Annotated in this window: 59 protein-coding genes (2 of these 59 only partly in view); 23 read left to right on the top strand and 36 right to left on the bottom strand. The window is 63.8% G+C overall.

Translation table 11 applies throughout. From position 1 onward, the window contains the following. Positions 1-179: the 5' end (the start) of an MFS transporter gene (locus GCN74_RS06125; protein ID WP_152255820.1), read on the bottom strand. It extends 1168 nt beyond the left edge of the window; only the first 179 of its 1347 coding nucleotides appear in the window; it begins with the start codon at positions 177-179; its stop codon lies off the left edge, out of view. Positions 180-396: 217 nt separating this feature from the next. On the opposite strand from GCN74_RS06125, the gene cyoA reads away from it, so the two are divergent. The 7 genes from cyoA (at position 397) to GCN74_RS06090 (ending at position 7171) form a co-directional block, all read left to right on the top strand. Then, the gene (cyoA, locus tag GCN74_RS06120; RefSeq protein WP_226938890.1) at positions 397-1380 is read left to right on the top strand and encodes a ubiquinol oxidase subunit II; all 984 of its coding nucleotides are present in this window, start codon (positions 397-399) and stop codon (positions 1378-1380) included. Positions 1381-1464: 84 nt separating this feature from the next. Continuing rightward, positions 1465-3468, top strand: coding sequence for a cytochrome o ubiquinol oxidase subunit I (gene cyoB, locus GCN74_RS06115; protein ID WP_152255819.1), 2004 nt, complete (start codon positions 1465-1467; stop codon positions 3466-3468). Beyond that, a complete protein-coding gene (gene cyoC / locus GCN74_RS06110; RefSeq protein WP_152255818.1) occupies positions 3461-4099 on the top strand; it encodes a cytochrome o ubiquinol oxidase subunit III in 639 nt (212 codons plus the stop codon). Before cyoB ends, cyoC begins: the two co-directional genes overlap by 8 nt. Continuing rightward, positions 4096-4482: a cytochrome o ubiquinol oxidase subunit IV gene (cyoD, locus tag GCN74_RS06105; RefSeq protein ID WP_092797724.1), complete on the top strand. Its 387-nt coding sequence runs from the start codon at positions 4096-4098 to the stop codon at positions 4480-4482. Before cyoC ends, cyoD begins: the two co-directional genes overlap by 4 nt. Continuing rightward, entirely contained in the window at positions 4479-5312 is an 834-nt protein-coding gene (locus GCN74_RS06100) for an SURF1 family protein (RefSeq protein WP_152255817.1), read from the top strand. Before cyoD ends, GCN74_RS06100 begins: the two co-directional genes overlap by 4 nt. After that, positions 5296-6645, top strand: coding sequence for an ATP-binding protein (locus tag GCN74_RS06095; RefSeq protein WP_152255816.1), 1350 nt, complete (start codon positions 5296-5298; stop codon positions 6643-6645). The genes GCN74_RS06100 and GCN74_RS06095 overlap by 17 nt, the downstream gene beginning before the upstream one ends. Then, complete coding sequence (locus GCN74_RS06090) at positions 6635-7171, top strand: response regulator transcription factor (RefSeq protein WP_034788474.1); 537 nt, start codon at positions 6635-6637, stop codon at positions 7169-7171. The genes GCN74_RS06095 and GCN74_RS06090 overlap by 11 nt, the downstream gene beginning before the upstream one ends. Before the next feature lie 384 nt (positions 7172-7555). Here GCN74_RS06090 and GCN74_RS06085 read toward each other — a convergent pair whose 3' ends face one another. From GCN74_RS06085 to mnmH, 11 genes are all read right to left on the bottom strand, one after another. After that, on the bottom strand, positions 7556-7978 hold the full coding sequence (locus tag GCN74_RS06085; RefSeq protein WP_193316986.1) for a DUF4019 domain-containing protein: 423 nt from the start codon (positions 7976-7978) through the stop codon (positions 7556-7558). A 93-nt stretch (positions 7979-8071) separates the two neighbouring features. Continuing rightward, complete coding sequence (locus GCN74_RS06080; RefSeq protein ID WP_152255814.1) at positions 8072-8563, bottom strand: GNAT family N-acetyltransferase; 492 nt, start codon at positions 8561-8563, stop codon at positions 8072-8074. Beyond that, complete coding sequence (locus GCN74_RS06075) at positions 8560-8934, bottom strand: hypothetical protein (RefSeq protein ID WP_152255813.1); 375 nt, start codon at positions 8932-8934, stop codon at positions 8560-8562. Before GCN74_RS06075 ends, GCN74_RS06080 begins: the two co-directional genes overlap by 4 nt. 181 nt (positions 8935-9115) lie before the next feature. After that, positions 9116-9628 carry a GNAT family N-acetyltransferase gene (locus tag GCN74_RS06070; RefSeq protein ID WP_152255812.1) on the bottom strand — a complete coding sequence of 171 codons (513 nt, stop codon included), beginning with the start codon at positions 9626-9628 and terminating at the stop codon, positions 9116-9118. Further along, positions 9625-9990, bottom strand: a complete 366-nt coding sequence (locus tag GCN74_RS06065) for a hypothetical protein (RefSeq protein ID WP_152255811.1) — start codon at positions 9988-9990, stop codon at positions 9625-9627. The genes GCN74_RS06070 and GCN74_RS06065 overlap by 4 nt, the downstream gene beginning before the upstream one ends. 28 nt (positions 9991-10018) lie before the next feature. Then, the gene (gene phnE / locus GCN74_RS06060; RefSeq protein WP_152255810.1) at positions 10019-10819 is read right to left on the bottom strand and encodes a phosphonate ABC transporter, permease protein PhnE; all 801 of its coding nucleotides are present in this window, start codon (positions 10817-10819) and stop codon (positions 10019-10021) included. After that, positions 10816-11646, bottom strand: a complete 831-nt coding sequence (locus GCN74_RS06055; RefSeq protein ID WP_152255809.1) for a PhnE/PtxC family ABC transporter permease — start codon at positions 11644-11646, stop codon at positions 10816-10818. The genes phnE and GCN74_RS06055 overlap by 4 nt, the downstream gene beginning before the upstream one ends. After that, the gene (locus tag GCN74_RS06050) at positions 11640-12452 is read right to left on the bottom strand and encodes a phosphonate ABC transporter ATP-binding protein (protein ID WP_152255808.1); all 813 of its coding nucleotides are present in this window, start codon (positions 12450-12452) and stop codon (positions 11640-11642) included. The genes GCN74_RS06055 and GCN74_RS06050 overlap by 7 nt, the downstream gene beginning before the upstream one ends. A gap of 112 nt (positions 12453-12564) precedes the next feature. Then, on the bottom strand, positions 12565-13443 hold the full coding sequence (locus GCN74_RS06045) for a putative selenate ABC transporter substrate-binding protein (RefSeq protein WP_193316985.1): 879 nt from the start codon (positions 13441-13443) through the stop codon (positions 12565-12567). A gap of 26 nt (positions 13444-13469) precedes the next feature. Continuing rightward, positions 13470-14534: a selenide, water dikinase SelD gene (gene selD, locus GCN74_RS06040; protein ID WP_152255807.1), complete on the bottom strand. Its 1065-nt coding sequence runs from the start codon at positions 14532-14534 to the stop codon at positions 13470-13472. Positions 14535-14577: 43 nt separating this feature from the next. After that, a complete protein-coding gene (gene mnmH / locus GCN74_RS06035; protein ID WP_152255806.1) occupies positions 14578-15669 on the bottom strand; it encodes a tRNA 2-selenouridine(34) synthase MnmH in 1092 nt (363 codons plus the stop codon). A 53-nt stretch (positions 15670-15722) separates the two neighbouring features. Between mnmH and GCN74_RS28660 the strand changes: the two genes are divergently transcribed. After that, positions 15723-15884: a hypothetical protein gene (locus GCN74_RS28660; protein ID WP_193316984.1), complete on the top strand. Its 162-nt coding sequence runs from the start codon at positions 15723-15725 to the stop codon at positions 15882-15884. 34 nt (positions 15885-15918) lie between these two features. On the opposite strand, the gene GCN74_RS06030 is transcribed toward GCN74_RS28660, so the two are convergent. Next, on the bottom strand, positions 15919-16608 hold the full coding sequence (locus GCN74_RS06030) for an LrgB family protein (protein WP_152255805.1): 690 nt from the start codon (positions 16606-16608) through the stop codon (positions 15919-15921). Further along, the gene (locus GCN74_RS06025) at positions 16605-17072 is read right to left on the bottom strand and encodes a CidA/LrgA family protein (protein WP_226938888.1); all 468 of its coding nucleotides are present in this window, start codon (positions 17070-17072) and stop codon (positions 16605-16607) included. Before GCN74_RS06025 ends, GCN74_RS06030 begins: the two co-directional genes overlap by 4 nt. Positions 17073-17175: 103 nt before the next feature. On the opposite strand from GCN74_RS06025, the gene GCN74_RS06020 reads away from it, so the two are divergent. From GCN74_RS06020 to GCN74_RS05990, 8 genes are all read left to right on the top strand, one after another. Continuing rightward, the gene (locus tag GCN74_RS06020; protein ID WP_152255804.1) at positions 17176-18084 is read left to right on the top strand and encodes a LysR family transcriptional regulator; all 909 of its coding nucleotides are present in this window, start codon (positions 17176-17178) and stop codon (positions 18082-18084) included. 26 nt (positions 18085-18110) lie between these two features. Then, complete coding sequence (locus GCN74_RS06015; protein WP_152255803.1) at positions 18111-18935, top strand: glutaminyl-peptide cyclotransferase; 825 nt, start codon at positions 18111-18113, stop codon at positions 18933-18935. 81 nt (positions 18936-19016) lie between these two features. After that, on the top strand, positions 19017-19871 hold the full coding sequence (locus tag GCN74_RS06010) for a hypothetical protein (protein ID WP_152255802.1): 855 nt from the start codon (positions 19017-19019) through the stop codon (positions 19869-19871). Then, the gene (locus tag GCN74_RS06005; RefSeq protein ID WP_152255801.1) at positions 19868-20515 is read left to right on the top strand and encodes a hypothetical protein; all 648 of its coding nucleotides are present in this window, start codon (positions 19868-19870) and stop codon (positions 20513-20515) included. The genes GCN74_RS06010 and GCN74_RS06005 overlap by 4 nt, the downstream gene beginning before the upstream one ends. 281 nt (positions 20516-20796) lie before the next feature. Further along, on the top strand, positions 20797-21930 hold the full coding sequence (locus GCN74_RS29210) for a ferritin-like protein (protein WP_226938887.1): 1134 nt from the start codon (positions 20797-20799) through the stop codon (positions 21928-21930). Next, entirely contained in the window at positions 21917-22822 is a 906-nt protein-coding gene (locus tag GCN74_RS29205) for a hypothetical protein (RefSeq protein ID WP_226938886.1), read from the top strand. The genes GCN74_RS29210 and GCN74_RS29205 overlap by 14 nt, the downstream gene beginning before the upstream one ends. Positions 22823-22833: 11 nt before the next feature. After that, a complete protein-coding gene (locus tag GCN74_RS05995) occupies positions 22834-23757 on the top strand; it encodes a DUF692 domain-containing protein (RefSeq protein WP_152255845.1) in 924 nt (307 codons plus the stop codon). Then, a complete protein-coding gene (locus GCN74_RS05990; protein WP_152255800.1) occupies positions 23747-24661 on the top strand; it encodes a DNA-binding domain-containing protein in 915 nt (304 codons plus the stop codon). Before GCN74_RS05995 ends, GCN74_RS05990 begins: the two co-directional genes overlap by 11 nt. 65 nt (positions 24662-24726) lie before the next feature. On the opposite strand, the gene GCN74_RS05985 is transcribed toward GCN74_RS05990, so the two are convergent. The 9 genes from GCN74_RS05985 to GCN74_RS05945 form a co-directional block, all read right to left on the bottom strand. Continuing rightward, a complete protein-coding gene (locus tag GCN74_RS05985) occupies positions 24727-24975 on the bottom strand; it encodes a DUF3297 family protein (RefSeq protein ID WP_010398340.1) in 249 nt (82 codons plus the stop codon). 111 nt (positions 24976-25086) lie between these two features. Then, positions 25087-25488, bottom strand: a complete 402-nt coding sequence (locus tag GCN74_RS05980) for a GFA family protein (protein ID WP_152255799.1) — start codon at positions 25486-25488, stop codon at positions 25087-25089. A gap of 11 nt (positions 25489-25499) precedes the next feature. Continuing rightward, on the bottom strand, positions 25500-27272 hold the full coding sequence (locus GCN74_RS05975) for an ABC transporter ATP-binding protein (RefSeq protein WP_152255798.1): 1773 nt from the start codon (positions 27270-27272) through the stop codon (positions 25500-25502). Beyond that, positions 27269-27823, bottom strand: coding sequence for a TlpA family protein disulfide reductase (locus tag GCN74_RS05970; RefSeq protein ID WP_152255797.1), 555 nt, complete (start codon positions 27821-27823; stop codon positions 27269-27271). The genes GCN74_RS05975 and GCN74_RS05970 overlap by 4 nt, the downstream gene beginning before the upstream one ends. Further along, the gene (locus GCN74_RS05965; RefSeq protein ID WP_226938885.1) at positions 27823-28368 is read right to left on the bottom strand and encodes a MauE/DoxX family redox-associated membrane protein; all 546 of its coding nucleotides are present in this window, start codon (positions 28366-28368) and stop codon (positions 27823-27825) included. The genes GCN74_RS05970 and GCN74_RS05965 overlap by 1 nt, the downstream gene beginning before the upstream one ends. Beyond that, positions 28362-29240 carry an SDH family Clp fold serine proteinase gene (locus tag GCN74_RS05960; protein WP_152255795.1) on the bottom strand — a complete coding sequence of 293 codons (879 nt, stop codon included), beginning with the start codon at positions 29238-29240 and terminating at the stop codon, positions 28362-28364. The genes GCN74_RS05965 and GCN74_RS05960 overlap by 7 nt, the downstream gene beginning before the upstream one ends. Beyond that, positions 29222-30235 carry an ATP-grasp domain-containing protein gene (locus GCN74_RS05955; protein WP_152255794.1) on the bottom strand — a complete coding sequence of 338 codons (1014 nt, stop codon included), beginning with the start codon at positions 30233-30235 and terminating at the stop codon, positions 29222-29224. The genes GCN74_RS05960 and GCN74_RS05955 overlap by 19 nt, the downstream gene beginning before the upstream one ends. 77 nt (positions 30236-30312) lie before the next feature. Continuing rightward, the gene (locus GCN74_RS05950; protein WP_152255793.1) at positions 30313-30504 is read right to left on the bottom strand and encodes a hypothetical protein; all 192 of its coding nucleotides are present in this window, start codon (positions 30502-30504) and stop codon (positions 30313-30315) included. Between the two features lie 229 nt (positions 30505-30733). Then, positions 30734-30922: a hypothetical protein gene (locus GCN74_RS05945; protein ID WP_152255792.1), complete on the bottom strand. Its 189-nt coding sequence runs from the start codon at positions 30920-30922 to the stop codon at positions 30734-30736. A gap of 335 nt (positions 30923-31257) precedes the next feature. Between GCN74_RS05945 and GCN74_RS05940 the strand changes: the two genes are divergently transcribed. Both GCN74_RS05940 and GCN74_RS05935 read left to right on the top strand, forming a co-directional pair. Beyond that, entirely contained in the window at positions 31258-31638 is a 381-nt protein-coding gene (locus tag GCN74_RS05940) for a hypothetical protein (RefSeq protein ID WP_152255791.1), read from the top strand. A gap of 7 nt (positions 31639-31645) precedes the next feature. Next, on the top strand, positions 31646-31975 hold the full coding sequence (locus GCN74_RS05935; protein WP_152255790.1) for a hypothetical protein: 330 nt from the start codon (positions 31646-31648) through the stop codon (positions 31973-31975). A gap of 24 nt (positions 31976-31999) precedes the next feature. Here GCN74_RS05935 and GCN74_RS05930 read toward each other — a convergent pair whose 3' ends face one another. Together GCN74_RS05930 and GCN74_RS05925 are read right to left on the bottom strand one after the other, a co-directional pair. Beyond that, positions 32000-33181, bottom strand: coding sequence for a metallophosphoesterase family protein (locus GCN74_RS05930; protein ID WP_152255789.1), 1182 nt, complete (start codon positions 33179-33181; stop codon positions 32000-32002). 174 nt (positions 33182-33355) lie between these two features. Continuing rightward, positions 33356-34810: a hypothetical protein gene (locus GCN74_RS05925; protein ID WP_226938884.1), complete on the bottom strand. Its 1455-nt coding sequence runs from the start codon at positions 34808-34810 to the stop codon at positions 33356-33358. A gap of 229 nt (positions 34811-35039) precedes the next feature. On the opposite strand from GCN74_RS05925, the gene GCN74_RS05920 reads away from it, so the two are divergent. Continuing rightward, positions 35040-36524, top strand: coding sequence for a serine hydrolase domain-containing protein (locus GCN74_RS05920; protein ID WP_226938883.1), 1485 nt, complete (start codon positions 35040-35042; stop codon positions 36522-36524). Here GCN74_RS05920 and GCN74_RS05915 read toward each other — a convergent pair. Continuing rightward, the gene (locus GCN74_RS05915) at positions 36521-37111 is read right to left on the bottom strand and encodes a DJ-1/PfpI family protein (protein ID WP_152255788.1); all 591 of its coding nucleotides are present in this window, start codon (positions 37109-37111) and stop codon (positions 36521-36523) included. The two genes, GCN74_RS05920 and GCN74_RS05915, sit on opposite strands and share 4 nt — an antisense overlap. Positions 37112-37344: 233 nt before the next feature. Between GCN74_RS05915 and GCN74_RS05910 the strand changes: the two genes are divergently transcribed. Further along, on the top strand, positions 37345-39003 hold the full coding sequence (locus tag GCN74_RS05910) for a phosphoethanolamine transferase (RefSeq protein ID WP_193316983.1): 1659 nt from the start codon (positions 37345-37347) through the stop codon (positions 39001-39003). Positions 39004-39065: 62 nt separating this feature from the next. Here GCN74_RS05910 and GCN74_RS05905 read toward each other — a convergent pair whose 3' ends face one another. The 3 genes from GCN74_RS05905 to lodA all read right to left on the bottom strand — a co-directional run bounded on the left by GCN74_RS05905 (position 39066) and on the right by lodA (position 43484). Beyond that, on the bottom strand, positions 39066-39839 hold the full coding sequence (locus GCN74_RS05905) for a ferredoxin--NADP reductase (RefSeq protein WP_152255786.1): 774 nt from the start codon (positions 39837-39839) through the stop codon (positions 39066-39068). Between the two features lie 307 nt (positions 39840-40146). Further along, positions 40147-41277, bottom strand: coding sequence for a tryptophan 7-halogenase (locus GCN74_RS05900; protein WP_193316982.1), 1131 nt, complete (start codon positions 41275-41277; stop codon positions 40147-40149). Then, positions 41274-43484 (bottom strand): CTQ-dependent lysine 6-oxidase LodA, encoded by a 2211-nt coding sequence (gene lodA / locus GCN74_RS05895; RefSeq protein WP_152255784.1) that lies wholly within the window; start codon positions 43482-43484, stop codon positions 41274-41276. The genes GCN74_RS05900 and lodA overlap by 4 nt, the downstream gene beginning before the upstream one ends. 290 nt (positions 43485-43774) lie before the next feature. Here lodA and GCN74_RS05890 point away from each other — a divergent pair, with 290 nt between their 5' ends. Further along, positions 43775-45280, top strand: coding sequence for an anion permease (locus GCN74_RS05890; RefSeq protein ID WP_152255842.1), 1506 nt, complete (start codon positions 43775-43777; stop codon positions 45278-45280). Positions 45281-45298: 18 nt separating this feature from the next. Here the strand turns inward: GCN74_RS05890 and GCN74_RS05885 are convergent, their stop codons facing one another. Beyond that, positions 45299-45946 (bottom strand): hypothetical protein, encoded by a 648-nt coding sequence (locus tag GCN74_RS05885; RefSeq protein ID WP_152255783.1) that lies wholly within the window; start codon positions 45944-45946, stop codon positions 45299-45301. Positions 45947-46108: 162 nt separating this feature from the next. Between GCN74_RS05885 and GCN74_RS05880 the strand changes: the two genes are divergently transcribed. Next, positions 46109-46480 (top strand): gamma-glutamylcyclotransferase family protein, encoded by a 372-nt coding sequence (locus GCN74_RS05880; RefSeq protein ID WP_152255782.1) that lies wholly within the window; start codon positions 46109-46111, stop codon positions 46478-46480. Between the two features lie 272 nt (positions 46481-46752). Here the strand turns inward: GCN74_RS05880 and GCN74_RS05875 are convergent, their stop codons facing one another. Then, on the bottom strand, positions 46753-47157 hold the full coding sequence (locus tag GCN74_RS05875; protein ID WP_152255781.1) for a ribonuclease domain-containing protein: 405 nt from the start codon (positions 47155-47157) through the stop codon (positions 46753-46755). A 414-nt stretch (positions 47158-47571) separates the two neighbouring features. On the opposite strand from GCN74_RS05875, the gene GCN74_RS05870 reads away from it, so the two are divergent. Next, positions 47572-49410, top strand: coding sequence for an amidohydrolase (locus tag GCN74_RS05870; protein WP_193316981.1), 1839 nt, complete (start codon positions 47572-47574; stop codon positions 49408-49410). Between the two features lie 132 nt (positions 49411-49542). Here the strand turns inward: GCN74_RS05870 and GCN74_RS05865 are convergent, their stop codons facing one another. The 5 genes from GCN74_RS05865 to GCN74_RS05845 all read right to left on the bottom strand — a co-directional run. Continuing rightward, positions 49543-51486, bottom strand: coding sequence for a cytochrome c/FTR1 family iron permease (locus GCN74_RS05865; protein ID WP_193316980.1), 1944 nt, complete (start codon positions 51484-51486; stop codon positions 49543-49545). Between the two features lie 155 nt (positions 51487-51641). Further along, the gene (locus GCN74_RS05860) at positions 51642-52346 is read right to left on the bottom strand and encodes a hypothetical protein (RefSeq protein ID WP_152255778.1); all 705 of its coding nucleotides are present in this window, start codon (positions 52344-52346) and stop codon (positions 51642-51644) included. A gap of 90 nt (positions 52347-52436) precedes the next feature. Continuing rightward, entirely contained in the window at positions 52437-53474 is a 1038-nt protein-coding gene (locus GCN74_RS05855) for a zinc-dependent alcohol dehydrogenase (RefSeq protein ID WP_226938882.1), read from the bottom strand. A gap of 201 nt (positions 53475-53675) precedes the next feature. Beyond that, the gene (locus tag GCN74_RS05850) at positions 53676-54674 is read right to left on the bottom strand and encodes an acetoacetate decarboxylase (ADC) (protein WP_226938881.1); all 999 of its coding nucleotides are present in this window, start codon (positions 54672-54674) and stop codon (positions 53676-53678) included. Positions 54675-54730: 56 nt separating this feature from the next. Further along, positions 54731-55677, bottom strand: partial view of an NADH:flavin oxidoreductase/NADH oxidase family protein gene (locus tag GCN74_RS05845; protein ID WP_152255777.1) — the 3' portion only. It continues 292 nt past the right edge of the window; 947 of the gene's 1239 nt are visible here — the last part of the coding sequence; the start codon falls outside the window, past its right edge; the stop codon is at positions 54731-54733.

Raw genomic sequence — 55677 nt, 5'->3', positions numbered from 1 at the left:
GAAGCGATGGCGTAGACAAAGAAGTCAAAGTATTCGGAAGCGCGGCCGATGATCACGCCGACGGCGATCTCACCGGGGTCGATATGCGATTCGACCGTGCCGGCCCCGCGTGCGTCGCGCAGGGAGTGGGGGGAAAAGTCGGCGGGTACATCCCCGCTGTGTATGCGCGTGCTGGACATGATGATCGTCTCCAATATAGTTTCGAGTTCGGCCAACGCGTAACATACCCCGGGTGTCTCACGCCCGGAGTAGGACTATTCAATAGATAGTTGTAGGAAAATTCCGCAACCATCGAGTGAAAATCCGAGCAAGGGGTAGGACAAAACGTCCAATTGCCAACGCGCTCCAGTGAGAATACAGTACCATATCTTCATCCCCTGTACTGGACTTTCCTGTATGTTTTCATTAAAAGTTCGTCGCGGACTGCTTCTTTTACCTCTCGCATTGTTGGCTGGTTGCAATACGGTGGTACTGAATCCGTCCGGAGACATCGCAGTTCAGCAAGGCAATCTGATTGTCATCTCGACATTGCTGATGCTGTTGATTATCGTTCCGGTAATCGCCCTGACCCTGCTTTTCGCATGGCGCTATAGAAAAAACAACACCGCGGCCAAATACGAGCCGGACTGGGACCACTCGACTCGCCTCGAGCTGATCATCTGGGGCGCGCCCCTGCTGATCATCATCGTGCTGGGCCTGCTGACCTGGATCAGCACCCACACCCTCGATCCTTATCGTCCGCTGAGCCGTATCGACGCCAACCGTCCGATTCCTGCCAGCCACAAACCGATGATCGTCGAAGTGGTGGCCCTGGACTGGAAATGGCTGTTCATCTACCCGGAGCAAGGCATCGCTTCCGTGAATGAACTGTACGCGCCCGTCGACCGTCCGATCCGCTTCAAGATCACCGCTTCGTCCGTCATGAACTCGTTCTTCATCCCCGCACTGGCAGGTCAGATCTACGCCATGCCGGGCATGGAAACCCAGTTGAATGCCGTCATCAACAAGCCTGGCGAATACAAGGGCTTTTCCGCCAACTACAGCGGTGCCGGTTTCTCGGGCATGCGCTTCAAGTTCCACGGCGTGAACGATGCGGACTTCGACAAATGGGTGGCATCGGCACGTGCCGGTGGCGGCGCGCTGAACCGCGACGACTACCTGGAACTGGCCAAGCCTAGCGAACGCGACCCGGTCCGCCGCTACAGCGCCGTCCCTAGCGATCTGTACAAGGCAATCCTGAACCGCACCATCGTTTCCGACGCCCTGTGCGTGACGCCGGTCGAGCCATACAAATTGACGATGGCAAATAGCCCGGTAGCGGCCGTAACGGCAGTAGTCGCTAGCGATGCAGTAGTTGAAAAGGGCGTTCAAGCCAAGTAACGACTGCATGAATCCCGCAGCGCATTGCGCTGCAGATACTGGCGCCGCTTGCCTGGCGCCTCCCTTTTTTCTCTGAGAGTAACAATGCTAGACCATATTGATCTGACGAAGCTTATATTCGGCCGTCTGACTTGGGATGCAATTCCATTTCACGAACCTATCCTGCTGGTGACCTTTGCCATGGTTGCCCTGGGCGGTATCGCACTCGTTGCGGCACTGACGTATTTCCGCGTCTGGGGTACCCTGTGGCGCGACTGGATCACCAGCATCGACCATAAAAAAATCGGTATCATGTACATGATCCTGGGCCTCGTCATGCTGCTGCGCGGCTTTGCCGACGCGCTCATGATGCGCACCCAGCAGGCTGTCGCCTTTGGCGACAACGCCGGCTTCCTGCCACCGCATCACTACGACCAGATCTTCACCGCCCACGGCGTGATCATGATCTTCTTCGTCGCGATGCCTTTCGTGACGGGTCTGATGAACTACGTGGTGCCGCTGCAAATCGGCGCGCGCGACGTGGCTTTCCCTTTCCTCAACAACTTCAGCTTCTGGATGACCACCATGGGCGCCGTCCTGGTGATGGCCTCGCTGTTCGTCGGCGAATTCGCCCGCACGGGCTGGCTGGCGTATCCGCCGCTGTCGGGCATCGTCGGCAGTCCGGACGTGGGGGTAGACTATTACATATGGTCGCTGCAGATTGCCGGGGTCGGGACGCTATTGTCCGGTGTCAACCTGATCGCCACCATCGTCAAGATGCGCGCGCCAGGCATGACCTGGATGAAAATGCCCGTTTTCACCTGGACGGCACTGTGCACCAACATCCTGATCGTCGCCGCCTTCCCGGTGCTGACGGCCGTATTGGCCATGCTGTCGCTGGACCGCGTTGCCGGCTTTAACTTCTTCACGACGGAACTGGGCGGCAACGCCATGATGTACGTCAACCTGATCTGGATCTGGGGTCACCCGGAAGTCTACATCCTGATCCTGCCGCTGTTCGGCGTGTTCTCGGAAGTGGTCGCCACGTTCAGCAGCAAGCGCCTGTTCGGCTACGCCTCGATGGTGTACGCCACCTGCGTCATCATGATCCTGTCGTACCTGGTATGGCTGCATCACTTCTTTACCATGGGTTCGGGCGCCAGCGTCAACTCCTTCTTCGGCATCACGACGATGATCATTTCGATCCCGACGGGCGCGAAGATCTTCAACTGGCTGTTTACCATGTACCGCGGCCGTATCCGCTTCGAACTGCCCATGCTGTGGACGATTGGCTTCATGGTCACCTTCACCATCGGCGGCATGACCGGCGTGCTGCTGGCCGTACCTCCAGCGGACTTCGTATTGCACAACAGTCTGTTCCTGATTGCCCACTTCCATAACGTGATTATCGGCGGCGTGGTCTTCGGTGTGTTTGCTGCAATCAACTACTGGTTCCCGAAAGCCTTCGGCTACAAGCTCGACACGTTCTGGGGCAAGTGCTCGTTCTGGTTCTGGTTCGTCGGCTTCTACCTGGCCTTCATGCCGCTGTACGTGCTGGGCCTGATGGGCGTGACCCGCCGTGTCAACCACTTTGAAGATCCATCGTTGCAAATCTGGACCATCATCGCCTGGTTTGGCGCCGTCTCGATCGCGCTGGGCATCGCTTCCCTGCTGATGCAGTTCTATGTGAGTTTCCGCAACCGTCACGCCCTGCGCGACGTCACCGGCGACCCATGGGGCGGCCGTACGCTGGAGTGGGCGACGTCGTCGCCACCGCCAGACTATAATTTTGCCTTCACGCCACAAGTGCACGAACTCGATGCATGGACCGACATGAAGAAACACGGTTACCAGCGTCCGACCTCCGGTTTCACGAAGATCCACATGCCGAAGAACACCTGGGCCGGTTTCGTGGTCGCCGCACTGTCCGCTCTGGTCGGCTTTGGCCTGATCTGGCAAATGTGGCTCGTTGCCAGCGTTGGCTTCGTGATCATGATGGCCGCCATCATCGTCCATACCTTTAACTACAAGCGCGATTACTACATTCCTGCGGAAGAAGTGGTCCGTACCGAAGACGCTTATACTAAATTGCTGAGCAGCCATGTCTGATACCATCGCCCATAACACCGGCGCCGCTGGCGCCGCACCAAGCACGCGCAGCTACTTTGTGCGCGAGCACCACCCGGAAAACGGCAGCCTGCTGGGTTTCTGGCTCTACCTGATGAGCGATTGCCTGATCTTCGCCTGTCTGTTCGCCACCTATGCAGTGCTGGGCCGCAGCTACGCGGACGGCCCGACGGGTGCCGCGCTGTTCGACCTGCCGCTGGTCGCCGTCAACACGGCCATGCTGCTGCTGTCGTCGATCACCTACGGTTTCGCCATGCTGGCCATGCAGCGCAAGCAATTGCGCAGCACGCTGGTCTGGCTGGCCATCACGGGCCTGTTCGGCCTGGCCTTCCTGTCGCTGGAAATGTATGAATTCATGCATCTGATCCACGAAGGCGCCGGTCCGCAGCGCAGCGCGTTCCTGTCCTCGTTCTTCGCCCTGGTCGGTACCCACGGCTTGCACGTGACGTTCGGCGTGATCTGGCTCGTGACCCTGATGTTCCAGTTGAACAAGCATGGCCTGACGCCGGAAAACGGCCGTCGCATGATGTGCCTGTCGTTGTTCTGGCATTTCCTGGACGTCATCTGGATCGGCGTCTTCACCTTTGTCTACCTGATGGGAGTGCTGCCATGAGCGACCACCACACACACGGCGATAGCCACCACCATGACCAGCACGACCATGGCAGCTTGAAAAGCTATGCCATCGGCTTCATCCTGTCGGTGATCCTGACGGCCATTCCTTTCTGGCTGGTGATGACGAAAGCCATCACCAACTCGGGCACCATGGGCCTGGTCCTGCTGGCGTTCGCGGCTGTTCAAGTCGTGGTACACATGGTGTACTTCCTGCACATGAACACCAAGTCGGAAGGCGGCTGGAACATGATGGCGCTGATCTTCACGATCATGATCGTGGGTATTGCCATGGCCGGTTCCCTGTGGGTCATGTACCACATGAACCACAACATGATGCCGGATCTGATGCCTGAGTACATGCATACGAAAACGGCTCCATGATGAGTCAACCGCGCCCAAGCAACACCGGGCGCGCCCCTGGCGCCGCATCGCAAGATGCCGCGCCAGGCCCACGCGGCATGGTCGTGCGATATGCACTGGCCTTGCTGGCGGGGATCTTGTTTGCCGGTTTCTGTGCCCTGGGCACCTGGCAAGTCAAGCGCCTCTTCTGGAAGCTTGACCTGATCGAGCGCGTCGAACAACGCGTACATGCGCCCGCAACGGACGCACCTGGACCCGCAGCCTGGGCCAAGGTCACGCAGCAAACGGATGAATACCGCCATGTGCGACTCTCCGGTACGTATCTCCCCATTTTCAATACCCTGGTGCAGGCAACAACGGCACTGGGCAGCGGCTATTGGCTGGTGACGCCCTTGCGCCTGGCCGACGGCAGCACCGTGCTGGTCAACCGCGGCTTCGTGCCCAGGCGCGAAGGCATCGCCGCCGGCACGCCGGCCGGCATCGTCGAGGTCGACGGCTTGCTGCGCATCAGCGAGACGGGCGGCGGTTTCCTGCGCGAAAACAGTCCTGCCACGCAGCACTGGTATTCGCGCGACGTGGCCGCCATCGGCGCCTCGCACATGCTGACCAACGTGGCGCCATATTTTGTCGACGCGAAGGCAAAGTCGGAAACGGCTGCCGACGCCCCCGTCGGCGGCCTGACAGTGGTTTCCTTCCACAACAATCACCTCGTGTATGCGCTGACGTGGTTCGCGCTGGCCTTGATGGTAGCCGGTATCACGTGGTGGATCGTGCGCGAGGACAAGCGCCGCCGTTCCCGCAGCAAGAACCTTGATCATTCGCAAGAAAGCGACCATGCCGGGCAGGATTGAAATCCTGCCCAACCGCGAGGTACTGGAACGCGGTACGGTGGCGGCCGAGATGGAACATCCGGCCGGCCACCAGAACATGAAGCTGCTGATCCAGCTGCGCTGGCTGGCTGTGATCGGCCAGATCAGCACCATCTTCGGCGTGGGCGTGGGGCTGGGCATCGCCTTGCCCGTGCCCTACATGCTGGAAGTGCTGTCCTGCCTCATCGCCTTCAACCTGGCCAGCCTGCTGCGCTGGCACGAGCGCCAGCCCGTCTCCAACACGGCCCTGTTCCTCGCCCTGCTGGTCGACGTCACCGTGCTGACGGCCCAGCTCTACCTGAGCGGCGGCATCACCAATCCGTTCGCCTTCCTGTATTTGCTGCAAGTCATCCTCAGCGCCGTGCTGCTGGAAGTGTGGTCGACCTGGATCATGGTGGCCATTACCAGCCTGTGCCTGGCCGGCCTGGCCCTGCTGCCCGGCCCTTTGATCCTGCCGATCGACCCGGAGCGGGGCTTTTCCAGCCTGTACGTGCAGGGCTTGCTGATCTGCTTCATCCTCAACGCGGCCCTGCTCGTGGTGTTCATCACGCGCATCAACCGCAACCAGCGGGCCGGCGACGCCAAGGTGGCCGATTTGCGCCAGCGGGCGGCGGAAGAAGAGCACATCATCCGCATGGGCTTGCTGGCTTCGGGCGCCGCGCACGAGCTGGGCACGCCGCTGGCGACCCTGTCCGTCATCCTCGGCGACTGGCGCCGCATGCCGGAACTGAGCAAGAACAGCGAATTGCTGGAAGAAATCACGGAAATGCAGGCGCAATTGCAGCGCTGCAAGAGCATCGTCAGCGGCATTTTGCTGTCGGCGGGCGAGGCGCGCGGCGAATCGTCCGTGAAGACGACGATCAACACCTTCCTCAACGATCTCGTGGACGAATGGCGCAGCAGCCGGCCCATCCATGATTTCGAGTACGATAACCGCATCGAGCACGACGTGCCCGTCGTCTTCGATTCGACCCTGAAACAAACCATCTGCAATGTGCTCGACAATGCGCTGGAAGCGTCGCCCGACTGGCTGCGTTTCGAAGCCACGCGCGAAGCGGATGCCTTGCACCTGGTGATCACCGATGCGGGCCCCGGCTTCGAGCCGTCGATGCTGACGCACCTGGGCAAACCGTATCAAAGCAGCAAGGGCAAGCCCGGCGGCGGCCTCGGTCTGTTCCTGGTGGTCAACGTTGCGCGCACCCTGGGCGGCACGGTGACGGCGCGCAACCGGGTGCAGGGCGGGGCGGTGGTGCACCTGGCCTTGCCGCTGGCGGCCATCAAATTGGAAAGAGAAAGCGACCACCATGCAGGATGACCGTCTGTTGTTGATCGTGGAAGACGACGCCGCGTTCGCCCGCACCCTGGGCCGCTCGTTCGAGCGGCGCGGCTACCAGGTCATCCTGGCCACGAATTTCGACGAAGCGAGTGCCTTGCTGGAGCAGCATTGCCCCGACTACGCCGTCGTCGACTTAAAACTCAATGGCAATACCTCGGGCCTGGCCTGCGTGCAGATGCTGCACCAGCACGATCCGGAGATGCTGATCGTCGTGCTGACGGGCTACGCCAGCATCGGCACGGCCGTCGAAGCGATCAAGCTGGGCGCCTGCCAGTACCTGGCGAAGCCGTCGAACACGGACGATATCGAAGCTGCCTTCGGCCACGTGGCCGGCAATGCCGACATCGAACTGACGAACCGCGCCACCAATATCAAGACCCTGGAATGGGAACGCATCCACGAAATGCTGGCCGAGACGGATTTCAATATCTCGGAAACGGCGAGAAGGCTGGGCATGCACCGGCGTACCCTGGCAAGGAAGCTGGAGAAGCAGCGGGTGAAGTAGGGCCGCGCAGGCGCTCGCTGTCCTGCGCAAAACGACGCTGCCTGCGCTGGCGCACCTTGAAGCCGCCGCCGAAGCGGACATGACAGTGTCTGCGCGGAAACGCGCGCGCAGTGGCTGGCGGAACCAGGCGAGGTGTTCTCACTGCCAGGGAACCTTGCCCTGCCGTATACTCACGGCGGCCTGCCCATGTTAGTGCTTGGCATCAAAGTAGCGCACGTTGCCTGTTGGCAAGGCCCCATCCAGCACCAGGGCCTGGAAATATTCAGGCTGCGCGCGTCACGGCGCCGGTGTCGGCCGGGGTTTCCTTGCGAATGATCAATGTTTGTACTTCCAAGACAGGCCTCTGCAGTTGTTGGTCAGGCTGCGTCGTGCTGCGACGGATGGCTAGCCGTTGATGTTATATCCCGATACTTTCCAGACGGAATCCTTTTCCAGCACCGTCGTGACGGTTTCCTGCACGTTGGCCTTGTTTTCAAACTGGCTCACGTAGTCGATGACAACCTTGTCCTGGCCAGGCTTGCCGGCCGGGGTCTTTTGCAGGGCGGCGGACTTGAGCTTGCGCGACTTGAACTCGCCCAGCGGCCAGTGCACGGCCGTGACGACCATCTTCCAGCTCGACTTCGACATTTCGCTGCGCAGCGACGCGGCACTGCTGTCCCAGGTGGCCGCAGTATCGCCCGCATCCATGCGCTTGAGCCAGCTTTCCGCCGCCAGCCTGGCGGCCGCCACATCCTTCGTTTCCTGCGCCATGGCAGGCTGGGCGCCCAACATGGCGGCGGCGAGGAACAGCGATGTGAGGAGTTTCATGGTGGTTCCCGAAAGTATTGAACAGACGTCCAGACTATCGCCAAACGTCGGTCCGGCATAGCCTTTTTTATGTGCGGCGGCGTGCATGCAACATCACGCCGCCAGCCACGCCATCTTCTGCACCTGGATATGGGGATGGCTTTCCAGCGGCTCCCATTCCGGTAAAAAGACAAAGCCCTGTTTCTGGTAGAACGCGGCCGCGCGGGTGTTTTCCGGCGCCACGTCGAGCACCAGCCGCGGATGGCCGTTGGCCACAGCGCATTGCTTCACGGCATCGACCAGCTGGCGCGCCACGTCCCGGCCCCGATAGCCGGGATGTACCCACATGGCGATCAGGTGGCACTCGCCATTGGCGCCCACCACTTGCGCGGCGAGGCCGATGGCTTGCTCTCCATCAAAGGCGAGGAAGAACGTGCGCTGCGGGGTGGGGATGGCGCGCTGCCGCCAGTCCGCATCGGAAAATCTTGCCGCGCTGGCGTGGCTGGCGCCGAAGGCCGTGGGGGCGTCGAGCAGGGCGGCCAGGCGCGCGGACTTCAGCGCCGGCCAGTCGGCGGCGTTGGTGGACCGGATGAGGATGTGATTCAAGTCTGCGGCATTCCTTCACTGGTGGGCGCGTCCGTGGACGAGGAAATCTTTCTGTACGCTTCCGCCAGCATCGTGACGGTCGCCACGTCATTCACGCTGCGCGCTTCGATGACTGTCTCGCCCGCGGCGATGGTCACGTCGCCGTCCGCATAGCTGGCGGGAAAGCGCCGTTCGACGATCTTGCTGGTGAGGACATTGCGCGAATAGCGCAGCGCCACGAGCCGGTCGCCATCGTGCTTGATGACGACATAGTTCGGCACCGTGGTGCGTGCCAGTTTCCAGGTGCCGATAAAGTCTTCGACAGGGGCGGCGCTGGCGTTGGTGAACAGCCCGCAGCAGGCGGTGGTAATACCCAAAAACAAATTTTTCATGGTGCCGGCAATTCCATGCAAGGGTGGCCCGCATAGGCGGGAAAGACGTCCGTCATGCTTGAATGGCGTGGCGCGCGTCCATGGATGGCGCCAGTCATTTAAGTATTTGATAATATTAACAGCATCACCGCCTTGCCGGTGCCCGTGCATGCTGCAGTGTTGTATGCGCGCAAGACTTTGCCTAGCTGTTGGCCTTAAACGCGCGGTGGTAGGTCACGTTGCCTGTTGGTAAGGACCCCGCCAGATGCAGTGCCTGGAAATACTCGGCCGGCACGCCCGGCAGGACCAAGGCAGCGTCCGAGCGGAAGCCGAAACGCCCGTAATACCGTGGATCGCCCAGCACCACGCAGCCGGCCGCGCCCAGCTGGCGCAAGTCGTCCAGCAATCGCCCTATGAGCTGGCTGCCCACGCCCTGTTGCTGATGGTCAGGGGCAACGGAAACGGGACCCAGCCCATACCAGCAAGGCGTGCCGTCGCTGATGCTGACGGGGGAAGCGGCCACGTGGCCGATGATGGCGCCTTGCAGTTCGGCCACCAGCGACACGCTCAAGGCGCCCGCGGCACGCAGCGCGTGCACGATGAACTGTTCCGTGTGGTCCGTGTGTTCGGCGTGCAGGAACGCCTCGCGCGTGAGCTGGTCGATGGCGGTGATGTCGGCCGCGGTTTCCTTGCGAATGATCAGCGCTGGCGTCATGACTGGTCCCACACTTCGATGGTCAGCAATTGCCCGGGCATGCAGGCGGCGATGCGTTCGCCGTGCACGGTGATGCTGCCGGGCCAGCCCGTGGGCCGGTCGCGGGGAAATTCGCCCTCCTGCGCTTCGGCGATGCCGGCCTGCAGCAGGGGCGCGATGACGTCCGCCGTGGCCGTGTAGCGGTTGGGAAAGCCGTTGAAGGCCAGCTGGGTGGCCTTGCCTTGCGTACACAGTTGCGCGATCCAGTCGGCGCCGGACAAGCCCGCTTCCCAGGTGGCGAGGAATGCCTGCTTGCCGACTTTCGTCATATCTGCCATCTGTTCCGGCGTTTCAGTCGAGATAATGGTCCACCAGCCGGACATGGGTCTTCCTTGTAAAAAATTAAACGGATCAGCGTGTCATGGCGCGCCGCAACACATAGCTGAGGCCATCGACGGCCGCCACCATCAGCAGCATGGCGACGATGACGGTGGCGGCGCTGGGCATCTGGAACAGGGACAGATGGTATTTCAGCATCTGCCCCAGGCCGCCCGCGCCGACGACGCCGAGGATGGCGGCGGCGCGGATATTGTTTTCCCAGCGGTACAGGGTGTACGACATCATTTGCGGGCTGCACTGCGGCAAGGTGGCGTACAGGAAGGCCACGGCGGGGCGCGCGCCATTGATGCGCAGGGTGGCGGCCGGCAAGGGCGGGCAATTCTCGAAGGCGTCGGCAAACAAACGTCCCAGCACGCCCACCGTGTGCAGGGCCAGCGCCAGGGTGCCCGCGAACGGACCCAGTCCGGCGGCGATCAGCAGGATCGAGGCCCACACCAGTTCGGGAATCGAGCGCAGCACATTCAGCACGCCCCGTGTCGCGTTGCGCGCCACATTGCCAAAACGGCCGCTGGCGGGCAGGGCCAGCAGCGCGCCCAGCACGGCGGCAATCACCGTGCCGATGGCGGACATGGCCAGGGTCTCGAAGGTGGCCGCGCCCACTTTCATCAGGAAGTTCGGCGCCAGCTCGGGCGGCGCGAAGCCGTGCAGGAAGTCGGCGCTCGTGCGCACGGCGTCGGCGCTGAAGAACTCGCCCCATTTCAGGGGCAGGGTGGCAAAGCTGGCGATGACCAGCAGCAGCAAGCAGGCCAGCAAGGCCCAGGTGGACCAGCGCACGGGCTCGGCAACAGGCAGCATGGACGTATCGCTCTTCATGCCAGCCTCCGGCGCAGCATGGCCGAGACGGCATCGGCGCCCGCCACCAGCAGCACGAAGACCATCAGCATGGTGGCCAGTTCGCTGCCCGCCATCATCTTCATCGATTCATCCATGCGCTGGCCCAGGCCGCCCGCACCGACAAAACCCATGACGACGGAGCCGCGGATCGCGCATTCCCAGCGGTAGATCGTGTAGGACACCAGTTCGGCGGCCGATTCGGGCAGGGCGCCATACAGCAGGGCTTTCAGCCTGCCGCTGCCGTTGTGCAATAACGCGTTGCAGGCGGCTGCGTCCGATGATTCGAGGATTTCCGCGTAGACCTTGCCCAGCATGCCGCAATAGGTGAGGGCGATGGCGATCACGCCCGCCGTCGGCCCCAGGCCCACGATGCGCACCAGTAATAGTGCCCACACCAGTTCCGGCACGCTGCGCAGCAGCACCAGCAGGGCGCGCACGCCATGGCGCACGCCGGCGGCCAGCGGCGACACCCGGCCGCAACCGATGCGCGAAATGGACAGGCGTTCCGTCACCAGCAAGGTCAGGGGGATGGCGCCCAGCATGGCCAGCGCCATGCCGGCCGTGGCCATGGCAATGGTTTCCCAACTGGAAATGGCCACCAGTTGCAGGAATTCCAGCGAGTGGGCGGGCGGCACGAAACTGGCAAGGAATTGCCAGGTGGCGGCCAGGCTTTGCGCATCCCATAAAATCCACGGCTTGAATTCCGCTTGCACCAGCATCGGCCACAGCACGAGCAGCACGACGACGGCGCCGGTCAGGCGCCCGCGCCAGGCGGGGTCGCGCGGGATGGCGGTGCCCGTCAGCAAAGGGGCCTCGCGGCGTCCAGCTGCGTTTCCACGGCTTCGAACTGCGGCGCGGGATCGGCCTTGTTGCGGTACAGCGCTTCGATCATGGCGTCGCTGACTTCGGCGCCAGGCAAGTCGAAGACGATCTTGCCGTCACGCAGGGCGACGATGCGGGGAAAACAGGCGCGCGCGATATCCACCTGGTGCAGGCTGCAGATCAGGGTGGCGTGGCGCGCAGTCGCTTCCGCCTGCAGCACATGGATGGTCTGCAAGGCCAGCGTGGGGTCGAGCGCGGACAGCGGTTCGTCGACGAGGAACACTTGCGCATCCGACACGAGCGCGCGGGCCATGCCGCAGCGCTGGCGTTCGCCGCCGGACAGGCGGTCGACCCGCGCATACAGCTTATCCTGCAGGTTGAATTTAGCCAAGGCGTCCCAGGCGGCGCGCGGGTCCACGGGCGCCAGCAGCGAGCGGATGGCCGTCCACAAGCTCCATTGGGGCAAGCGGCCCGCCAGCACGGCGTTGACGACCCGCTGGCGCGGCGGCAAGGGCGGCGTCTGCGGCGCCAGGAACAGGCGCGCGCGCAAGGCGTGGCGTGCGCCGCTGCCGATTTGCCATGGCGAAGTGCCAAGGATGCTCAAGGTGCCGGACTCGGGGCGCAGCGCGCAGGCCAGGGTATGCAGCAGGCTGGTCTTGCCGGCGCCGGAGGGGCCGATCAGGGCGATCTGTTCACCTTGGGCCACGTCCAGGCTCAGCTCGCGCAGGGCCAGCGCATGGCCGGCGGCGCCCGCGTGGTGGACGCTGACCTTGTGAAGTTGGAATGTCATGCGTTTGTTGGCTACGATTGCTGGAGAGTTGTTACATCTATTGAAGTCCGGGGCAAAGAGCCGGGGTCAGACCCGACGGGTCTGACCCCGGATTTCTGCCGCGTGTCGGAAATTACTTCAGCAAACCCGCATTGCGCGCAGCCGCTTCGATATCCTTGTAGTTCTCCGCCTTGGTGGGGATGAACTTGGTGGCGCGCTGCAGTTCGAGGATTTCCTTGCCTTCAGGCGTGGATGGGTCCAGCGCCAGGAAGGCATCCGTCAGTTTCTTGCGCACGGCGGGGTTCATGTCGGCGCGCACGCTCCAGTTGTAATCGTAGTAGCCGGGGGTCGTGTAGAACACGCGCACCTTGGCGGGATCGACTTTCTTTGCTTCCAGCAGTTTTTCCCACACGGAGATATTCAAGGTGCCCGCATCGACCTTGCCGCCGGCGACGGCCGCCACGGTGGCGTCATGCGCGCCGGAAAACGCGATGCGCTTCATGTCCGTGTCCGGGTTGATCTTGGCGGCCAGCAAGTAGTAGCGCGGCATCAAGTGGCCCGACGTCGACGATTCCGAGCCGAACGTGAAGTTCTTGCCTTTCAGGTCGGACAACTGGTTGATGTCCTTGCTGGTGGTGACGAATACGGAGCGGAACTTCGTGTCTTCCTCGCGCTGCACCAGGGGCACGATCTTGCCGCCGCTGCGCACGTTCGCTTGCACGAAGGTAAAGCCGCCGAACCAGACCATGTCGAGCTTGTGATTGATCAAGCCTTCCACGGATGCCGCGTAGTCGGTCACGGGCGTAAATTCCACCTTCATGCCCAGCTTTTTTTCCAGGTAGCTGCCCAGCGGCTTGAACTTGCGCTGCAATTCCGTGGGCGCCTCGTCGGGAATGGCGGAGACGCGCAGCACTTGCTGTGCCTGCGCCAGGCCGCTGTGGATGGCCAGGGTGGCGGCGACGGTGGCCAGGATGGCGGGGAACTTGGAAAATGAGTTGGAGAATGTGGTCATGGGACTGCCTTTGCAAAAAATATTCATTAGATTACGGAAACCCCGGTACTGCCTTCCTGCATCTCGCCGATGACGACGGCGTCGCCAAAGCCTTCGGCGCGGAAAATCGCCAGCACTTGCTCGACGGCTTCCGGCGCGCACGCCACCAGCAGGGGGCCGGCCGTCTGCGGGTCCGTCAGAATCGCCTTGTCGATGGCGCTCAAGCCGTCGTCGAGCTGCACTTGCGCGCCATAGCCTTGCCAGTTGCGGCCCGAGGCACCCGTGATGTTGCCGTTCTGCGCCAGTTGCTGCACTTGCGGCAGCAGGGGCACGTCTTGCATGGCGATACGCGCCTGCAACCTGGCGCCGCGCGCCAGTTCCAGGGTGTGGCCCAGCAAGCCGAAGCCCGTCACGTCCGTCAGCGCATGCACGCCGTCCAGCAGGGCCAGTTTCTTGCCCGGGGTATTCAATTTGGTGGTGTTGGCGATCAGGGAAGCGTAGCCATCCGCGTCCAGCGCATTTTTCTTCAGCGCCGCCGACAAGATGCCCACGCCGATCGGCTTGCCCAATACCAGCTTGTCGCCGGCGCGCGCGCCCGCGTTGCGTTTCACTTGCGACGGGTGGACCAGGCCCAGCACGACCAGGCCGTAGATCGGTTCGACGGAATCGATGGTGTGGCCGCCCGCGATGGGGATGCCGGCCTGGGCGCAGATGGTTTCGCCGCCTTTCAAGATGAGGCCGATGGTTTCCACGGGCAGCTTGTTGATCGGCATGCCGACCAGGGCCAGCGCCATGATGGGCGTGCCGCCCATGGCGTACACGTCGGAAATGGCGTTGGTGGCGGCGATGCGGCCAAAGTCGAACGGGTCGTCGACGATGGGCATGAAGAAATCCGTGGTGGCGATCAGCGCCTGCTCGTCGTTAAGCTGGTAGACGGCCGCGTCATCCGAGGTTTCTATGCCGACCAGCAATTCCTTCGGCAGGGGAAAGCCGCCGCTGCCCTTTAAAATGTCGGCCAGCACGCCCGGCGCAATTTTGCAGCCGCAGCCGCCGCCATGGGCAAATTCGGTCAACCGGATGGGAGTATTTGGTGTTGCTGCGCTATCGGACATGGTCGTCATCCTGCTCAAAAAGGTCATTGAAAGCTGCGCCGGCCTACGCGGCGCTGGCGGTGCGGTTGTCGCCGACGATAGCACATAATGCGCGTGCGGCTTGCTCAAAGGCATGTTCTGAAATGTCGGGCAAGTGCAGCGGCGTCGCCTGGGCGTAGCGGCTGAAGTTGCGGGCGATCGATTGGCGGTAGACGGGGTCGTAATGCTGCACCAGCAATTCCTGCACCAGCTCGGCCATGCGGCCCGCCGTCGCCAGTTGCTGCCAATGGGCAATTTTCTCCTTGCCATGCAGCTGCGTCAACAGGGCCAGCTGCACGTTCAGGCGCGCCGCGTCGGCCACGTAATGTTCGTAATCCTGCATCAGCAGCTGCACGCGCTGCTCCGTGGCCAGCTGCACGTCCGTGCAGGCGGCTGCGCGCATCTTCTCCATCAGCGCGTCGGGCACGCGCAAGCGGCCCACTTTCTTGCTTTCGGACTCGATGAACACGGGCAGCGCGGGGTCGAAATGGCGCAGCTGCTGCCACAGCGCGCTTTCAAACGCCTTTTGCGCCGGCTGCTCGGCCTCGGGCAAGCCGCCCAGCACGGAGCCGCGGTGGGCCGCCAGTTGCTCCAGGTCGATCACTTGCGCGCCTTGCCGGTCCAGCACCTGCAGCAAACGGCTCTTGCCGCTGCCCGTGGGGCCGCACAGCACGTTGATGAAATCGAATCGGGCGGGCAGGGTGGCCAGCTCCGCATTCACGTGGCGCCGGTATTCCTTGTAGCCGCCGTCGAGCTGCGTGACGGGCCAGCCGATGCGCGCCAGGATGTGCGCCATGGCGCCGCTGCGGTTGCCGCCGCGCCAGCAGTAGACGAGCGGTTTCCAGTGCTGCGGGTGGCCGAGGAAGCCATCCTCGATATGCCGCGCGATATTTTTCGCGATCAGCGCCGCGCCCAGTTTCTTTGCCTCGAAGGCGCTCGTCTGCTTGTACAGGGTGCCCACGCGCACGCGTTCTTCATCGTCCAGCACGGGCAGGTTGATGGCGCCCGGCAAGTGGTCTTCCGCGAACTCGGACGGGCTGCGCACATCGATGATGGCATCGAACTCGTTCAAACGGGGCAGGATGTCGCTGAAAGGCAGGACTGCAGGGTATTTCATCGTGGCGCGGCTGCTTGGAATGGGGAAAGACGTATTATCCTCGATAAAGGCCGTTGGCGTGGGGGCAAACGCCGCCCCTTGCGTTGCCGCGCCTGGCCGCCGTCCTGCATGGCCGTGAAGAACTGGGGCAGGCGGTGCGGGGCGTCGTCGCCCAGGCACAGGCGCAATACGCGCGCACGACGAGCGCGTGGATTTCCTCGCGGGTATCGACCTGATCGTGCATGGCATGCAGGCACCGCAAGCGGCCCGCTAGCCCAGCAGATGCCCCAGCAGCGGCGCCAGCAGTACCGTCACGACGCCGGAAAAAATCATCGTCAGGCTGGCCACGGCGCCTTCTTCCGTGCCCACGCGGCGCGCCACGGACAGGCCGAAGCCGTGCGCGGCCGCGCCATACGGGGCGCCGCGGGCGATGCGCATGCGCAAGGGCAGCAGTTTCAGCAGCGGCTTGCCCAGCATCAGGCCAAACAGGCCCGTCATCACCACGAAGATGCCCGTCAGCTGGGCCGAGCCGCCCATGTGGCGCGACGCTTCCAGCGCGAACGGCGTGGACACGGAGCGGGCCAGCAGGCTGCGCGCCATGTCGCCGTGCACGCCCAGCAGCCGGTCCAGCAGCAGGGTGGCGGCGACCGAAGCCACGATGCCGGCGCAGCTGCCCAGGCCCAGGGCCAGCCAGTGCTTGCGGATCAGCTTGCGCTCCTGGAAGATGGGCAGCGCAAACGCCACGGTGGCCGGTCCCAGCAGCCACGGCAGCCAGCGCGTCTCGCCGAAATACGTGGCGAACGGCGTCGAAGTGGCCTGCACGATGACAATCAGGATGGCCGAGGTGCAGATGGCGGGCGTGAGCAGGAAATGCGGGTGGCGCTTGTGCAGCGCCTGGTTGGCATAGAACAGCACCAGGGTCAGCAGCAGGAACAGCAGCGACAACATCAGGGTATTCATGCGGCCGTCCTCGCCGCGCGCTGGCGCAGCAGTGTTTGCAGGCGCAGCTTGCGTTCATAGCGGCACACCCATTCCACGGTCAAGGCCGTGGCCAGCATCACGCTGGCAAAGCCCAGGCCGATATTGAAGAACAGCATCAGCCCCTGCGACTTCAGCAGCTGCGTAAACTGCACTACGGACACCACCAGCGGAATGAAGAACAGCAGCATATTGGCCAGCAGCCAGTTCGCGCCCAGTTCGATGGCGGCGGGCCGCACCCAGCCCGCCAGCAAGAGGGCCACCAGCACGAACAGGCCCACCACGCCGCCGGAAAACGGCAGGTGCAGGGCGGCGGCGGCGGCGTCGGCCAGCCACCAGGCGGCGATGAGCACGCCCACCTGCCACACGGTCTGCGCCGGCTGGCGCCAGGCGGGGGCAGGCATCCGGGAGACGGCGGCGGGGTGATGCAGGACGGGGGCTTTCACGGCGGACTCTCAAACGGCAGGGGGAAGGCTTCATTGTAGGGACCCGACATTAAAAGATAAAATGACTTAAACTCATGATCATCATTCGACATTGGAATGCATCATGGATATCCGCTCCCTGCGCTACTTCGTCGAAGTGGTCGAGCAAAACAGTTTTACGCGCGCGGCCGCCCGGCTGCACGTGACGCAGCCGACAGTGAGCAAGATGATCGCCCAGCTGGAACAGTCGCTGGACCTGGCCTTGCTGGACCGCGCGGGCAAGCGCTTCACCCTGACGGACGCGGGCAAGGTGGTGCTGTCGCGCGCGCATGAATTGCTGGCCCTGCACGGGGAACTGAAGGTGGAATTGCGCGACCTGCAGCAGCTGGAGCGGGGCGAGCTGCGCGTAGGCGTGTCGCCGCAGACCCATTCCACCTTGGCGCCATGGCTGGCCGAATACCACCAGCGCTATCCGGGCATCGAACTGAAGATGTACGAGAGCGGCACGCAGGCCATCGAGCGCGACTTGCGCACTGGCACGGTGGAACTGGGCACCATGCTCGACTATCCGGGCAATGCGGCCACCTGGCAGGATTTCGACGCCTTGCCCCTCGTGCGTTCGCCCCTGTGCCTGCTGGCCGCGCCCGGCTCGCCGTGGCAGGGCCGTTCCTCCGTGGCCCTGGCCGAGCTGGCCGACAGCCCCTTCATTTTCTACGGCGCCGCGTTTGCCCTGAACGACATCGTGCAGGATGCCTGCCAGCGGGCCGGCTTTGCGCCGCGCATCACGGGCCGCAGCGGCCAGTGGGACTTCATTGCCTCGCTGGTCAGGCTGGGCGTGGGCATCTGCCTGCTGCCGAAGATGTATTGCGACACCCTGGAACAATCGCAGTTTGCCGTCATTCCCCTGGCGGGACCGCCCGTGGAATGGAATCTGATGCTGGCCTGGCGCCGTGGCGGGCGGCTGTCGTTCGCGGCGCGCGCGTGGCTGGACCTCGTCCGGGCGCGCATGGCGGACGCGGCACGTTTACAATAGGCGCTCGCCAACTTCCGCCCGACCAGATGAACATCAACGCCAAGGTTACAGCCAAAATCAAACGCACGGCCGGCTCGCTGCTGCTGGGATTGTTATGCACCGTGGGCCTGATGAGCGAAATGGGCTACGCCCAGGCCGCCATTCCCGTGTATGGTTATTTCGTCAAGAATACTTATCCGCACGATCCCCAGGCCTTCACGCAGGGCTTGCTGTTCAAGGATGGCCATCTGTACGAAAGCACGGGCCAGAACGGCCAGTCCTCCCTGCGCAAGGTGGAATTGACGACGGGCAAGGTGCTGCAGAAAAGCATGCTGGACAAGAATGTGTTCGGCGAAGGCATCACGGACGTGGGCGACGAGATCCTGGGCCTGACGTGGATTTCGCAGACGGGCTATGTGTTCGACCTGAAGACGTTCAAACTCAAGCGCAAATTCAGCTACCAGGGCGAAGGCTGGGGCCTGGCCAGCGATGGTCATTTCGTCTACATGAGCGACGGCACCTCGGCCATCCGCGTGCTTAATCCGAAGACCCTGGCCGAGGTGCGCCGTTTCGACGTGAAGGCGGAAGGGCGGCCCATCGAGCGCCTGAATGAGCTGGAAATGGTCGACGGCGAACTGTTTGCCAACGTGTGGGGCGCGGACGTGATCGCCCGCATCGACCCGGCCAGCGGCAAGGTCGTGGGCTGGATCGACCTGACGGGCTTGCTGCCGCCCGAGCAGCGGGGCACGGCCAATCCCGACGCCGTGCTCAACGGCATCGCCTGGGATGCGCGCGGCAAGCGTTTGTTTGTCACGGGCAAACTGTGGCCCAAGCTGTTCGAGATCGAACTGATCGAAATCCAGCGCCATTGATGTTTCCTATCGGACAGTGTTGCTGACGAGGAATCGTTTATGATGCGGTTCCTTCGCCTTGCGCGACCCTTGCAGGATGCCATGCTGTCTCTTCCTTTATGCCGTTTGGCGGCGGCCGCCGGCTTACTTGCCGCCGTCTTGCCCGCCGCCCAGGCGCAAACACCATACGTGCCGGTGATGAAGCAATACGGCGACTTTGTCGTCACGCGCGACCGCCACGACCCGCTCGTCAACTTGTCTTTCCGCAAGCACGGCTATTGGCCCGGCGGCGCGCGCGAAGTGGTGGAAGTGCGGCCCCTCAAGGCTACGCGCGATGGCCAGCCCATGCTGCTGGCCTTTACCAAGGGCTATACGGGGCAGGGCACCATCCTGATCGGCGTGCAGAACGGCGTACCGCTGATGCGCCCCGTCAGTCCTTTGCGGCGCGACGACATGGCGCGCACGGAGCGCGACCCCGAATGGGGCGTACCGCAGCCGGGCCGCAGCGAAATACTGCTGTTTGCCCGCGACGGCCGCGCGCTCGACACGGACTCGGGCGAACTGCTGTGGTTTGACATGCCGGGCATTGTCACGGGCGATTACGCGCCCGCCATGCTGGTCTCCGTCTCGCCCGACAGCCGGCGCGGCGCCTATCTGGCCCGCAGGGCGACCAGTGTGGAGGTCGTCGTCGCCACGCGCGACGATGGCGTGGCAGGCGTGCTGGCCTTGCCGCCCGACACCTATCAACGGTGGCTGAAGCCCTTGTCGCAGGCTGCTGCCGAGCAGGCGGGCGCCGCCATCAAGGCGCGCCAGGGCCGCACGGATTCGAACCGCATCCAGCGCGAGCTGGAACTGGCCTGGTTCGGCCAGCAATTTCAATGGACACTGGACAAGAACGGCTGGCAGGTGACGGGGCTGGGCCTCAGTTCCGTGCCGCCCGAGGGGGAACAGCCATGAGCATGCCGAGACTGATCGCCGGCTGCCTCGCCGCCTCTCTGCTGGCCGGCTGCGTGCACGGGGAAATATTCGCCCAGGATTATCTGGCGCAAGACATCGACAAGCAGCAAGCCTTGCTGGAACTGGACGTGGTCTTCGGGCAAGCGCCCGATGACAAGCTGACGTCGCGCGTGACGGCCCGCAATACCGTGGAATACGGGGGCGCGCCGCATATCGTCGTGCCGTTTTACCAGAAAGGCCTCGGCTTCGACCAGGGTTTTGCCGGCACCTATATGTTTGCCGTGCCCTATCCGATCGCCAAGGTCGAAACGGCCACGGCCAGCAGCCGCGTCTTCGGCCAGAAACTTGACGGCCAGCAGCAGGGCAGCCCGCGCTACCGCTTCCGCGTGCCGGGCAAGGCGCAGTGGAACAGCAATGAGACCTTCATGCTGGGCTTTGAGCGCAAGGGCCGCCGCGAAGAAATCACTTTCCGCTTCAGCAACGAGCAAAGCTGCCCGTCCGCCTTCCTGGCCACCACGCCTATCTACGGCTTTGCCATCAAGGTGGTCGCCACGTTCAAGGATAACAAAGGCTGCCTGAAAGTATGCGACAGCCGCGACCAGTGGCCCGGTTTCTGCGCGTTCCAGCCGCCGCCGGGCAACTGACTTGCATCATGCAAGCCACGGGCCGGCGCTTGCCGGCGCCGCGCTTATACACGCGCGCGTTTTGCCGATTCTATTCAATTGTCATCGAATGGCCGCGTACCACGGCTATTTTCACGGCGAAAGGCAGGCTGGACTGACGCAGCGCCATGCCTGGGCCAGCGCATAAATCTTGCCGCAAAAATATCTTTCTCAAGCGTATGATTTCTGTGCCGTGGGCAGCGCTCGCAGATGGCGCGTCCCGGCCCGATATCCGAAACGCATCCTTCCTGTGGAGAGACAGAATGAAAATGCCCGTTTTAGGCAGCACCCAGCCAGCCATCACCAGGCGCCCCCTCGACATGCTGGACACGGACAAGGCCGCCGTGCGCGCCATCGCCCAGGCGGCCGTCAGCGTGGAACTGTTTACCATTCCCCTGTACATGGCCACCATGTACTCGATCCATGGCACGCACCAGATCAACTCGAAAGGCATCACCTATTATGAGGGGCGCCAGTGGCCGGGCATGGGCACCACGGCCCGCCCCGAACTGAAGGAGCAAAAGGCGTTCAACGTCATCTTCAGCGTCTTCATCCAGGAAATGCTGCATCTGCAGATGGCGGCCAACCTGGCCACGGCCATCGGCACGGCGCCGTGCTTCACGGGCTCGGAGCTGCAATCGCAGGACCACGGCTGGACCTGCTATGGCAAGAGCTGCACGGTGATCCCGCACATCGTCGACTTGCAGGACACCTCGGGCTACCGCCACGTGCGCGTCAACCTGGAAGAGCTGAACGCCAACCAGTGCGACCTGTTCCTCGCCATCGAGCAGCCCGAGGAGCAGGTACGGGCCCAGCTGGCCGAATTCGACAAGCACAACCACACCAAATATTTCCCCGAGGTGCCGTTCGCGGGCTGGACGCCTGGCAAGCACGTGCAGGATCTGCCCCTGTTCGGCACAATCGGCTACATGTACGAATGCTATGCGCGCTACATCAGCATCGAATATGCGGATGGCCAGACGCTGTGGCAAAAGCTGTTCGTCAACGGCTCGGTGCAGCAGGACATGTTCAACAGCCAGGTGCAGGGCCATGCGCGCGCGGAATTTCCCAAGTTCGACACCTGCTTCGGTCCGCAAGACCAGGATGGCGGCCAGACGGGCTCGTTCAACAAGGCCATCGACATGATGGCGGCCATTACGGATCAGGGCGAGGGCAGCGAAGCGGCCATCCGGCGCTACCGGCGCGACGCAGCGCAGCGCCTGATGGCCGTGCAGCCCGACTACCGCGAAGACCTGGCCGCCTTGAAATGCGATTATCCGTCGTATGCGAACAATGGCAAGGATGCGGAATCGCGCGACGCGCAGGCGCGCCACGACAGCGCGCCGTTCGACCATTACGAGCGTTTCGGCCAGGTCAAGGCCATTGCTGCCGGTTAAAACCTGGGCCAGCTGGCACGGCGAGGGCCAGCGCTGGACCGAGGCCATGCTGACCAACGAGCGCTACAACCCGGCCACGGCGCCAAAGAATATCCCTGCGCCCGCCGCCGTGGCAGGTGCCCTGAACCGCCTGAAGGACGCCAGCGGCACCCTGCAGATGCTGAGCACGGTCGCCACGGGCGCCATCTATGGCATCACTTCCGTGCTGGACAAGTACTGGCTGAACCAGGACCTGGACTTCCCGTATCCGTCGATGGTGGGCGCGGGCGACCGCATGGCCATCTGCTGGGCCGTGCTGGGCCAGGCGCCGAACCTGGCGACGGGCGTGCCGCTGGCCGAGAAAAGCGTGCTCTATCACGCCTGCCAGGGCATGCACCTGGAAGGCGAGGCCTCGTCCACCTGTGCCGCGCTGGCCGTCTACCATACCTGCCGCGGCTCGAACGGCTGCCATGCCCAGGGCGGCTGCGGCTTTGCCCAGGCCGACACGGGCGGCTCGTCCTGCGGCCACTCGGTCAAGCTGGCCGCCTCGCCCGGCACGCCGTGCTACGTGCCGCCACCGCCGCCGCAGCCCGACAAGGTCTACAGCGCGCCCAGCGACAACAAATGCGGCGGCTTCGGCGGCTGCGCCGTGCCGATCTCGGCTTCGCAGCTGTATCCGAACACGACGGGCAAGGAACCGCCCGAGCCTGCCACCATGACCCTGTACGATTTCGGTCCCGCGCCCGACCACCGCAGCATTGCGCTGGGCCAGACCATGAGCTTTGCGCTGGGCGACAATGTCTACGACAAGGCGTGGGAAGCCTACGGCAAGGTGATGGCAGCGCGCGGCACGCCGGTGGGGGCGCCGCCGCCGCCCACCGACCTGCGCCTGGCCCTGCCGCCATCGACCTGATGCCGCGCGCCATGCATGACGTGCCGGCGCGCCTGGGCTTGCCGAACCTGGGCCTGGGCGTGGGGCTGCGTCCGCCGCACTATGCGGACATCCTGCGCCACGGGCCGCAGGTGGACTGGTTCGAGATCATCAGCGAGAACTTCATCGACAACCACGGCTATGCGCGCCATGTGCTGGAGCAGGTGGCGGCGCAGGTGCCCATCGTCATGCATGGCGTCTCGCTGTCGATCGGCAGCAGCGATCCGCTCAATCTCGCCTATCTGCGCCAGCTGCGCCAGCTGGCCGGGGAGATCCGCCCCGCGTGGATTTCCGACCACCTGTGCTGGACGGGCGCCGCCTCGCTCAACAGCCACGACTTGCTGCCGCTGCCGCTGGACGAGGCCAGCCTGCGCCACGTGGCGGGCAGGGTGCGCCAGGTGCAGGAGTTTCTGGGGCGTCCCCTGATTCTGGAAAACCCCAGCAGCTACGTGGAATTTGCCCAGTCCAGCATGCCGGAGTGGGAATTCCTGGGCCGCCTGGCCGAAGACACGGGCTGCGGGCTCTTACTGGACGTCAACAATGTCCACGTTTGCGCGCATAACCACGGCTATGACGCGGCTCACTACATCCGCCAGCTGCCGCACGCGCACATCGTGCAGATCCACCTGGCCGGGCCCACCGTCTGCGGTGCCGTGCTGATCGACACCCACGACGCGCCCGTGCCGGCCGCCGTGTGGCGCCTGTACGCGCTGGCGCAACAGCTGACGGGCGGCGTGTCGGCCCTGCTGGAATGGGATGCCAACATCCCGCCGTACCCGCAGTTGCTGGCCGAACTGGGCAAGGCGCGCGCGGCCGAGCGGGGAGAGTTTGCGGATGCGGCGCCCGCCATGGCCGGGGCTGCGGGCGCCGTGTCGGCACCGCTGGGCTTTCATCTGGAGGCGGCCCATGCACCGTAGCGCCGCCGGCGGCGCGGTCGACGATGGAGCGGCGGACGGGGCTGAGGAAGGATCTGGCGGCGCCCCCGTGCCGCTGGCGCAACTGCAGGCGTGGTTCCTGACGGCGATGACGGCGCCGGGCGGCGCGGCGCGGGGTGTCCAGCTGGCCGGCGAGCGCCATGGCTTGACGCAGGAGCAAGTGCTGAAACGGGCCAGGGGCGGGCCGGCGCCGCTGCACATCCATGCGGACGGCTATGTGCAGCGCCTGCTCGAATGCCTGCAAGCCGACTATCCCGTCTTGCGCAAGGTCATGGGCGACGAACTGTTCGCCTTCTTTGCCCGCGCCTATGTCTGGCGCCACCCGTCCGCCTCCGCGACCTTGTATGACCTGGGCGGCGGCTTTGCCGATTTTCTCGCTGCCAGCCAGCGTGACGCCGGGGAACGGCAGCAGGCCTTGCGCTTCCCCGTGGAGCTGGCACGGCTGGAACGGGCGCGCAGCGAGGCGGGCAGGGCGCCCGGCATGGAAAAGCTGGCGCCGCCCATGCTGCCTTCCGGCCTGGAGTTGCTGCTGGCGCCGATGCAGCAATGGCGTCTGGCGCCGTGCGCGCGGCTGCTGGCCCTGTCGTTCCCCTTGTGCAACTACTGGCAGCAGGCGCAGGCCGCGCCCGGCGACGCCGTGCCGGCCCAGCCGCAGGCCAGCCCCGCTTTTGTCGCCATTTCACGCATGCATTACCGGATCGTCATGCAGGAGCTGCAGCCATGGCAGTTTTACTGGCTGCAGGCGCTGGACGGCGGCGCGCCGCCGGCGCAGTGCGCGCGGCAGGCGGCGCACGCGGGCGGCAGGACGCCGGACGAGGTGCAGGCGGACGCCATGCTGTGGCTGCCTATGGCGGCTGCGGCGGGGCTCGTCAGCAGTCATGCCTGAGCGAAAAGCGGCGGACGCAAAAAAGGCCGATGAAAATCGGCCCCGATGACGGCTGAATGTGTTGCTTAGCGGTAAAACGCTTCGACTTTGCCCTTCAGCTTGATCTGCAGCGGACGGCCGCGGCGGTCCAGCGACTTGGTGGAAGCGACCTTGATCCAGCGTTCGCTGATGCAATATTCTTCCACGTCAAGACGTTCCTTGTCGTTGAAGCGGATGCCGACGTCGTTCTCGAACACGGCTGCAACGTGGTAAGGGCTGCTGGGGTCGATCGACAGGCGATCGGGCAATGGGGGTAAGGTGGTGGTATCGTTCATGGGCGTAATTATCGCCCAGAATGCCGATCCAGACAACGGGGTGCGCATGCTTATCTGGCGGCCCGCGGCGCGGCGCCCCCCGAATTTCCTTTGCCTGCCGTCGTTCCACCCCTACAGATGCCGTGTTTCCTGCGGCGGCACATTCCACTCGTCATGCAAGCCATCGACAAAGGTGAAGGGTACCCGGGCCAGTGCGGCCGCCGACACGTCGTCGAGGCAGTTGACGCCGATGCCGACAAACGCGCCGCTGCGGGCGGAATCGCCGCGGCTGAACAGGCGCACGCCACAGTGGCGGCAAAAATAGTGGCGTTCGCGGCCGGCGCCGAAGCGGTATTCGCTCAAGGCCGCCTCGCCGGCCAGCAGGCGGAAGGCCGTGGGCGGCACCTGGCTGGCCCAGCAGCGGATTTTCAGGCAATAGGAACAGTTGCAGCGCAGGCTGGGCGCCGCCAGGTCGATCTCGGCCGCGAAGCGCACGGCGCCGCAGTGGCAACTGCCATGACAGGTTTTTTTCATCGTGGCCTAGCTTACAGCGTTGCCGTACTGTCATGCAACTGCTGGAATTGCGACAGCTGTTGCTGCATCAGCCGCGCATACTGGCCGCCCGCGCGCAGCAGTTGGGCGTGCGTGCCTTGCTGGCAGATCTTGCCATTGTCCAGGACGATGATGCGGTCCGCTTTCACGATGGTGGAAAAGCGGTGGGCGATGATGATGGTGGTGCGCCCTTGCATCAGGGTATCAAGAGCGCGCTGCACCAGCTGTTCGCTGGCCGCATCGAGCGCGCTGGTGGCTTCATCGAGGATCAGGATCTTCGGCGCGCGCAGGATGGCGCGGGCAATGGCGATGCGCTGCTTCTGTCCGCCGGACAATTGCACGCCTCGTTCGCCCACCAGGGTTTCGTAGCCGTCCGGGAAGGCCGTGATGAAATCGTGCGCATGCGCCAGGCGCGCCGCCGCCAGCATCTCTTCGCGCGCCACCTGGCGGTCCGGCACGGCAAACGCGATATTGTCGGCGATACTGCCGGAAAACAGGGCCGGTTCCTGCTCCACCACGGCCATCTGGCGGCGCAGCTGCGCCACGCCCAGCACGCGGGCATCGATGCCGTCGAACTGCAGGCTGCCCGCGTCGGGCTGGTAGTGGCCCAGCACCAGGCTGGCGATGGTGGACTTGCCCGCGCCCGAGGCGCCCACCAGGGCGATTTTTTCGCCCGCGCGGATGGCCAGGCTGACGCCGTCGAGCGCCGTGACCTGCGTGCGCTCCGGGTAGGCGAAACGCACTTCGCGCAGCGCGATATGGCCCGCCAGCGGCGGCTGCGGCGCCGCCTCGGGCACCGGGCGGTGGCTGCGCAGGATGTCGAAGATGCGGTCGGTCGACCCCATGGTGCGCATCCAGGTGTTCCAGAATTCGCTGATGGAGCCGGCCGTGTCCGTCACCATGCTGGCATAGATGACGAAGGCCGTCAGCTCGCCCACGCTCAGGCGCCCCTGGCCGATCAGGTGCGCGCCGAAGCACAGGGTGGTCAGCAGGGCAACGAAGGCAAGCAGTCCCTGCGCGCCCTGGAACACGGCCAGCAGCCGCGTGCCGGCCAGGGACACGTCCAGCAATTGCCGCATGGCTTGCGCGTAGCGGGCCATGGCGCCGCCCTGCTGGTTGAACGCCTGTACCAGGCGCGCATGGGCAAAATACTCCTGCGCCACCTTGCCGCTGGCGGCCAGGCTGGCGGAAATGGCCCGCGCGCGCAGCCGGTAATTGCTGCCAGACAGTTTGCCCAGATACAGACTGATGGGAATGAACAGGGCCAGCGGCAGGCTCAGCATGGGCGACAGCTGCAGCAGCATGGCGATGCCGCCCACAAATACGCACAGCGAGCGCAGGGCATTGGCCGCGCCGATGGTCAGGCTTTCATGCAGGGCCGACACGTCGGACGTGAGGCGGCTGTTCAACTCGCCGCCATGGTGCTTGTCGAAGAAAGCGATGGGCTGGTTGATCACCACGTCGAACAGGCGCCGGCGCACCCCCATGACGATCATGTGGCCGCCCGATTGCAGCAGGTAGAAGCGCGCGGCCGAGGCCAGCGCATACAGCACGCTGAAGGCCAGCATCGCGGCCACCATGCCCGGCGTGACGCCGCGCTTGGTGAGGGCGGCCACGTTGTCGATGAAATAGGCGATGGCTTGCGGGAAGGCCAGCTGCGCGCCCACGGTGAGGGCCATGCACAGCAGGCCGGCGGCGATGCGCCAGCGCACGGGATACAGCAGGCGCAGGCGTTCCAGGTGGGGGGCGATGTTCAGATGGCTCATGCGGCGCGCTCCTGCGCCGGTTCGGCGTTCAATTGCCCGACGAGGGCCAGCCAGTCTTCGTCGCCGATCAGGCCGGTCGCTTCCACCTGCCCCTGGTAATTGACAAAGATATACGAGGGCGAACTCATCAGGGGATTGACGCGCCGGTAGTCGCGCAGCGCGAGGCGCGCCGTGGCTGCCCGCAAGCTATCGCTGGGCAAGAAGGCGCGCAAGCGGCGGGGCGCCTCTTCGCTGAGCAGCCACAGGGCCAGGCCCGCTTCGCGCGCCAGCGGCATCAGCTGTTCGACGCCGGTCAGCTTTTCCCGGCATTTCGGGCAGCGGCTGGCCAGGAACAGCAGCACGGTGGCCTGGCCGGCCGCGCCCGGCTGAAATGCGGGGCCGCCGTCCAGCGGACGGGCTTGCACGGCAGGCAGGGGCTCGCCCGGCACCAGCGCCGCCGGCGCGATGCGTTCGCGGCGGCTGGCGCGCAGCACGGCCAGGGTCAGCCAGATATTGCCGGCGAGGGCAAACGCCAGCGCCGCCAGCACCCATTGCAATGTGGTGGAATCCATCAGTCGGCCTTTGCCAGGGTGGCGATGTCGTGCAGGGAAATGGTGGCCACGCAGACGATGGCCGCCAAGCCGGCGGCCAGCACGCCGGTGGCCATGGGCAGAGCCGCCCCTGGCGCAAAGGCAAAGTAGGCGCCGTTGATGCCGACCACCAGCACGTTGCGCAGCAGGTCGTAGTGCGAGACGGGCCGCGCCGCTTCGCCGAAGCAGCTGCAGCGCACCACGCTGTGCGTGAAGTAGCGGTAGGCGAGCACGGCGGTAAGCGTGCCGAGCAGCAAGAGCGACAGCAGCATGGGCAGATCCGCGCCGCCGGCCAGCAGCCAGCCGGCAAGCAGCAGCTCGGCTGCCACCAGGGCCGGCGCCGCTACCGTGGCGGCGGCAGGCGGCACGCTGAACGAGGTGGCCAGGTTGTCGCGGAAAGCGCCATAGCTGCGCAGCTTGCCCACGCCGGCCGCCAGCAGCAGCCAGGCGATGCAGCAGCGCGCCACCTGGGGCAGCAATGAGTCCAACGACGGCGCAAGGGATTGGGTCAAAAGCGGCGTCAGCATGCGGACTCCGCTGGCGTGCTCCATACGGGCGCGAAGCCGCCCGGACGCTGGCGCCGCAGTTGCACGCCGTCGCGCGAGGCCAGCAGGGCGTCCGTCCATGGTTCCTCGGGCGCGCTGCGCAGGGCGCCGCCTATGCTTGCCTGCAATTGCGTCGAGATGGCCCAGCCCAGCCGTTCGGCGTGGGCGTCGCGCGCCATGTTCAGGCCCAGCCGGGCCAGTTCCTCGCGCGTCAGCGCATAGTTATGCGAGTGGTAGCCCGTCACCAGTTGCGCGACGATGGCGCGCCGCGCCTCGGGTGTAGCGTCGGGCAATTGCCAGGCCAGCAATTCCTCGCCGATCTGCGCCAGCTCCAGCGTGGTGCGGTAAAAGGCCGTCAGGGAAGGGGGGAAGATGCTGCCGCACAGCAGGGACAGCGATTGCTGGCGCGCCTCGGCTGCATCCACGCCGAACCATTGCTGCGCCATGTCGCCGAAGACCTTGATGTCGAGGCTGGAAAAGGCGCCGCCGTCCGCGCCTTCGAGCTGCGGGTCGATGGGCGAGAACAGGGCCAGGTCGCCGGCGATGATGTCATCCGCGCCCAGGGCCAGCAGGGTGGCGGCCGACTGGCAGTGGTAGGGCACGATAAAGCTCAGGTGGCGCGCATGCTGGCGCAACAGGATGGCGATGCGGCGCGCCGCATTGACGATGCCGCCCCGTCCGTGCAGCACCACATCGAGCCGTGCCGCGGGACCGATTCCCTGGCACAGCTCGTACAGGGCGGGCAGCAGCTCCATGTCCAGGTGCGAGGCGGCCAGGACGATGGCCCGGCTGTCGCGCTGCTGCTCCAGTTCGCGCAGCCGCAGGGGGAGCAGGCTCAGGTCTGGCTGTGGCATAGCGCTCCTTCGATCAGGGTATCGGCCACGCTTTCCAGCATGGGCAAGGCGGGCACCAGTTGTTGTACATACAAAAATTGACCGACAGGATTGTTTTCCAAAAAGACATATTCGCCCTGGGGCGTGACGATCAGGTCCAGCGCGCCATACTCGAGGCCATAGCTGTGCACGAAATCGAGGCAACGCTGCCGTATTTCCTCGGGCAAGGCCGCCGCTTCATAGCGGATGGGGGCCGACATGTCGCGCGAATCGATGGCCGTGCGGGCATCGTCCTGGGAATACAGGCGCGCGGCAAACAGTTGCTTGCCGATGACGGTGATCCGCAGTTCGTACTGCTTGGCGATATATTCCTGGAACTGGCAGCTCAGTTCGCCGACGGCGTCCAGGTTTTCCAGCATGGCCTCGTCGACGATGGTGGTGCCGATGCCGCCGCTGATGCGCTCTGCCGCATCCACGGCCTCGGCGGCCAGGCTGGGCGTGGACATGCTCTTGAAAATGATGGGGCCGCCAACGGCGCTGCGGAAGGCGCGCACGTCGTCGGCCACGTTGCTGATCAGGGTGGCGGGCACGCAAAAGCCCATGCGCGCGGCCCGTTCCAGCTGTTCGCCCTTCCATTGCGCGCCGCGCAGGGCCAGGGGATGGCTGAGCCAGTAGCAATCGAGCGTGTACAGCACGCTGAAGATGGCTTGCTCCGTTTCCAGTTGCGCATAGGCGCGTTCCTGCGGCGTCAGGTCGGCGCTGGCATAGGCATAGTCGGCGGCCTTGCGCAGCCACACGGCGCCCACTGCGCGCAGGTCCAGCCAGTCGCCGTCGGGCAGGCGGCGCAGCCGGGAGCGGGCCTGGCCGTCCAGCAGGTGCTGGCACAGCTGGTAATCGCGGGGAAAGGCGTCGAGATCGATACGGAAAGGGGCATGGCCGCGCTCGGCGAGGATGGCTTCGACCAGGTCGGCGTGCAGGTCGCCGCTATGGCTGATAATCAAAACCTTTTTGTGCATGTAGGGAGCCTGCGTAAGGGGAGATGAAAAAGCCTTGCTGTGGCAAGGCTTTCAGCTGGCGCAAAGGTCAGCAAAGATCAGCAAAACTCTCCGCCGTCGCTCGAACCGATGCGCGAATAGCGGTATTGCTCTTCGCTGTCGACTGCCGTGCAGCCGGCCACGGCGACACCATCGCGCACCTTCCAGGGCGCAGGAAGGACCGGTTTTTCCTGTTCTTTCTTTTCTGCCAGCTTGAATGCGAAAAATTTTGTTTGATTTTGCTTCTGCATGTTTTTATCCTCTTGTGATGGTTAACAGCCGCTGCCGGAAAATGGCGTGCATTTCAAATGCCTATTTCAGGCCAATACTGCATCAGCGAATAGCCGGCCATTTTGGAAATACGATATCCCGCATATGAATCCGGCGCGCACGGAATAGCCGCGCCGCAATTGGCGCCGGTTTCAAAGGAGGGGATGGTATGCAACCCCGCGTCGTGTGGGGGCGAATGCGCCGCAAGGATCAGCAATACTGGCCGCGGTCGTTTGGCTGGAAGCGCGAAGAATCGCGGTACTGGTCATTGGTGCCGACTGCGGTGCAGCCGGCTACGGCAACGCCGTCGCGCACTTTCCAGGCGGTGGCGGGCATCGCCGGTTTTTGTTCCTGTTTCTCAGCCAGCTTGAATGCGAACAATTTTTTTTGGTTTTGCATTGTACTATCCTCTTGTGATGGTTAAGTACTGCCTGCGTTGTATGCCATGGTATATGGCCATTCGATATTAGCGCCGGAATAAATAAGCGTCAACTTGAAAATGAATCGTAATTATGATTATCTTTCGCAGATACTCACAAAATATCACATGGCTGCTGATGTTATTGCGGTGCGATAAATAATAATGATGCGGATTTAAATGATCGGCAGGCGGATTGATTATTGCGCTGCACTATTGAAGTGCATGCGGGTGATTATCACGGCAAACGCAGCACCAATGCCCGCCGGCACGCACTATAATGGCGCCTGTTGAATGGATAAGGCAGGAGTGAGCTATGGAAATGGCCTTGACGGACAGCCTGCGGCAGCAGGCATATGCACAGGCCGCCGCCTTCGTGCGGACGCTGGACCGGCGCGATCCTGTTGCGCTGCAACGCGACTGGGGCCTGTCGCCGGGCGTGGCCGACGAGATCGTCGACATGCTCGACAGCTATTTTGCGGCCAACGAAGCGCTGTCCCTGGCGCCGCTGGAGCAGGCCTTCGTGCCGGGCAAGGGCGGGCGTCCCGCCGTCGATGTGTACGCCACCGATGCCGGGCCGCTGGGCATGGAGTGCCTGTTGCTGGCCGATGGCAAGCAGGGCGAAGCGACCTTGCACCTGGAAATGTCCAACCACGATGGCGCGCTGCGCCTCCACTACCACTACATCGGATCCTGAGAGCGACATGACTGCATCGATCAGCGCAACACAGCAACGCATCTGCGACAAGTTCGGCTTGCCGGCACAGGCGCCCGAGCCCATGGTGGCCCTGGCCATCGGCAGCCTCGATCAGTCGCCCATCTACGGCACGCGCATCGAGCTGCCGGAAAACGGTACCATCAGCTGGTTCATCCACTGCGGCCAGCACGACGACGCGAGCGGCTTTTACCAGCCCCTGCACGCGGAGCACCTGCATGAGATGCTGCCGCAGGTGCTCGACTATCTGGCCTTGCCCAGCGGCGCCAGGTTCATCCTCGACCGGGAAGGGTATGAGGACGTGTGGCTGGAAGCGTAAAGACGGCGCTCCTGCCGCGTGACATCATGACAGCGTATTGGGCAGGTATGCCCGCTGTTTGAAATCGAAGCGGAAGTAGTCGAGCAAGTGGCTGCCTTTGCTGAACGGCTCCTGTGGACGTGGTACTTCGTAGTACTTCCCCATCAGGATGCTGTCGCTTATTTCGACGCGCAGGAAACCATGGTGGTCGTCGGAATAGTTTTCCAGCGTGACGGCGTCTCCGCTATCGTCATGGAAGACGGCCGGCGGGATCAGGCGCTGGCCGCCGACCTTCATGATCTGGTGCAGATTATGATAGCCGCCTGCGCCCGTGACGAGGAACAGGGTCTTGCCGCCGTCCGCATTGGCGCGCGTCAGGCGCTGGTAGTTGTGGACGTGCCCGGCGAGGATGGCGTCCGGATGGCGTCCCGCATCGGCTGACGCAGCCGCGACCAGGTCTTTCATGTAGGTGCTGCCGGAATGGTGGTCGTCCGCCGAGTAGATCGGATGGTGCAGGGCCAGCAGCAGGGGCCGGTCGCGCGGCAGGGTGGCCAGTTCCGAGGCCAGCCATTCTTTCTGCGGCGTGCGGATCTCGCCGCCGGCGGGAACATTGCTGTAGAGCCCCACGATATTGACTTGCGGCGTGAGCAGGGTCCAGTACACATTCGGCTGCACCATGGCCGTGCGGTGGGAATCGCCCGATTCCGGCATCTTGACGGGCTGGGGCGCACAAAAATTGCGCACGAAACCGTCGAGTGTCTGGTCTTCCGGCAGGTTCTCGCCATCGTGGTTGCCAGGCACGGCAAAGACGGGGGCCAGGTAGAATTCATAGGGCTGGTAAAACTGCTTGTAATACTCGCTGATCTGGCCGTTGAAGTAGACGCAGTCGCCGGTGACGTACAGGAAGGCAGGCGCCTGGCTGGCGTCGGCCTGGAAATCGTCTTCCATGCCTTTTGCCACCAGTTCCTGCGGCACCGCGTACTGGATGCCGCCCATGTCGCCATTCAGATGGAAGACGACCTTTTGGGTCCTGACGATGGCATCGTACACGGCCGGCGCCACGACATCCTTCAGGTCGAGGCGGAATGGCGCGCTGCCCGTGGGCGGCGGCAGGTCGCGGAACGCCGTGTTGCGGGGCGGTGCCTGGTGCAGCGCCGACGTTCCCGATGCCTGGGGCCGCGCGAGGCCGAAGACATGGGCATTGTTGCCTGAGACGAGATCGGCCATGATGTGTTCCTCCTGCGGTTCCTGCTGCGACACCCCTGGCTGGTTTGTTCACGCGCCAGCCAGATATCCAGTGTAGCCGCGTGGGGCAGGAATAGCGGCCCGCGCGCGCAGACCTTCGATCTGGATCAACTGGATGCGTGCCCCTGCGCATCCGGCCATGGCCATCGCCCGCATTCAGCGGTCGTCGCCGTCGCGTCCCTCCGAGGCCCGCACTGCGGGGCTGACCGCCGTGGCCATGCCGCTCAGCACCCAGGCGCGCTGGCTTGGCGCGAAGCGGGGCGCCAGCATGCCGTCGTTGATTTCGCGCGTCACGGCGAAGCGCCGGAACGACGGCGCCGGCAGGAACAGGCGCGTATTGTCGGCAAAACCGTCGCTGGCACTGTCGACGTCGCCTTCCAGCGCGGAAATGACGCCATCGCCGTTCTGGTCCACGCGTTGCACTTGCGCTACATAGGCATCGTACAAGCGTTGTGGGAAGGCCACGCCCGGCTCGAACGATGCCAGGCGCACATAGGTGTCGAGCAGGATTTCACGGGCCAGTCCGCTGGGAATGAAGCGCTGGCGGTACTCGCGTTGCGCATCGACATCGGCGTCGAACTTGTCCGGGTCGCGCGGGCCCGATGCCTGCAGCGTGCCGGCCGTGTTCGGATTGTCGCCGTAGCCGATGGGATTGTTCTTGACGCCGGCCGGTCCCGAGCCCGGAATCAGCGAAGACAGCGCGCCGATATTGCCGGCCTCAAAGGTGCCGGGTATGCCTCCCGTGAAGGGCAATTCATATAGCGGGTGTATCCAGTTGGTCGTGTAGTTGAACTCCCAGTAGCCATGGCAGTCCGTCTGTTGCATGCAATTGACGGCCCCCATGCTCAGCTGGATAGGCACGATATTGGTCTGGCGCGATGGAAACTGGTCGCTGGAACTGGGCAGGTGCGGCGCATTGCCATCCATCGTGAACAGCTTGCCCGGCTCATTGTTGTGCGAGCCCATCGCCCGCAGCGCCGCCGCATCGGCCGCCGTCATGGTGCCGAACTGGGCCCGGCCGTCGGCGTTCGGGGCCGCCACGGCGGGCACTTCGAGGTCATGGATCATCCAGCCTTCGTACCAGCCGCTTTCATTATTGATCACGAACAGGTTCGACAGGTCGGTGAAGACATCGATGAAGGCGCGCACGTTCTGCGGATCGGTGGGCAGGTCCGGCTTGGGCTCGACCACTAGGCGCACGGCGCCGATGGTGGGCAAGCCACAGTTGCCGCCGGTGGCCGTCAGCATGGCCTGGTCGTTGATGCCGGGAAAACGCGCCGTAAAGGGATTGGCTTCGAACCCGGTGGTATCGAGCAGGTAGTACTGGAATAGCTGGCTGGGCTTGTCGGCCTCGGCGAACGCCTGCATGGGCAGGTAGGTATGCGGCCGCTCGGCCATGCGTTCCAGCCGCTCCTGCAGCCGCCTGGGCAGGTTGCGCACGTCGCCGCGCAGATGCACGATGGCCCGGTCGAACAGGGCGTGGGGATTGGGGTGGCACGGCGGCGGCGGCTGTTCCGCCAGGGTGGAGCCTGACGCGCTCAGCGCAAGGAAGGCCATGGTGGCGCGCACGGCGGCCATGGGCTTGAAGGAAATACGGGTTTGGTGCCGCACAGGCGCTTTCATCATGCCTCCCATTTCAGTTGGTTCCCGCAGGGTTGGCGCCGCCGCGATGACGCGGCAGATGACGCCGTTTCAATTATCTCAACAGCGATGGCGCGGGAATTGATCTGCGACAGGCGGGAAGCAAAGATGCGGACCCGGCCAGGAAAATACGCGGCGCAGGCATGTAAATAGAGTAAGATTGTGTTTTCATATATGGAAATTCAGCTAGGAATCCACGATGTCTATCCGCATGCAGCCTGGCCTGCGCATTCTACTTGCCGCATTACTCGCCGCAGGCACCGCGGCGGCCGCCGTACCCGCCGCCACGTCCCCCAAGGCAGGCCTTGCCGTCGATGCCGGGCAGCAGCTGGCTGCCTTCCTGCAGGACGAGATGCGCGAACGCCAGATTCCTGGCCTGCAAATTGCCGTCATACGGCGTGGCAAGGTTGTGCTGTCGCGCAATTTCGGCCTGGCCAGCCTGCAATACCAGGTGCCCGTGACGGATGCCAGCATGTTTTCCATCAATTCGGCAACGAAAGCGTTTGCGGGGGTGGCCGTGATGCAGCTTGTGCAGCAGGGCAAGATCGACCTGGCGGCGCCCGTCAGCCAGTACCTGACGGGCTTGCCGCCAGCCTGGCAAGCCGTGACCGTGACCCAGCTGCTCAACCATACTTCCGGCTTGCCCGATGTGCTGGACCAGCGCAGCGGCAAGCTGGTGGGGCCGCAGCCGGACGACGCGGATGCCGCATGGAAAGCCGTGCTGGCGCTGCCCGTGGAAGCCCGGCCAGGCGAGCGCTACCGCTACAACCAGACCAATTATGTGTTGCTGGCGCAATTGATCGAGCGGCAAGGCGGCCAGCCGTTTACCGAATTCGTCCAGCGCCGGCAGTTCGACGTGGCGGGCATGCGGCACAGCGGCTTTGGCGATGCGAAGGACGTGGTCGCCAACAAGGCCAGTTCCTACGTGCTGAACCGGGGCGGCAAGGGCTACCGCAACGTGATCGAGGATTTTCCCGTGTTCATGCGGGCCGGGGCCGGCATCAACAGCAATGCGGGCGAGCTGGCCAACTGGCTGATCGCGCTGCAATCGGGCCGCCTGCTGGCGCCCGCCAGCCTGGAGCGGCTGTGGCAGCCGACCAGCTTGAATGATGGCAAGCCGGGAGCGTGGGCGCTGGGCTGGCCCACCATCGGCCGCGATGGCCACCGGGCCGTGGCCGGCATCGGCGGCGCCCGTTCGGCCTTTTATGTGTATCCGGACGATGACCTGGCCGTCATTATCCTGAGCAACCTTGCCGGCGGCCAGCCGGAACAGCTGATCGATACCGTCGCGGGCTTTTACGTTCCCGCCCTGCGCCAGCAGCGCGGCGGCGCGTATGCCGCGCACCTGCTGCGCAACCAGGCGGCCAGCGATGGTTTCGACGGACTGGACAGGAAACTGGCGGCCATCCGCCGCCAGCACGGGCTGTCCGCCCCCGGCGAAGACGACTTGAATGCCTGGGGCTACCGCCTGCTGGGCCGGCAGCAGCCGAAACAGGCGGCCGCCGTCTTCGAACTGGGCGTGCAACTGTACCCGCAAGGGGCAAATGGCCACGACAGCCTGGCCGAGGCGTACGAGGCGGGCGGCGCGAAGACGCTGGCCATCACGCATTACCGCCGGTCGCTGGAACTGGACCCCGGCAATACGCACGCCACCGAGCGCCTGCGCGTGCTGGCCGCCGATTAGGCTGCCTGGACAGCCTGAACAGCCTGGCCGTGCTCGGCCCCATGCATGGCCAGGTAGGCGGCCAGATTGTCGTCGTCGATGCCCAGGGCGCGCAAGACTTCCTGGGTGAAGGTGACGGGCGCCGTGCCGGGCGCCGTGATGACGCGCTGGTCGGCCACGGCCCAGGGCACGTCCTGGTACAGGGCGGCGCCCCCGTAGCCGGCATCGACCAGGTTGCCGGCGCTGTTGGAAGTGTGGCGCACGGTGTCGAGCACGCCAGCCTGCGCCAGCACGCGCGTGCCGTCGCAGATGCCGGCCAGCACCACGCCCTTGTCGCGGGCGGCGCGCAGCAAGGGCCCCAGGTCGGGCGCCTTGCCGCTTTGCCAGTGGCTGCCGCCGCATACCATCAGCAAGTCGAGTTCATCGAGCGAAATGGCTTCCAGCGCCAGTTGCGGCGTGACCAGCATGCCGCCGGACGACGTGACGGGCAAGCCGCCCGGCGTGGCGAACTGCGTGTAGAAGCCGTAATACAGGCGCGCCGTGGAGTTGAGCAGGGCGGTTTCCCAATCGGCAAAGTTCTCGGTCAGAATGGTGATGGCACGTGTCATGAAAAGTCCTGTCGCAGGTGGAGATATCAATAGTACAGGCTGGTTAGCCCGTTGGTGCCGAAAGCATAATAAAAGGCACTGACAATTTCTGTCAGGAGCGTGCGCGCGCGACCTGCCGTGCCGGCACGGCGCGCCGCGCAGAAATGGGGGCCATATTGCCGGCGACTGCGCTACAATCGCTGGCCCGTCCGCGCGGGCCTGCCCCTGATCAATACCTACTCTTTGCCGCCTCCATGCTGATTCTGTTTTGCCGTGTCCTGTTGAGCATTGCCGGCCTGCTGTTGTTCTTCCTTTTCGATCAATTAAGCGCGAACGAATGCCTGAAACTGAGCGTCTTGCTGGCCGCGTTCCTGCTGGGCGCGGGCAGCGTGCTGCATGCGTGGCGCTGCCGTGCCGGCGCGTTTACCGTACTGCTGCGCGTCGTGGTGCCCGTGTTTTACCTCGACGCCGCCGTCAAGGGCTTCTTGCGTGGTTATTTTGGCATGCGGCCGAATCCCAATGCGGTTTTACAGGCCATGTTTGCGACAGATCAAGCCGAAACGGGAGAGTTTTTCCTGCATAACAGCATCGCGCTGGCGCAAGTGGCCGCCTGGTTCGTGCTCGTGACGGCGGCGGTGCTGCTGGCCGACCGCCAGCTGCAGCGCTGGCAGGCGGGGCGCGACAGTGCGGCGCCGGGCTTGCTGCAAAAGGGCTTTGCCGTCTTCATGGCCGCCTTTCTCGTGTCCTTGCACGTCAATACCACCATGCGGCGCGAGAATCCTGCCCTGTTCTGGCCGCTGCGCTACCAGCAGTACAGCGCGCAGCTCGAGGCGATGAAATCCATGCAGCATGCGCTGACGGCCGCCATGGCCGCGCCGGACGACTGGCATGTGCGCTATGCGGGCGAAGACGCGCGCACCGTCATCCTGGTGATCGGCGAGAGCACCAACCGCGCCTCGATGTCGCTGTATGGCTATCCGCGCGCCACCACGCCTCAGCTCGACGCCATGCGCTCGAAGCTGCTGGTATTCAATGACGTGATTTCGCCCGCGTCCAGCACGGTGGAATCGATGATGACGATGCTCACGCCGGCCGACATCGGCAATCCCGACGCATGGATGGCCAAGCCGAATTTGCTGATGCTGGCCGAGGCGGCCGGCTACAAGACGTTCTGGGTGTCGAACCAGACGCGCAACGACGGCTGGATCGGGCTGCTGGCGGGCGAGGCGGATGAAAGCGACTTCATCAACTACGGCACTGGTCGCGGCGAAAACAATTTCGACGGCAACCTGTTCCAGCCGTTTTCCCACGCGCTGGCCGATACGGCGCCCAAAAAGCTGATCGTCGTGCACTTGCTGGGGGCGCATCCCAGCTACGACATGCGCTATCCCAGCCGCTTTTCGCATTTCGGCCAGGCGCATGACGCCGTCAGCGCGCAAATGGCCAGCCAGGGCCGGTCCAGCTGGATACGCAGCCAGCGCGACGAGTACGACAACGCCATCCGCTATGGCGACTACGTGCTGGGCACCCTGATCGGCATGGCGGAAAAGGCCAAGTCCGGCCGCGCCGCCTCGCTGCTGTTTGTCTCCGACCATGGGCAGGAAGTCGGCTACAGCCGCAACCACGCTGGCCATTCCGCTTCGGACAAGAGCGGCTATGAAATTCCCATGCTGATCTGGAATAACCAGCAAGCGCCGCAATCGACGGCCGCGCGCGCCGCGCTGGAAAGCCGGCCGTATCAGACGGACAAGCTCGATGCGACCGTGCTGGGCTTGCTGAAGATCGAGACGCGCTACTACGCGGCGCACGACGATATCCTCAGCAGCGCCTTTCAGCCCGTGCAGCGCTTCATGAACGGCTTGCAGTACCAGCGGGGCGCCCCGGCAGCGGCCCGCGGACCTGGCGCCAGCTGACATGCAAAAGGCCCGGCGCCGCCGCAGGTAGCGGCGGGGCCGGGCCCCGGGAGCGATGCCGCTTACTTCTCGGCGAACGCGCGCTCGACGACGAAGTCGCCAGGCGTCGAGGTATTGCCTTCCTTGAAGCCACGCGCTTCCAGCATGTCTTTCAGGTCGCGCAGCATGTCCGAGCTGCCGCAGATCATGACGCGGTCTTCGGCAGGATTGAGTGCCGGCACGCCCAGGTCTTCGGCCAGCTTGCCGTTCTCGATCAGTTCGGTGATGCGGCCCATGTTGCGGAAGTCTTCGCGCGTCACGGTCGGGTAGTAGCGCAGCTTGTCGCTGACCATTTCGCCCAGGAATTCATGCTTGGGCAGATGCTCTTCCAGCAAGTCGTGGTACGCCAGCTCGTCGACCTGGCGCACGCCGTGCACGAGGATCAACTGGTCGAAGCGCTCGTAGATGTCCGGATCGCGCACGATGCTGAGGAATGGCGCCAGGCCCGTGCCCGTCGACAGCATGTACAGGCGCTTGCCTGGCAGCAGGTAGTCGGATACCAGGGTGCCCGTCGGCTTGCGGCCGACGATGACGGTGTCGCCCACCTGCAAGTGTTGCAGGCGCGACGTCAATGGACCACCCGGCACCTTGATGCTGAAAAATTCCAGGTGGTCTTCGTAATTGGCGCTGGCGATACTGTAGGCGCGCAGCAGGGGCTTGCCATCGACGCGCAGGCCGATCATGGTGAAATGGCCATTCGAGAAACGCAGCGACGGGTCGCGCGTGGTGGTAAAGGAGAACAGGGTATCCGTCCAGTGGTGCACGCTTAATACGCGCTCTTCATTCATCGAACTCATAGTGTTTGTTGGCTGGTCAAAAAAATGGTTAGTTGCTGGCAACTGCTGGCAAAAGTGAAACCCTGTGTAGGCCCAGACGCTATTGTACTGGCCTCCACACGAAATTGTTACCGTCTATCGCCGCCATTGCTGCCGCACGCGGTGCCGACATTATAGTGCGAATGGCAAGGCGGGACTGAAATTCGCCCGGAAACGGGCGCCGGGCATGCGGACTCTTGACCTGGCTCACTTTTTCGCCCGGGGGTGCCAGGATGGGCCAGGATGGGGCCCGGGGCGCAGGCGCCCCGGGCCTGCCGCAGCGGCGGTGCTAGGCCTGGAGGCCTGCGGCAGCGCCATGCCGGCCGGCCCGGCGCTGCCAGAATGGCGCATCGGGCCAGCGCTGCTCGGCGCCGTAAAAGCCGCGCCGCATCTGCAGATAGGTTTCAAACGAGGCGAACACGCTGCGCCGGTAGCCCGACGCCATGCCGCGCTCGCCCGCCAGGTAGGCTTCCGCCACGCGCGCCGCATGGATGCCCGACGCCATGGCCTGGCCGATGCCCAGCGAAGAGATCGGGTCGAAGCAGGCGGCCGCATCGCCAGCCGCCGTCCAGTTCTCGTCCGCGGGCAGCGACGCCACCCGGCTGTGGATGGCGTAGTGGCGCAGGGCGTCCGGCGCGGGCAGGCGCGCCAGGATATCGCGCACGTGCAAAGTGCCCATGCCGGCCTGGCGCCACGGCGCCGGCTCCTTCAGCCGCAGGTGCTTGAGGATGTCGGCATCCGTGATGAAGGCCAGCGCCACGCGGTCGCCGGGCAGGGGCGCGGCGTAATACCAGCCGTGCTGCGTCGTTTCCACCAGGGTGCGGTGCGGCAGGAATTGCGGTTCCGCCAGCTGATAATAGGCGTACAGCGCCACCAGCGAGTCTTCCGTGTGGATGGGGCGCTTGCGCTGGCGCACGATGGCCGCCTGCTTGCCGCTGCAATCGATCAGGTAGCGGGCCGTCAGCGCCGTTTCCTGGCCATCGGCCAGGACGCGCAGATGCCATGGCTCGCCGTGTTCAAGCTGCACCAGTTGCGCCGGGCGCAACAACGCCACGCCCGCCTGGCGCGCCTGTTCGAGCAGGATGGCGTCATACTGCCTGCGGTCCAGGTGCAAGCCGTGGCCGTGGCTGCTGAACACGGCGTCGCGCGACATCAGTTCGGCGCTGCCCCAGGCGGCAGCGTGGGAAAACGCGGGCAGCTGGGCGCCGTCCAGCAAGCCGCGTCCCACGCCAAGGAAGTCCAGCATGGAAAAGATGGACGACGATACCGTTTCACCGGCCCGGTAATCGTCGAACAGCTGCTTTTCCAGCAAGGCGATGCGCAAGCCCGTGTACCGGGCCAGGGTCAGGGCGGCGGCAGTGCCGGCGGCACCGCCGCCGACAATGACGACGTCGTAGCCGCGTGCTGCAGCCGCGCTCAATGGGAAAACCGGCGCCGGTTGGCGGGCATGATTTTCTTCGGCGTGTCCTGCAGGGCCACATGCGCGCCGCCGCTGGCAAACAGCTGCGATGCCTTCTCGGATGCCGTCTGCGGATCCTCGTCCTTGAGGAACCACGCGGGCAGGTAGTTGGCATCGTCGCCCGTGACGAAGCTGCTGGCATTGCCGACCCCGACGCTGGCGGCCACGAATTTGGCGTGATTGCGCTCCTTTTCGACAAAGTACGGGTACTGGCGGCCCGACTCGGCATCCTGGTTCTGGTTCACGATGAAACCCAGGTAGTGCCAGGAGCTGATCATTTGCGAAAAACTGTTCATGCCGCGGCTGTACATCACTTGCATGCCGGCCGGCACGCCGGCGAGCGCCTGTTCTTCCTTGGTGGTGGCGCCGTTGATCACGTTCCACGGACTTTGCGGCGGCCACCAGTAGGCGTAGTAGGTGGGCGGCACGGGGATCAGCGAATCGGGATTCTTGACCAGGTCCGGATTGTCGAAGTTGATCATCTGCACGGAGCAGTCATAGAAGTCCGCCTGCCACGGGATGGCCATGCGCTTGGTCAGGTCGCCCGGTTCGCAGCCGGTGCCGATGCTCGGGTCGTTCCAGTCCAGCGGTTCGCACTCGTCGCGGCCAGCCGACAGGCCGTTCTTTTCGTAGTCGGCATCCACGCGGTGCAGGATGGCGTACGGTTTCGCGTAGATGACGGGATTGCGCACGCTCCACGTCACTTCGATGCCGGGGCACATGGGTTCGCCGACGCAATTGCCGATGGTCGCGTGGTCGAGCGGGTCGATGCCCGGCAGGGCCAGGCCCGGCGCGGTGGGCGAGAATTTGCCGGCCGCCCATTGTTGCAAAGCAAAGTATTGTGTATCCGTCAGTACCGAAAACTTGCTGATGACGTTGTTACGCACGGAATTGCTGCCCGAATTCAAGGGTACGAGGGGAATGCCCGCGCCGGGGTTGTCCGTGGTGGCGGCGCTGAACAACTGTCCGCCCTGGCCGCCCGTGAATCCCGGCACCTGTTCTGCCGTGCCGGGCCGGATGGCCGACGGCTTGCGGAAGTAGCTGAGGAATTTTTCACGCTGCGGCCGGTTCGCTTCCGAGGCATCGGCCACGTCGAAGGCAGGGCGGATGAAGGCCGTCATCGACGGCACCGTCGCCACCCACTGATAATCGCCTATCCTGGCGAGGAAGGGGCGGATATCCTGCTCGTAATTGACGACATACTGGGGGTTCCAGCCATCGCTGCTGCTCCAGCGGGCCGCGTCGTAGGCTTCGGGCAGCGCGTTCTTGTATTTGATGGCCATGTCGGCCACGACATCGTCCCAGGTGGAAATATTTACCAGTTCGGGCGCGAACTTCGGCGAGCCGATGACCACCCACGCTTTCAATTCCACGCAGGGGCTGCCATCCTTGAAATGGATGGTTGCGGTGACGGGGCCGTCGCCCACGTCGTCATTCCACGTATCGCCGCCGCCAAAGCCCGTGATGCTTTCGGAGCCGCCGGCGCGGCCATAGGCGCCGATCACCAGCAGGTTGCCGCGCGAGTCCGTGCGCATTTCGCCCAGGGTGCGCACCGGATAGCCTTGCGTGATGGCTTGCGGATCGGGGAAGGACACATATTTATAGGCGCCGGCGCCATCCTTGTCGAAATGGGCCTTGCGCAGCGGCGCGTCGAGCGTGCGCGGTCCCGGATCGACGATCAGTGCCTGCCGTGCCGCCGCACCCGTGACGTCGCCGTTGCGCAGATTGGTCCAGGAGTTGGGCGTCAGCTTCCAGGCGGGCGGCGTATTTTCCCACGTTTCATAGCTGTTGTACGGGCCAAACATCAGATCGCCCAGCAGGGGAATGAAGTTCCACCAGGCCGCCTTCTTGTTTGCCACGTGCACTTTCCACTCGATGCGGGCAATGCTGGGGTCTTGCATGTCGACCACGGTCTTTTCGCCCGGGCGAGCCGGGTCGGACTTGTAAATTTTAAAGCTGGCCGCCTGGCGCCGCACGCGGCCGGCCGCATCCTTGAACTGGGTAACGTGGACGGGCTTGCCATCGGCCAGCTGCGGATCGTTATTGCCGTCCGCTTCGATCGGCAGTCCGCCTATCGTTTCCGGCGCCAGATAGAAGGAATCATGGCTGTTGCCCACGCGGGCAATGCCGATCGATGGGTGGATCGAGTACTGTTCTGTGCTGGTCATCAAGTTTTCCCTTAAAAGGTTGTCATCCCTGGTGGCATATCTGGCGGCGGCTACGGGGGACGATACAGAGAAAAATTGACAAAAAAGTCACCCATTGTCACTTGCCGTCAATATTTTTCGCCCCTGTGATAGCGCTCAAGTCAACGATTTGGCAATTTGCCCGCACGTGCAGGCGTAATGGAGCAGGGTACTTGCGCATGAACTTGTATGATGTTGCTAAAAAGAATTATCACCAGTCTGCGCGGGCGCGACTGCCCGCCTGGATGCCTGTCCCAGTAAAGGAAATCATGATGTATAAAACAGTGCGCGACCTGTTCCTGCATTTCAAGGAAGCCGTCCCATTCCGCCTCGTCCCGGCCCTGATCTGCACTGCCTTGCTTGTGAGCATGCTATTGCTGCCGGCGCCGGACGGCTTGCCCCCCAAGGCCTGGGGCCTGGTGGCGATTTTCCTGACCACCATCCTGGCGATCATCCTGAAAGTCATGCCCATCGGCGTGATGGCCATGATGGCCATCGTCATCGTGTCCTTGTCGCAAGTGACGTCGACCTCGTCCAAGGGCGCCATCACGGATGCGCTCAGCAGTTTTTCGAATCCCCTGATCTGGCTGATCGTCGTGGCCATCCTGATTTCGCGGGGCTTGAAGAAGACGGGGCTGGGCAGCCGCATCGGCCTGCTGTTCATCTCGCTGCTGGGCAAGCGCACCATGGGCATCGGCTATGGCCTGGCCATCTGCGAACTGGTGCTGGCGCCATTTACGCCAAGTAACACGGCAAGGGGCGGCGGCATCGTCCACCCCGTCATGAAATCGATCGCCAATGCCTTCGATTCGGACCCGGCCAAGGGCACGGAAAAGAAGGTCGGCACCTATCTGGCCCTCGTCAACTACCATGCCAACCCCATCACGTCGGCCATGTTCCTGACGGCCACGGCGCCCAACCCGCTGGTGGTCGATTTCGTGGCCAAGGCCAGCGGCCAGAGTTTCCACCTGACGTGGACCACCTGGGCCCTGTGCATGCTGCTGCCGGGCCTGGTCTGCCTGCTGGTGATGCCCTTGATTATCTACTGGCTGTCGCCGCCGGAACTGAAAGCCACGCCGGACGCCGTTACCTACGCGAAAGCCGAGCTGAAAGGCATGGGGCCGCTGTCGCCGGCGGAAAAAGTCATGCTGGGCACCTTCGCTTTGCTGCTCTTGCTGTGGGCGAACGTGCCCGCCATGCTGTTCGGCCCCGCGTTCTCGCTCGATGCGACGGTGGTGGCCTTCGTCGGCTTGTTCGTGCTGATCATTACCGGCACCATCGACTGGGACGACGTACTGTCGGAAAAGAGCGCCTGGGACACCTTGGTGTGGTTCGGCGCGCTGGTCATGATGGCCGAGCAACTGAACAAGACGGGGGTGATCGCCTGGTTCTCGGCCGGCATGAAGGCGGCCATCGTCGCCAGCGGCATGGACTGGCTGCCCATCGCCGCCGTCCTGGTGCTGGTGTTCGTCTTCTCGCATTATTTCTTTGCCAGCACGACGGCCCACATCAGCGCCATGCTGCTGGCCTTCCTGACGGTGGGCCTGCACCTGATCCCGGCCGCATACCACGTGCCGTTCATGCTGATGATGACGGCCGGCTCGGCCATCATGATGACCCTGACCCATTACGCGACGGGCACCTCGCCCATCATCTTCGGCAGCGGCTTCGTGACGATGGGCAACTGGTGGCGGGTCGGCTTCCTCATGTGCGTGGTGGAACTGCTGATCTTTGCCATCGTCGGCACGACCTGGTGGAAGGTGCTCGGCTACTGGTAACGCAGGCTATCACCGCCGCTACAGCTGGCGCGCCAGGCTCTGCACCGTGGCCAGGCACTGCTTGAGCTCGCCGCCGGTGGCGCGTTTCCACAGGACGGCCGCCTGCGACCACGCCTGTTGCGCCAGCAAGCCGCTGATTTCCATCTGCTGCTCGGCCGGCAAGCCGCCGAACTGGCGCAGCTCCAGTGTACGGGGCTGGCCATGGCGGCCGGCCGGGTCCTGTTCTTCCAGCGCCGCATGCAGGCTGCCGGGCCGGTGCGGCGCGCCGGTTTCATCCACATACGCCAGTTGCACGTCGGGGGCATCCGCGACGTCGTAACCGAGGTCGCCGCAAGGTTCGTCGATCAGCCGGGCGATGTTATAGATAGTCAATACCTGGGCGGAACGCACCACGTCCGTCAGGTCGTGCACGTCGACGCCCCCGTCCAGCAGGCGCTGCAGGGCAGGGGAGTTGATGAACGGAAAGTCCGACTCGCCCAAGGTGCGCCAGCGTTCCAGCCATCGCGGCTGCGGCATGCTTTCATCAACCACGTCGGACCACAGGCCCCGCAGCAGCAAGTGCTGCAGCACGGGGGCCAGATCCTTGCGTTGCGCCGCGTCCGCCAGGTCCTGCGCCTGGCTAGCCGTCAAGCCCAGTTCCTGCAAGCGTCGAGAGATCGATGTCATGGTCCAGCCTTCCTTTCACGATAGGCGGGCATGATAACCGCTGCGGGGTTTGAGGCACGGGCAGCCGCACGATTGACCCGTGCCACGGCACTGGTGAATAATGCAACAATGACAGTGATGTATTCGAGGCAGGCAAACAAGACAGAACGACAAGGAGCGGCAATGGCAACTCTTCCAGCGGAAGCGGCAGAACACCTGTTTTCCTACGGCACCCTGCAACAGGCAGACGTGCAGCTGGCCACCTTCGGGCGATTGCTCGACGGCCGGCCCGACCGGCTGCCCGGCTACCGCCTGGCGCTGCTGGCGATAGCCGATGCGCAAGTGGTGGCGACCAGCGGCAAGACGCATCACCCGATCGCTTCGCGCAGCGGCGCGCCGGCGGATTGCGTGCCGGGCGCCGTGCTGGCCGTTTCGGCGGAGGAATTGCGCCAGGCGGATGGCTACGAGGTGGCCGCCTACCGGCGCGAGCGCGTCACCCTGGCGTCGGGCATGCAGGCCTGGGCCTACGTGGATGCGCGCGATGCGCCGCGGTGAGGGCGGCGCATCGCTTTCAGCGTGGCCCATGACGGCTTGTAAAAACGCCAGCAACGGTGTTAGTCCCAATCGCGCGGGATGGCGCATTGGCTTGAGCGATGCAGCGAGAATTTGTCGCAGATCAAAGTGTGTTTCACACGCATGCGCTAATATCCGTTATTAGACGAATTTAAATATTCAATCCACATTCAGTCCATATTCAATCTTATGCGCGGATATTTCAAGCGGCGCCAAACATTTTCCCCGCGCCGCTTGAATGTAATAAAGAACGCCTAGTTCTTGAGGCTGCAGAAAGAAGCATAATGGTCCTGCGTGTAATAGCGCTCCACTAATTTCCGTTTTCCTGTCGGAGTTTGTACGAGCAATACCGCGCGATGCGATCCCGCACCGCCATCGCCGCCAATCCCCAGATAGTACTCATAATAAACCTCGTCCTTGCCGGCGGCAGGGAGGCGCTTTTCATTATTATTGAACACGGTATTGCCAGGACCGCCCGCCACCGCGCTCGTTTTCGCGTTGCGGTAAGCGTCATACTCGCTATTTTGCGGGGTGGGCAGGGTCTTGCTCGGTTCCCGCTTGCCGCAATCGGGAATTTTTGCCGCATGGGCATGGGAAGAGAGCAGGGCGCCAGCCACAATCAGACCCAGCGACCAGCTTGTTGTACGTTGAGCTTTCATTGCTAATCTTTCGTTAATGCTGCGTTTAATGGAATGTTTCCTTGAATACGGCCAGTATTCGGCTGGCCGGCGCAATCTCTGCAGTACTGAATATAATTAAATTTTCAAAACTTTTACTATCCAATTGTCACGCGGCTATGGATAGCCATATGTTTTCATCAGAAACTCCCAGGCGAAATATCGAGGAAAATAAATACAGTGCGGATTTTGAATCAGTCGCATCGTCATTTTGATGAACGTGACAATGTTTGAGTTTTTTTGACGGTTAATTCGTTATGCTTCAATGCAGTTACTGGCAACAAGCAAGCCAGTCCAAACGTAGCGTTCTCCCGATATTCTGTTGTTGGGTATATGCGAGCCAGAACAAGGGATGAATTCATTGATCTAAATCATCAACTTCTGATAGGAATCTGCATGAGCCATGACCATCTCGGTTGCGCCTGCTGCAACCTGCCTCACCTTCCTGCGCTGACTAGCGGCCTGTTGACGGGAACCGCACTCAGCGGTGAACTGAACGCCGCGTTCCAGCACGCATATTCCCAGCAAGCCCAGAAACTGGCGCCGCAAGCGACGATTTTCCATAACGGCCACATCCACACCATGGCCGCGGACGGCAGCGACCAGGTAGAGGCGCTGGGCATCGCCGGCGGCACCATCATTGCCACCGGCACGCTGCACGCGGTGCGCCAGGCCATGCAGCCGCACCAGCCAAGCGAGGTGGACCTGGACGGCCGCACCTTGCTGCCGGGCTTTGTCGAACCCCATATGCACATCCTGCCCAGCGCGCTGTACAGGAGCTGGCTGTCGCTCACGCCGTTCCTGGCAATACCCCGGCAGCAGGAACTGGATCCGGAATACAGTTTCCAGAGCATCAGCAGGCGCATCAGCGCGGCCCTGGAGCAGCCGGACCAGCTGCCGAAAGACAAAAAAGGCAACCCTTGGGTACTCGGCTTCGGCGTCGATCCTTCGCTGATGATGTCGTGGGAAGACATCGGCGCCAGCCAACTGGATAAGCTGAGCCGCACGGTGCCTATCCTGCTGATGAACTCGTCCGGCCACCTTGCCTATCTCAATACCGCTGCGCTGAAGGCGGCGAACATCGAGGACAGCCCTTCCGGCGTGCTGACCGAAATCAGGATCGCCAAGGCGCTGCTGGTCGCACCGCTGCCCAAGCTGCCGGAATTTATCGCTTGCCTGAAGCAGGTGCTGGACAACGCTTCGGCCATGGGCTTTACCAGCGTATTCGACGCCGGCGTGGGCGCCACCGATGCGCCGCTGGTGGAAATCGGCCTGCTCAAGCTGGCGGCGCACCTCGGTCCCGTGCGCATCGGCGCCGCGCTGTTCACCAAGCCGGAAGAAAAAGCACTGGACAATTGGCTCGATCATTACAAGCCGGACCTGCACAACCACGGCGACCAGCGTTTCAGCATCAAGGCGATCAAGCTGATCGCGGATGGCTCGAACCAGGGGTTGACGGGATACCAGAGCCAGCCCTATGCGTGCTCGCACGAGCATTCGATACCTGAAGTGCCGCCCACCGGCTTGAGCAACTACCCCGACACGTCCGTGTTTTCCCGCATGCTGGACAAGGCGGTGGGGCGCGGCTGGCCCGTGCTGGTCCACGCCAACGGCGACCAGGCAGTGGAATATGTGCTGCACAGCTACGATCAGGTACTGACGCCGCGGCCAGGCGGCATCAGCGAAGAAGAGGCGAAAAAGCGGCGCCAGCTGCGCCTGCGGGTGGAGCACGCATCGCTGCTGAATGATGAAGCCATCACGAAAATGGCGACACTGCAGTTGAACCCCAGTTTCCTCATCGGCCACGTCGGCTATTGGGGACACACGTTCCAGCAGACCATTTTTGGCCACGAGCGGGCCCAGTTGCTGGACCGCTGCTATTCGGCATTGAGTGCGGGCATGCCCATCAGCTTGCACTCGGACCATTTCGTCTCGCCGCTGGGCCCCTTGCGCATGATGGAGCAGGCCGTGTTCCGCACCATGGAAGCTGTGCCGGGGGACCAGGTGCTGAATCCGGGCGAGCGGATCAGCCGCATGGCGGGATTGCGTGCCGTCACGCTGGATGCCGCCTGGCATTGCCACATGGATCATCTGGTGGGCTCGCTGGAAGCGGGCAAGCGGGCTGACCTGGTGATTCTTGCGCAAGACCCGCTGGACGAGAGCGTGCGCAAGCTGCGCGACATCGTGGTGCAGGAAACCTGGCTGGCAGGGGTGAAAGTGCACAGCGCGGCCTAGTCTCCAGGGAAAGTTGCGCGCTAAGCGGCTGTCAACGTCACCGCCCCCGACCGCTGCAGGCAGCGCTCGGGGGCGGTCATCCGTTCGGGATAGAAACGCCCGTGCCGGCGCGTTTCCAGGGCGGTTTACAGGTCAGGCTGGCTTGCGCTTGCCTGCGGAAACGCGGTTCCAGCCGTAGCCGGCGGCGATGATGGCCAGGATGGCCGCCTGCGCCAGCAAGGTTTCCGCCGTGGGCAGGATGCCCAGCAGGTCGATGCGCATGAAGTCGACGGGGGTCACGCCCACCCAGCCCGCTTCCTGCAGCGCGGCCACGCCTTTGCCCATCAAAATGACGGCCAGCACGGCCACGAAGGCGGACGTCCACGAGAAGAACTTGCCGATTGGCATGCGAGCACTGGTGCGCAGCAAGGCCCAGGCGATGACGACCAGCAGCACGATGGCCACCGCGAAGCCGCCCAGCAGGGCGCCGCCATTGCCGTCCGCCGCCAGGGCCGAGTAGAACAGCACGGTTTCAAACACTTCGCGGTAGACGGCGATGAAGGCCAGGGCGAACAGGCCCCAGGCCGAGCGCCGGCTCATCGCTGCCGTGAGTTTTTCGTGCAGGTATTCCTGCCAGCGCCCGGCGCTGCTCTTCTGGTGCATCCACAGGCCCACGCTGAGCAAGACCAGGGCCGCGAACACGGAACCAAGCCCTTCGCTCACTTCGCGGCTGGCGCCGCTGATGGTCACCAGATACGTTGCCGCCACCCACGTCAGGCCGCCTGCCGCCAGCGCGCTGGCCCAGCCCGCGTGCACATAGGGCAATACATCGTTGCGCTTGGCCTTGCGCAGGAAGGCGATGATGCCGATCACGATCAGCAGCGCTTCCACACCTTCGCGCAGCAAGATCGTCAGGGCGCCGATAAAGGTGGTCATCGGGTCCGCCTTGGCGTCGCCCAGCTCCGCTTCCACGTGGGTAAACAGTTGCTGCAGCGTTTCGCCCGCCGCCTCGGCGTCGGCCACCGTGCCCTTGGCCACGGCGGAACGGTAGGCCAGCATGGCGTTTTCCACGGCCAGCAGCAAGGACTTGTTGCGCGCGCCGACCATCGGCTCGATGGGCTCGAAACCGTCCAGGTAAGCGGACAGCCCCAGGCGCGTGGCGCCCGCGCGGTCGCCCGCGTGCATGGCGGCCAGGCTTTCCGCCAGGCGCAGGCGCGACAGGGCCAGGCCGGCCGGCTTGTGCGCCTCGGCCTTGTCCGGATGGCTGCGCAGGTAGGCCGTCAGCGCCCGGGCTTCGTCCGCGCCCAGCTTGGCGGCCGCGGCTTCCTGCGTCAGGGTCGTCACGGCGGCCAGGTCCGCGTACAGTTTTTTGCTGCGCGGATCGTCCTGCCACAGCGTTTCACCGCGCGCGCTTGCCGCCGCGTCGTGCGACATGCCGCCCACGAAGAAGGCCAGGTCCCAGCGCTCGTTTTCGGACAGCTGGCCGAAACTGGCCATCGAGGTGCCGGCCACGCCTTGCGAGATGACCTGGTACAGCGCCATCAGGCTGCGCGACTGCGCCCGTTCGCCATCCGTGAAGGCGATCGGTTTCGGTTCCAGGCTGGCCGCCAGCGGGCCGTCGCCGCCGCCGGTCACGCCGTGGCAAGACGCGCACTGGGCCGCATACAGGGCCGCTCCCCGCGCCAGGTTGGGCAGCACCTTGGGGGCCACGGGGATCGGGTAGGCGGCAATCAGCAAGCCATTCGCATGGTGCGCCAGGCGCTTGACTTCCACGCCGTCCGCCTTGGACACGACGGCCGCGCGCAAGTCGGCGATGGCGGCGGCAATGGCCGCCTTGGAAGCGTGGGCGGGCAGGGCGGCGATCTGCGTCGTCGCGTTGTCCGTGAAGTCGAGCATTTCCGCATATTCGGCCTCGCTGACCACCTTGCCATGCTCGACGGCGCCGCTGTAATCGACGGCAACATAGTCAATCAATTGCCACAACTGCTTGGCGCCGGCGCCAGGATCCGTCGCCTGCGCTTGCGCGCCGCCGGCCAGCAGCAAGCTGGCGGCCACGAGCGGATAGCATACGAGCCATTTCTTGATAGAACTGAACATGATTCTCATTCTCATTTGTCGTTAACCCGGCGACTATAGGACAGACGGTGCGGGGTGTCAACGGCGCACGGGTGCGCGCAGTGGCAAACATCGCCGTCCCGATCAATATGCTTGGCCAGGACGGCGAGTCTGGAGAATGGAACGAGGGGGGAAGCTTATTGCTTCGATGCCGGTTTCGCGTACAGGCCCCTGGCCAGTCCGCTGTCCGCATCGTCGACTTTCAGGCCTCCCTGGACGACGCGCAAGGCCAGCTTCTGGAATGCCTGGCCCCGCAACCACTGCGGGTCGGTGACGGCGAATGCGGCGAGGCGTTCCTGCGCGCGCTCCGGCGGCACGGCCAGCCATTGATAGTCGGCCTTCGAGCCCTGGCGGCGCAAGCCGGCGCGCACCCAGCGTTCCGACGCGGGCATGGAGACGATGGCGTCGCCGTTCGCCACGCTGACGGCCGTGGCCGTCTTGCCGCTTTGCGCTTCGAACTTCACTTCCACGCCGGCCATCGGCCCCAGCCGGGGAAAGCCGACGATGGCCACCCACACACCCGCTTCGGCGGGTTTCTGGATGTTCATTTCCGTTTCCTCGAACACCCGAAACAGGGGGGCCTTGCCGCCGTTGCCCGCCACCAGGGTCACCAGGTCCCCGGCAAGGCGCCACTCGCCGCTGGCTTGCTCGTCGGTATTGCCATAACTGAGCATCCATTCGAACGTGCCGTCCTTTTTCAGCAGCAGTTCGGAGCCCGTTTCCATCACGCCTTGCAGGTAATAGTGGCCGGGCAGAGCGGATGCGGCCCCGTCGGCCGCGCCGGCCGGGATGGAGAAGACGAGCGCGGCGCAGGCCAGCAGGTGGGGAAGCGAGATTTTCATCGGTGTATCCTGTCGATTATGAGATGCCATCATAACAACGGCCACTTCAATGCCGTCGCACGACACACCGCACGGCCGGCGGCGCGCCGCTCAGCTGCCGCTGAAATCGAGCACCACGCGCGCGGCAACCTTGCCATGTTCGAGCCGGCCGAAGATCTCATTGATGGCCGACAGCGGCTGCAATTCCACGTCGGCCTGGACATTGCCGGTGGCGGCAAAGGCGAGCGCCTCGGCCATGTCCTGGCGCGTGCCCACAAAAGAGCCGCGTATCGTCACGCAATTGGCGACCACGTCGAACAGGGGCGTCGGGAAGTCGCCTGGCGGCAAGCCGACCAGCACGCAGGTGCCGCGCTTGCGCGTCATCGCCACGCCTTGCTGGAAGGCGTCGATCGACGGCGCCGTGATCAGCACGCCGTGCGCGCCGCCGCCCGTCGCCTCGCGCAGGGCAGCAACGGGGTCGCCCTGGCGGGCATTGATGGTCACTTCGGCGCCCAGGGCGCGTGCGTGTTCCAGCTTGCCTTCATCGATGTCGACGGCCGCCACGCGCAAGCCCATGGCCAGCGCATAGTCGATGGCCAGGTGGCCCAGTCCGCCGATGCCGGACACGACCAGCCACTGGCCCGGCCGCGCGCCCGTTTCCTTGATGCCCTTGTAACTGGTCACGCCCGCGCAGATGATGGGCGCCGCCTGCACGGCGGACAAGCCGGCTGGAATGTGCGCGACATAGCGCGGGTCGGCCAGGATGTATTCGGCAAAGCCGCCATTCCTGGTGTAGCCGCCGAACTGCGCTTCGGCGCACACGGTTTCCCAGGCTGCCAGGCAATGTTCGCAATGGCCGCAGGCCGAATAGAGCCAGGGCACGCCGACCCGGTCGCCCAGCTGCACTTCCGTCACGCCCGTGCCCATGGCCACCACCAGGCCGATGCCTTCGTGGCCGGGAATGAACGGCGGCGTGGGCTTGACGGGCCAGTCGCCGCGCGCCGCATGCAAGTCAGTGTGACAGACGCCGCACGCTTCCGTCTTGACCAGGATCTGGCCAGGGCCGGGAACCGGCACGGGTACGTCGCGCAGCACCAGCGGCTGGCCCAGTTGCTCGACTACGGCGGCTTTCATGGTAGTGGGTGTCATGTTATTCCTTGTGAAGTGGCGAATGCGTAATGCAGGACGCAGGCGCTCTGCCATGGTCTGTTCAGCAGAGACTTGCGAATGATCATATTCTGCTGCACACAATAGGAAAATTGATTGATCTACATCAACATATACCGGGAGGGGAGAGGATAAATAGAAGCAGCTGGAACGATGCTTTTTCGCTGCCTGCTGTTTAGCAAATCACTTGCCGGTACCCAGGGCTTGTAGCGGCTGCGGGGCAAATAGCGCACTCTGGAATTCCGGCACGTATTCATATTTCATCATCTTCCCCAGCTTTAATGACTTGATATAGCGGGAGAAGCTGCCGTCGCCCAGTTTCAGGCCGACGGCGTCCGTGCTCGTACTCGATGCGTAGCTCAGCTGGCGGGAAACGGCATAGCCATACGTCAGCTTGCCGGCCAGGTCCTTGTTGGTGAAGCTGTTGCTCACCAAATCGGCCTTGTGCGACAAGTCGCCCAGTTTTTTTCCTTCAAAAACAAAATCGAGCTTTCCCGTTTCGCTATCCGTGACTTCGAAGGCAATGCCTGATTCGGTTTCCTTCAGCTTGATATCCGTCAGCCACTTGGGCAGGTTGTAGCCGACGACGCCGCGCACCCGGGCCAGTTCCGTGTTCACGGGCAGCTTGAGCACATAGCCCCAGAAGTCCTTGGACAGCGCTTGGCCCAGCAAGGTGAAAGGGCCAAAGCTGCTTGCGCCGGGTTGATTGGTCACAATCGCCAATGAGATTTCATTGTAGCTGTCGTTGTCGCAGTAATCATAGGCGTAGGCCGTCAATGCCACGGCGCCCCGGCCTGGCCATACCTGCAGCGGCTGCACCTGCTTGCGTATGTCTTCCGGCATCAGTTCCTTCAGCCTTTCCAGGTCCGCCGTAAAGACGGCCGTGATCTTGCGGTTCTTGTAATAGAAGTTCGGCGAATACGATTCAAAGCCGATGGCCACCTTTTCTTTTTTAATCCCCTTGAACCAGCTCAGGTCGACGTCCGGCGCTTCCGCCGCAATGACCGATAAAGGGGGATTCGAGCGAAACCGGTCATACAGGCCGCCAGCCTTCACGGGAACGTCATGGCCCGCGATATTCATGACGACCTGCGTGTTTTCCACGCCAGTGTCAGCCCAGGAAACGCTTGCTGCCGTACTCAAGATCAATCCCGTGGCTGCCGCGGCAATTTTCATTGTCATTTCTCGTACCTCTAATGATTGATTTGGAAAAGTTAATTTAAGACCCACTACGGCCATTACGCGGCAAGCGCATGCCTGTTCATCCTGCGGCGATACTGGCGATTCCTGACGATGGTTTCCAATTGCTGAACCAATAAGGCCAGGGCAGGGGCCACATTCGGCTTGGTACGCCTGCCCTGGCTCAGGCGCCGCAGCTGATACTTCACCATCGCCATATAGGCGATGGACGACAGCACCTTGTTTTTCCAGGTGATGGCCCGGAGCGACGGACTGGCCGATCGATTGGAACGCCATGCTTCAGGCAGCTGGGGATCGAGCGCCAGCGCCGTCCCCATGCCGGCCATGGCGATGCCGCTGTCCAGCACTTGCCCGACCACCTGGTAGCGGCGTATGCCGCCCGTTACCATGAGCGGCATGCTGGCCACCGTGGCGATGTCCTTGGCGAATTCGAGGAAATAGGCTTCGCGGGCCAGCGTGCGGCCATCGCGGGTCTGGCCGTGCATGGCCGGCGCTTCATAACTGCCGCCAGACAATTCAATCAAGTCCACGCCCAGCGTGTTGAGCATGGATACGACCTGCCTGGCATCTTCCGCACTGAATCCGCCTTTCTGGAAATCCGCCGAATTGAGCTTCACCGCGACGGCGAAGCCCTTGCCGACAGCCTGCCGCACCTCGCTGACGACGTCGACCAGCAGGCGCGCCCGGTTTGTTATCGATCCGCCCCAGCGGTCGCTGCGCTTGTTGGTAATCGGGGAGAGGAACTGGCTTATCAGGTAACCGTGCGCTGCATGGATCTGCACGCCCGTAAAGCCAAACTGCTCCGCCAGCTGCGCGGCCCGGACAAAGCGCTGCTTCACGTCGGCAATATCGGCCTCAGTCATTGCGCGCGGCGCCGCAAACTGCTTGGAGAAGTTGCCCAGGTCCATGGACACGGCTGACGGCGCCATGGTTTCCTGTCCCATGGCGGCAGGCATCTGACGTCCCGGATGGTTGATCTGCATCC

The sequence above is a fragment of the Janthinobacterium sp. FT14W genome (assembly GCF_009208755.1).
GTDB classification, from domain to species: domain Bacteria; phylum Pseudomonadota; class Gammaproteobacteria; order Burkholderiales; family Burkholderiaceae_D; genus Janthinobacterium; species Janthinobacterium violaceinigrum.
The sequence above is the reverse complement of the archived record's forward strand: the minus strand, read 5'-3'. Positions and strand labels throughout refer to the sequence as shown.

Bases quoted from the DNA above. Each gene is read 5' to 3' on its own strand.
- cyoA (WP_226938890.1), top strand. From the start codon at position 397: ATGTTTTCATTAAAAGTTCGTCGCGGACTGCTTCTTTTACCTCTCGCA.
- cyoB (WP_152255819.1), top strand. From the start codon at position 1,465: ATGCTAGACCATATTGATCTGACGAAGCTTATATTCGGCCGTCTGACT.
- cyoC (WP_152255818.1), top strand. From the start codon at position 3,461: ATGTCTGATACCATCGCCCATAACACCGGCGCCGCTGGCGCCGCACCA.
- cyoD (WP_092797724.1), top strand. From the start codon at position 4,096: ATGAGCGACCACCACACACACGGCGATAGCCACCACCATGACCAGCAC.
- GCN74_RS06100 (WP_152255817.1), top strand. From the start codon at position 4,479: ATGATGAGTCAACCGCGCCCAAGCAACACCGGGCGCGCCCCTGGCGCC.
- GCN74_RS06095 (WP_152255816.1), top strand. From the start codon at position 5,296: ATGCCGGGCAGGATTGAAATCCTGCCCAACCGCGAGGTACTGGAACGC.
- GCN74_RS06090 (WP_034788474.1), top strand. From the start codon at position 6,635: ATGCAGGATGACCGTCTGTTGTTGATCGTGGAAGACGACGCCGCGTTC.
- GCN74_RS06085 (WP_193316986.1), bottom strand. From the start codon at position 7,978: ATGAAACTCCTCACATCGCTGTTCCTCGCCGCCGCCATGTTGGGCGCC.
- GCN74_RS06075 (WP_152255813.1), bottom strand. From the start codon at position 8,934: ATGAAAAATTTGTTTTTGGGTATTACCACCGCCTGCTGCGGGCTGTTC.
- GCN74_RS06070 (WP_152255812.1), bottom strand. From the start codon at position 9,628: ATGACGCCAGCGCTGATCATTCGCAAGGAAACCGCGGCCGACATCACC.
- GCN74_RS06065 (WP_152255811.1), bottom strand. From the start codon at position 9,990: ATGTCCGGCTGGTGGACCATTATCTCGACTGAAACGCCGGAACAGATG.
- phnE (WP_152255810.1), bottom strand. From the start codon at position 10,819: ATGAAGAGCGATACGTCCATGCTGCCTGTTGCCGAGCCCGTGCGCTGG.
- GCN74_RS06050 (WP_152255808.1), bottom strand. From the start codon at position 12,452: ATGACATTCCAACTTCACAAGGTCAGCGTCCACCACGCGGGCGCCGCC.
- GCN74_RS06045 (WP_193316985.1), bottom strand. From the start codon at position 13,443: ATGACCACATTCTCCAACTCATTTTCCAAGTTCCCCGCCATCCTGGCC.
- selD (WP_152255807.1), bottom strand. From the start codon at position 14,534: ATGTCCGATAGCGCAGCAACACCAAATACTCCCATCCGGTTGACCGAA.
- mnmH (WP_152255806.1), bottom strand. From the start codon at position 15,669: ATGAAATACCCTGCAGTCCTGCCTTTCAGCGACATCCTGCCCCGTTTG.
- GCN74_RS06030 (WP_152255805.1), bottom strand. From the start codon at position 16,608: ATGAATACCCTGATGTTGTCGCTGCTGTTCCTGCTGCTGACCCTGGTG.
- GCN74_RS06020 (WP_152255804.1), top strand. From the start codon at position 17,176: ATGGATATCCGCTCCCTGCGCTACTTCGTCGAAGTGGTCGAGCAAAAC.
- GCN74_RS06015 (WP_152255803.1), top strand. From the start codon at position 18,111: ATGAACATCAACGCCAAGGTTACAGCCAAAATCAAACGCACGGCCGGC.
- GCN74_RS06010 (WP_152255802.1), top strand. From the start codon at position 19,017: ATGCTGTCTCTTCCTTTATGCCGTTTGGCGGCGGCCGCCGGCTTACTT.
- GCN74_RS06005 (WP_152255801.1), top strand. From the start codon at position 19,868: ATGAGCATGCCGAGACTGATCGCCGGCTGCCTCGCCGCCTCTCTGCTG.
- GCN74_RS29210 (WP_226938887.1), top strand. From the start codon at position 20,797: ATGAAAATGCCCGTTTTAGGCAGCACCCAGCCAGCCATCACCAGGCGC.
- GCN74_RS05995 (WP_152255845.1), top strand. From the start codon at position 22,834: ATGCATGACGTGCCGGCGCGCCTGGGCTTGCCGAACCTGGGCCTGGGC.
- GCN74_RS05990 (WP_152255800.1), top strand. From the start codon at position 23,747: ATGCACCGTAGCGCCGCCGGCGGCGCGGTCGACGATGGAGCGGCGGAC.
- GCN74_RS05985 (WP_010398340.1), bottom strand. From the start codon at position 24,975: ATGAACGATACCACCACCTTACCCCCATTGCCCGATCGCCTGTCGATC.
- GCN74_RS05980 (WP_152255799.1), bottom strand. From the start codon at position 25,488: ATGAAAAAAACCTGTCATGGCAGTTGCCACTGCGGCGCCGTGCGCTTC.
- GCN74_RS05975 (WP_152255798.1), bottom strand. From the start codon at position 27,272: ATGAGCCATCTGAACATCGCCCCCCACCTGGAACGCCTGCGCCTGCTG.
- GCN74_RS05970 (WP_152255797.1), bottom strand. From the start codon at position 27,823: ATGGATTCCACCACATTGCAATGGGTGCTGGCGGCGCTGGCGTTTGCC.
- GCN74_RS05965 (WP_226938885.1), bottom strand. From the start codon at position 28,368: ATGCTGACGCCGCTTTTGACCCAATCCCTTGCGCCGTCGTTGGACTCA.
- GCN74_RS05960 (WP_152255795.1), bottom strand. From the start codon at position 29,240: ATGCCACAGCCAGACCTGAGCCTGCTCCCCCTGCGGCTGCGCGAACTG.
- GCN74_RS05955 (WP_152255794.1), bottom strand. From the start codon at position 30,235: ATGCACAAAAAGGTTTTGATTATCAGCCATAGCGGCGACCTGCACGCC.
- GCN74_RS05950 (WP_152255793.1), bottom strand. From the start codon at position 30,504: ATGCAGAAGCAAAATCAAACAAAATTTTTCGCATTCAAGCTGGCAGAA.
- GCN74_RS05945 (WP_152255792.1), bottom strand. From the start codon at position 30,922: ATGCAAAACCAAAAAAAATTGTTCGCATTCAAGCTGGCTGAGAAACAG.
- GCN74_RS05940 (WP_152255791.1), top strand. From the start codon at position 31,258: ATGGAAATGGCCTTGACGGACAGCCTGCGGCAGCAGGCATATGCACAG.
- GCN74_RS05935 (WP_152255790.1), top strand. From the start codon at position 31,646: ATGACTGCATCGATCAGCGCAACACAGCAACGCATCTGCGACAAGTTC.
- GCN74_RS05930 (WP_152255789.1), bottom strand. From the start codon at position 33,181: ATGGCCGATCTCGTCTCAGGCAACAATGCCCATGTCTTCGGCCTCGCG.
- GCN74_RS05920 (WP_226938883.1), top strand. From the start codon at position 35,040: ATGTCTATCCGCATGCAGCCTGGCCTGCGCATTCTACTTGCCGCATTA.
- GCN74_RS05915 (WP_152255788.1), bottom strand. From the start codon at position 37,111: ATGACACGTGCCATCACCATTCTGACCGAGAACTTTGCCGATTGGGAA.
- GCN74_RS05910 (WP_193316983.1), top strand. From the start codon at position 37,345: ATGCTGATTCTGTTTTGCCGTGTCCTGTTGAGCATTGCCGGCCTGCTG.
- GCN74_RS05905 (WP_152255786.1), bottom strand. From the start codon at position 39,839: ATGAGTTCGATGAATGAAGAGCGCGTATTAAGCGTGCACCACTGGACG.
- lodA (WP_152255784.1), bottom strand. From the start codon at position 43,484: ATGACCAGCACAGAACAGTACTCGATCCACCCATCGATCGGCATTGCC.
- GCN74_RS05890 (WP_152255842.1), top strand. From the start codon at position 43,775: ATGTATAAAACAGTGCGCGACCTGTTCCTGCATTTCAAGGAAGCCGTC.
- GCN74_RS05885 (WP_152255783.1), bottom strand. From the start codon at position 45,946: ATGACATCGATCTCTCGACGCTTGCAGGAACTGGGCTTGACGGCTAGC.
- GCN74_RS05880 (WP_152255782.1), top strand. From the start codon at position 46,109: ATGGCAACTCTTCCAGCGGAAGCGGCAGAACACCTGTTTTCCTACGGC.
- GCN74_RS05875 (WP_152255781.1), bottom strand. From the start codon at position 47,157: ATGAAAGCTCAACGTACAACAAGCTGGTCGCTGGGTCTGATTGTGGCT.
- GCN74_RS05870 (WP_193316981.1), top strand. From the start codon at position 47,572: ATGAGCCATGACCATCTCGGTTGCGCCTGCTGCAACCTGCCTCACCTT.
- GCN74_RS05865 (WP_193316980.1), bottom strand. From the start codon at position 51,486: ATGTTCAGTTCTATCAAGAAATGGCTCGTATGCTATCCGCTCGTGGCC.
- GCN74_RS05860 (WP_152255778.1), bottom strand. From the start codon at position 52,346: ATGAAAATCTCGCTTCCCCACCTGCTGGCCTGCGCCGCGCTCGTCTTC.
- GCN74_RS05855 (WP_226938882.1), bottom strand. From the start codon at position 53,474: ATGACACCCACTACCATGAAAGCCGCCGTAGTCGAGCAACTGGGCCAG.
- GCN74_RS05850 (WP_226938881.1), bottom strand. From the start codon at position 54,674: ATGACAATGAAAATTGCCGCGGCAGCCACGGGATTGATCTTGAGTACG.